At 74.4% G+C, this 57,193-nt stretch carries 49 protein-coding genes and 3 pseudogenes (2 of these 52 running past the window's edge); 26 read left to right on the forward strand and 26 right to left on the reverse strand.

Features of this window, described 5'->3' with window-relative positions; all coding sequences use genetic code 11:
* The 6 genes and pseudogenes from VSR01_RS37155 to VSR01_RS37180 form a co-directional block, all read right to left on the reverse strand.
* Positions 1-405 carry the 5' end (the start) of a carbohydrate kinase family protein gene (locus VSR01_RS37155; RefSeq protein WP_326453364.1) on the reverse strand. It extends 555 nt beyond the left edge of the window, so only the first 405 of its 960 coding nucleotides appear in the window; the start codon lies at positions 403-405; its stop codon lies beyond the left edge, outside the window.
* Positions 406-624: 219 nt separating this feature from the next.
* Positions 625-1,614 carry a zinc-dependent alcohol dehydrogenase family protein gene (locus VSR01_RS37160; protein ID WP_326453365.1) on the reverse strand — a complete coding sequence of 330 codons (990 nt, stop codon included), beginning with the start codon at positions 1,612-1,614 and terminating at the stop codon, positions 625-627.
* The gene (locus VSR01_RS37165) at positions 1,611-2,516 is read right to left on the reverse strand and encodes a carbohydrate ABC transporter permease (protein WP_326453366.1); all 906 of its coding nucleotides are present in this window, start codon (positions 2,514-2,516) and stop codon (positions 1,611-1,613) included. Before VSR01_RS37165 ends, VSR01_RS37160 begins: the two co-directional genes overlap by 4 nt.
* Positions 2,516-3,484: a carbohydrate ABC transporter permease gene (locus VSR01_RS37170; protein WP_442785623.1), complete on the reverse strand. Its 969-nt coding sequence runs from the start codon at positions 3,482-3,484 to the stop codon at positions 2,516-2,518. The genes VSR01_RS37165 and VSR01_RS37170 overlap by 1 nt, the downstream gene beginning before the upstream one ends.
* 1 nt (position 3,485) lies before the next feature.
* A pseudogene (locus tag VSR01_RS37175) lies at positions 3,486-4,855 on the reverse strand (ABC transporter substrate-binding protein).
* Positions 4,856-4,942: 87 nt separating this feature from the next.
* Positions 4,943-5,704, reverse strand: a complete 762-nt coding sequence (locus tag VSR01_RS37180) for a DeoR/GlpR family DNA-binding transcription regulator (protein ID WP_326453367.1) — start codon at positions 5,702-5,704, stop codon at positions 4,943-4,945.
* A 471-nt stretch (positions 5,705-6,175) separates the two neighbouring features.
* Here VSR01_RS37180 and VSR01_RS37185 point away from each other — a divergent pair, with 471 nt between their 5' ends.
* A complete protein-coding gene (locus tag VSR01_RS37185) occupies positions 6,176-7,042 on the forward strand; it encodes an NAD-dependent epimerase/dehydratase family protein (RefSeq protein ID WP_326453368.1) in 867 nt (288 codons plus the stop codon).
* A gap of 123 nt (positions 7,043-7,165) precedes the next feature.
* Here the strand turns inward: VSR01_RS37185 and VSR01_RS37190 are convergent, their stop codons facing one another.
* Complete coding sequence (locus VSR01_RS37190; protein ID WP_326453369.1) at positions 7,166-8,221, reverse strand: LysR family transcriptional regulator; 1,056 nt, start codon at positions 8,219-8,221, stop codon at positions 7,166-7,168.
* 159 nt (positions 8,222-8,380) lie between these two features.
* The gene (locus VSR01_RS37195) at positions 8,381-8,791 is read right to left on the reverse strand and encodes a DUF2795 domain-containing protein (protein WP_326453370.1); all 411 of its coding nucleotides are present in this window, start codon (positions 8,789-8,791) and stop codon (positions 8,381-8,383) included.
* A 184-nt stretch (positions 8,792-8,975) separates the two neighbouring features.
* On the opposite strand from VSR01_RS37195, the gene VSR01_RS37200 reads away from it, so the two are divergent.
* Positions 8,976-9,293 carry a hypothetical protein gene (locus VSR01_RS37200; RefSeq protein WP_326453371.1) on the forward strand — a complete coding sequence of 106 codons (318 nt, stop codon included), beginning with the start codon at positions 8,976-8,978 and terminating at the stop codon, positions 9,291-9,293.
* 188 nt (positions 9,294-9,481) lie between these two features.
* On the opposite strand, the gene VSR01_RS37205 is transcribed toward VSR01_RS37200, so the two are convergent.
* The 3 genes from VSR01_RS37205 to rfbB all read right to left on the reverse strand — a co-directional run bounded on the left by VSR01_RS37205 (position 9,482) and on the right by rfbB (position 12,367).
* Positions 9,482-10,240: a G1 family glutamic endopeptidase gene (locus VSR01_RS37205; protein ID WP_326453372.1), complete on the reverse strand. Its 759-nt coding sequence runs from the start codon at positions 10,238-10,240 to the stop codon at positions 9,482-9,484.
* Positions 10,241-10,502: 262 nt separating this feature from the next.
* Positions 10,503-11,381, reverse strand: a complete 879-nt coding sequence (rfbD, locus tag VSR01_RS37210; protein WP_326453373.1) for a dTDP-4-dehydrorhamnose reductase — start codon at positions 11,379-11,381, stop codon at positions 10,503-10,505.
* Positions 11,378-12,367, reverse strand: a complete 990-nt coding sequence (gene rfbB / locus VSR01_RS37215) for a dTDP-glucose 4,6-dehydratase (RefSeq protein ID WP_326453374.1) — start codon at positions 12,365-12,367, stop codon at positions 11,378-11,380. Before rfbB ends, rfbD begins: the two co-directional genes overlap by 4 nt.
* Positions 12,368-12,465: 98 nt before the next feature.
* Between rfbB and rfbA the strand changes: the two are divergent.
* Positions 12,466-13,373: pseudogene (gene rfbA, locus VSR01_RS37220) on the forward strand (glucose-1-phosphate thymidylyltransferase RfbA).
* A 78-nt stretch (positions 13,374-13,451) separates the two neighbouring features.
* Here rfbA and rfbC read toward each other — a convergent pair.
* Positions 13,452-14,045, reverse strand: coding sequence for a dTDP-4-dehydrorhamnose 3,5-epimerase (gene rfbC / locus VSR01_RS37225; RefSeq protein WP_326454001.1), 594 nt, complete (start codon positions 14,043-14,045; stop codon positions 13,452-13,454).
* Positions 14,046-14,290: 245 nt separating this feature from the next.
* Between rfbC and VSR01_RS37230 the strand changes: the two genes are divergently transcribed.
* From VSR01_RS37230 to VSR01_RS37285, 12 genes are all read left to right on the forward strand, one after another.
* Positions 14,291-14,890, forward strand: coding sequence for an acyltransferase (locus tag VSR01_RS37230; RefSeq protein ID WP_326453375.1), 600 nt, complete (start codon positions 14,291-14,293; stop codon positions 14,888-14,890).
* 633 nt (positions 14,891-15,523) lie between these two features.
* A complete protein-coding gene (locus tag VSR01_RS37235; protein ID WP_326453376.1) occupies positions 15,524-16,669 on the forward strand; it encodes a hypothetical protein in 1,146 nt (381 codons plus the stop codon).
* On the forward strand, positions 16,666-17,442 hold the full coding sequence (locus VSR01_RS37240; RefSeq protein WP_326453377.1) for a WecB/TagA/CpsF family glycosyltransferase: 777 nt from the start codon (positions 16,666-16,668) through the stop codon (positions 17,440-17,442). The genes VSR01_RS37235 and VSR01_RS37240 overlap by 4 nt, the downstream gene beginning before the upstream one ends.
* The gene (locus VSR01_RS37245) at positions 17,442-18,698 is read left to right on the forward strand and encodes a nucleotide sugar dehydrogenase (protein WP_326453378.1); all 1,257 of its coding nucleotides are present in this window, start codon (positions 17,442-17,444) and stop codon (positions 18,696-18,698) included. Before VSR01_RS37240 ends, VSR01_RS37245 begins: the two co-directional genes overlap by 1 nt.
* Entirely contained in the window at positions 18,698-19,954 is a 1,257-nt protein-coding gene (wecB, locus tag VSR01_RS37250; RefSeq protein ID WP_326453379.1) for a non-hydrolyzing UDP-N-acetylglucosamine 2-epimerase, read from the forward strand. The genes VSR01_RS37245 and wecB overlap by 1 nt, the downstream gene beginning before the upstream one ends.
* A 57-nt stretch (positions 19,955-20,011) precedes the next feature.
* Positions 20,012-21,166: a hypothetical protein gene (locus VSR01_RS37255; protein WP_326453380.1), complete on the forward strand. Its 1,155-nt coding sequence runs from the start codon at positions 20,012-20,014 to the stop codon at positions 21,164-21,166.
* A 456-nt stretch (positions 21,167-21,622) separates the two neighbouring features.
* Positions 21,623-23,011: an oligosaccharide flippase family protein gene (locus tag VSR01_RS37260; RefSeq protein WP_326454002.1), complete on the forward strand. Its 1,389-nt coding sequence runs from the start codon at positions 21,623-21,625 to the stop codon at positions 23,009-23,011.
* A 6-nt stretch (positions 23,012-23,017) separates the two neighbouring features.
* Entirely contained in the window at positions 23,018-24,178 is a 1,161-nt protein-coding gene (locus VSR01_RS37265) for a hypothetical protein (protein WP_326453381.1), read from the forward strand.
* A gap of 30 nt (positions 24,179-24,208) precedes the next feature.
* Entirely contained in the window at positions 24,209-25,030 is an 822-nt protein-coding gene (locus VSR01_RS37270; protein WP_326453382.1) for a glycosyltransferase family 2 protein, read from the forward strand.
* Positions 25,031-25,070: 40 nt separating this feature from the next.
* Positions 25,071-25,412 (forward strand): hypothetical protein, encoded by a 342-nt coding sequence (locus VSR01_RS37275; RefSeq protein WP_326453383.1) that lies wholly within the window; start codon positions 25,071-25,073, stop codon positions 25,410-25,412.
* Positions 25,343-26,053 carry a class I SAM-dependent methyltransferase gene (locus VSR01_RS37280; RefSeq protein WP_326454003.1) on the forward strand — a complete coding sequence of 237 codons (711 nt, stop codon included), beginning with the start codon at positions 25,343-25,345 and terminating at the stop codon, positions 26,051-26,053. Before VSR01_RS37275 ends, VSR01_RS37280 begins: the two co-directional genes overlap by 70 nt.
* A gap of 187 nt (positions 26,054-26,240) precedes the next feature.
* Positions 26,241-26,579 carry a hypothetical protein gene (locus VSR01_RS37285; RefSeq protein WP_326453384.1) on the forward strand — a complete coding sequence of 113 codons (339 nt, stop codon included), beginning with the start codon at positions 26,241-26,243 and terminating at the stop codon, positions 26,577-26,579.
* 233 nt (positions 26,580-26,812) lie between these two features.
* Here VSR01_RS37285 and VSR01_RS37290 read toward each other — a convergent pair.
* Positions 26,813-27,118: pseudogene (locus tag VSR01_RS37290) on the reverse strand (glycosyltransferase family 2 protein); the annotation flags it as partial.
* Complete coding sequence (locus VSR01_RS37295) at positions 27,115-29,157, reverse strand: O-antigen ligase family protein (protein ID WP_326453385.1); 2,043 nt, start codon at positions 29,155-29,157, stop codon at positions 27,115-27,117. The gene VSR01_RS37295 and the pseudogene VSR01_RS37290, both read right to left, overlap by 4 nt.
* 137 nt (positions 29,158-29,294) lie before the next feature.
* On the opposite strand from VSR01_RS37295, the gene VSR01_RS37300 reads away from it, so the two are divergent.
* On the forward strand, positions 29,295-29,939 hold the full coding sequence (locus VSR01_RS37300) for a hypothetical protein (RefSeq protein WP_326453386.1): 645 nt from the start codon (positions 29,295-29,297) through the stop codon (positions 29,937-29,939).
* A 17-nt stretch (positions 29,940-29,956) separates the two neighbouring features.
* On the opposite strand, the gene VSR01_RS37305 is transcribed toward VSR01_RS37300, so the two are convergent.
* The 7 genes from VSR01_RS37305 to VSR01_RS37335 all read right to left on the reverse strand — a co-directional run bounded on the left by VSR01_RS37305 (position 29,957) and on the right by VSR01_RS37335 (position 40,122).
* On the reverse strand, positions 29,957-31,003 hold the full coding sequence (locus VSR01_RS37305) for a glycosyltransferase (protein ID WP_326453387.1): 1,047 nt from the start codon (positions 31,001-31,003) through the stop codon (positions 29,957-29,959).
* Between the two features lie 55 nt (positions 31,004-31,058).
* Positions 31,059-34,370, reverse strand: coding sequence for a DUF4082 domain-containing protein (locus VSR01_RS37310; RefSeq protein ID WP_326453388.1), 3,312 nt, complete (start codon positions 34,368-34,370; stop codon positions 31,059-31,061).
* Between the two features lie 163 nt (positions 34,371-34,533).
* The gene (locus VSR01_RS37315; RefSeq protein ID WP_326453389.1) at positions 34,534-35,649 is read right to left on the reverse strand and encodes a DegT/DnrJ/EryC1/StrS family aminotransferase; all 1,116 of its coding nucleotides are present in this window, start codon (positions 35,647-35,649) and stop codon (positions 34,534-34,536) included.
* Positions 35,646-36,446 carry a NeuD/PglB/VioB family sugar acetyltransferase gene (locus VSR01_RS37320; protein WP_326453390.1) on the reverse strand — a complete coding sequence of 267 codons (801 nt, stop codon included), beginning with the start codon at positions 36,444-36,446 and terminating at the stop codon, positions 35,646-35,648. Before VSR01_RS37320 ends, VSR01_RS37315 begins: the two co-directional genes overlap by 4 nt.
* Positions 36,443-37,702, reverse strand: coding sequence for a DegT/DnrJ/EryC1/StrS family aminotransferase (locus tag VSR01_RS37325; protein WP_326453391.1), 1,260 nt, complete (start codon positions 37,700-37,702; stop codon positions 36,443-36,445). Before VSR01_RS37325 ends, VSR01_RS37320 begins: the two co-directional genes overlap by 4 nt.
* The gene (locus VSR01_RS37330; RefSeq protein WP_326453392.1) at positions 37,699-38,763 is read right to left on the reverse strand and encodes an NAD-dependent epimerase/dehydratase family protein; all 1,065 of its coding nucleotides are present in this window, start codon (positions 38,761-38,763) and stop codon (positions 37,699-37,701) included. Before VSR01_RS37330 ends, VSR01_RS37325 begins: the two co-directional genes overlap by 4 nt.
* Positions 38,764-38,898: 135 nt before the next feature.
* A complete protein-coding gene (locus tag VSR01_RS37335) occupies positions 38,899-40,122 on the reverse strand; it encodes a Gfo/Idh/MocA family protein (RefSeq protein WP_326453393.1) in 1,224 nt (407 codons plus the stop codon).
* A 244-nt stretch (positions 40,123-40,366) separates the two neighbouring features.
* Between VSR01_RS37335 and VSR01_RS37340 the strand changes: the two genes are divergently transcribed.
* From VSR01_RS37340 to VSR01_RS37365, 6 genes are all read left to right on the forward strand, one after another.
* Positions 40,367-41,347, forward strand: coding sequence for a glycosyltransferase (locus VSR01_RS37340; protein WP_326453394.1), 981 nt, complete (start codon positions 40,367-40,369; stop codon positions 41,345-41,347).
* Positions 41,348-41,513: 166 nt separating this feature from the next.
* A complete protein-coding gene (locus VSR01_RS37345) occupies positions 41,514-42,941 on the forward strand; it encodes an MFS transporter (protein ID WP_326453395.1) in 1,428 nt (475 codons plus the stop codon).
* A 7-nt stretch (positions 42,942-42,948) separates the two neighbouring features.
* Positions 42,949-43,971 (forward strand): TolB family protein, encoded by a 1,023-nt coding sequence (locus VSR01_RS37350; protein WP_326453396.1) that lies wholly within the window; start codon positions 42,949-42,951, stop codon positions 43,969-43,971.
* A gap of 244 nt (positions 43,972-44,215) precedes the next feature.
* Positions 44,216-45,895, forward strand: coding sequence for an IPT/TIG domain-containing protein (locus VSR01_RS37355; protein ID WP_326453397.1), 1,680 nt, complete (start codon positions 44,216-44,218; stop codon positions 45,893-45,895).
* Positions 45,896-45,992: 97 nt separating this feature from the next.
* The gene (locus tag VSR01_RS37360) at positions 45,993-46,487 is read left to right on the forward strand and encodes a peptidylprolyl isomerase (protein WP_326453398.1); all 495 of its coding nucleotides are present in this window, start codon (positions 45,993-45,995) and stop codon (positions 46,485-46,487) included.
* 159 nt (positions 46,488-46,646) lie between these two features.
* Positions 46,647-47,573 (forward strand): NADP-dependent oxidoreductase, encoded by a 927-nt coding sequence (locus VSR01_RS37365; protein ID WP_326453399.1) that lies wholly within the window; start codon positions 46,647-46,649, stop codon positions 47,571-47,573.
* A 153-nt stretch (positions 47,574-47,726) separates the two neighbouring features.
* Here VSR01_RS37365 and VSR01_RS37370 read toward each other — a convergent pair whose 3' ends face one another.
* The 3 genes from VSR01_RS37370 to VSR01_RS37380 all read right to left on the reverse strand — a co-directional run bounded on the left by VSR01_RS37370 (position 47,727) and on the right by VSR01_RS37380 (position 49,999).
* On the reverse strand, positions 47,727-48,551 hold the full coding sequence (locus tag VSR01_RS37370) for a transglycosylase SLT domain-containing protein (RefSeq protein WP_326453400.1): 825 nt from the start codon (positions 48,549-48,551) through the stop codon (positions 47,727-47,729).
* Between the two features lie 472 nt (positions 48,552-49,023).
* Positions 49,024-49,323: a hypothetical protein gene (locus tag VSR01_RS37375; protein WP_326453401.1), complete on the reverse strand. Its 300-nt coding sequence runs from the start codon at positions 49,321-49,323 to the stop codon at positions 49,024-49,026.
* Between the two features lie 241 nt (positions 49,324-49,564).
* Positions 49,565-49,999 carry an Asp23/Gls24 family envelope stress response protein gene (locus VSR01_RS37380; RefSeq protein ID WP_326453402.1) on the reverse strand — a complete coding sequence of 145 codons (435 nt, stop codon included), beginning with the start codon at positions 49,997-49,999 and terminating at the stop codon, positions 49,565-49,567.
* Positions 50,000-50,337: 338 nt separating this feature from the next.
* Between VSR01_RS37380 and VSR01_RS37385 the strand changes: the two genes are divergently transcribed.
* Positions 50,338-50,505, forward strand: coding sequence for a hypothetical protein (locus VSR01_RS37385; RefSeq protein ID WP_326453403.1), 168 nt, complete (start codon positions 50,338-50,340; stop codon positions 50,503-50,505).
* Between the two features lie 46 nt (positions 50,506-50,551).
* Here the strand turns inward: VSR01_RS37385 and VSR01_RS37390 are convergent, their stop codons facing one another.
* The gene (locus VSR01_RS37390; protein WP_326454004.1) at positions 50,552-51,841 is read right to left on the reverse strand and encodes a chloride channel protein; all 1,290 of its coding nucleotides are present in this window, start codon (positions 51,839-51,841) and stop codon (positions 50,552-50,554) included.
* Positions 51,842-52,161: 320 nt separating this feature from the next.
* Between VSR01_RS37390 and VSR01_RS37395 the strand changes: the two genes are divergently transcribed.
* On the forward strand, positions 52,162-52,329 hold the full coding sequence (locus tag VSR01_RS37395; RefSeq protein WP_326453404.1) for a hypothetical protein: 168 nt from the start codon (positions 52,162-52,164) through the stop codon (positions 52,327-52,329).
* An 836-nt stretch (positions 52,330-53,165) separates the two neighbouring features.
* Here the strand turns inward: VSR01_RS37395 and VSR01_RS37400 are convergent.
* Entirely contained in the window at positions 53,166-54,215 is a 1,050-nt protein-coding gene (locus VSR01_RS37400) for a peptidase inhibitor family I36 protein (protein WP_326453405.1), read from the reverse strand.
* A 675-nt stretch (positions 54,216-54,890) separates the two neighbouring features.
* Between VSR01_RS37400 and tap the strand changes: the two genes are divergently transcribed.
* Positions 54,891-57,164: a telomere-associated protein Tap gene (tap, locus tag VSR01_RS37405; RefSeq protein WP_326453406.1), complete on the forward strand. Its 2,274-nt coding sequence runs from the start codon at positions 54,891-54,893 to the stop codon at positions 57,162-57,164.
* Positions 57,165-57,168: 4 nt separating this feature from the next.
* Positions 57,169-57,193 carry the 5' portion of a telomere-protecting terminal protein Tpg gene (gene tpg, locus VSR01_RS37410; protein WP_326453407.1) on the forward strand. 533 nt of this gene lie beyond the right edge of the window, so 25 of the gene's 558 nt are visible here — the first part of the coding sequence; it begins with the start codon at positions 57,169-57,171; the stop codon falls past the right edge of the window.

A 57,193-nucleotide genomic window follows, 5' to 3' on the forward strand; every position in this document is an offset into this window, starting at 1 on the left:
GGTGTCGGCGCCCGGCGGCAGCCCGGCGGCGATCGAGCCGGTGTGCACGTGGGCCGCCGGCCCGCCGCGCACCGCCCGCACCGCCGCCGCCGACAGCTCCCAGTCGATGTCGAAGTCGTAGGTCGCCGACCCGGCGCCGTCCAGCCGCGCGGTCGCGGTGGAGGTGGGCGCGTCGTCCACCGATCCCGTGACGAACTCGACGCCGCCGGCCTCCAGCCGCTCGCGCAGCACCGTGCCGAAGAAGTCGCGGCCGACGCGGGTCGCGAAGCGCACCGGGTGGCCGAGCCGGCCCAGGCCCAGCGCCACGTTCGCCGGGCTGCCGCCGGGCATGCCGCGCCGCTCCCCGTCCGGCCCGACCAGCACGTCGGTGAGCGCCTCGCCGATCACCAGGGCGGCCTGCGCCATGTCGCCTCCTCGTTCCGTTCCCGGCCGTCACCGCCGGCCGTCGTCCTGCGGCCGTCCCCGGCCATGGTCCGCCATCGGGTCCCGCGCGCTCCACTGCCCGCGGCGCCGTCCGCCGCCGCGCCGGCCGCCCGTGGACACGGCGCGCCGGGCGGCGGGACACGTGCGGGGCGAGGGCGGGACCGCGGACGGCGCCGCGGGCGGAGCCGCGGGCGGGATCGTTTACGGGTTCACCTGGATCTTGCGGCCCTGGCCCGCCTTGAAGCGGTCGAGCGCCGCGGCGTAGTCCACCAGCGGCAGCCGGTCGCTGATGAACACCTCCGGGTCCAGCACCCCGCCGGCGAACAGCTCGGCGGCCCGCTCGTAGCTGTGCAGCACCGCCATCGACCCGGTGATGGTGATCTCCTGGTTGTAGATCCGGTACGGGTCGATGGTGGCGCGGGCCGCGTAGTCCGCGACGCCGAACTGCAGGAAGGTGCCGCCCTTGCCGACCCGGCCGAGGCCGTCCTGGATGGCCTTGGCGTTGCCGGTGGCGTCGATCACCACGTCCCAGCCGCGCGGCCGCTCGATCGCGTCCGCGGTGGTCGCGGTCTCGCTCACGCCCAGGGCGCGGGCGGTCGCCAGCCGCTCCTCGTTGAGGTCCACCACGTCCACGGTGGCCGCGCCGGTGCGCTTGGCCAGCTCCAGCATCATCAGGCCCATCGTGCCCGACCCGTAGATCAGCACATGCGAGGCGAGCGTGGAGCGCAGGATGTCGTAGCCGCGCACCGCGCAGGACAGCGGCTCGATCAGCGCCGCGTCCTCGGTGCGCACATGGTCGGGCAGCTTGACGCAGTTCGCCTCCGGCGCGACCGCGAACTCCGCGGCGCCGCCGGGGACGGTGACGCCGATGGCGTTCCACCGCTCGCACAGGTTGGAGCGGCCGATCCGGCAGTAGTGGCACTCGTGGCAGTACAGCGACGGGTCCACCGCGACCCGGTCGCCGACCGCCAGCCGCTCCACCGCGGCGCCCGCCGCGACCACCTCGCCGGCGAACTCGTGGCCCGGCACGATGGGCAGCGTCGGGGCGAACTCGCCCTGGAGGATGTGCAGGTCGGTCCCGCACAGACCACAGGCGGCGACCCGCACCACGACCTCGGACGGGCCCGGCGTCGGATCGTCGACCGTCTCGATGCCGACGACGCCGGGCGAGCTGATGACGGCAGCTTTCACTTGACCGCTCCTAGAGAGAGTCCTTGGACGAGCTTGTCCTGCGCGGCGAACCCGGCGGCCAGCACCGGCAGCGAGATGCACACCGCCGCGGCGCACACCTTCGCCAGGAACAGGCCCTGGCTGGTGACGAACGAGGTGAGGAAGACCGGCGCGGTGCCGGCCACCACCCCGGTCAGCACCCGGGCGAACAGCAGCTCGTTCCAGCTGAAGATGAACGAGATCAGCGCGGTGGCCGCGATGCCCGGCATCACCACGGGCGCCACGATCCGCACCAGGATCGTCGGCAGTCCCGCGCCGTCGATGGAGGCGGCCTCCATGATCGCCGAGGGCACGTCGGCGAGGAACGAGCGCATCATCCACACCGCGATCGGCAGGTTCATCGAGGTGTAGAGCAGGACCAGCAGCCAGATGTTGTCCAGCAGGTGGGCGTTCTTGGCGATCAGGTAGACCGGCAGCAGGCCGGCCACCGCGGGCAGCATCTTGGTGGACAGGAAGAAGAACATCGCGTCCGACCACTTGCGCACCGGCTTGATCGACAGCGCGTACGCCGCCGGGATCGCCAGCACGAGCACCAGCAGGGTGGAGCCGACGGCCGCGGTCAGCGAGTTCTCCAGCGGCGGCCAGGGACTGACCCCGGTGCCGGAGCCGAAGAACTCGCGGTAGCCGTGCAGCGTCAGCGAGGCGCCCAGGTGCGGCGGGTTCGCCGCCGCGTCCTGCTCGCTGTGCAGCGAGGTGAGCACCATCCAGGCGAAGGGGAGGAAGAACACGATCCCGCACACCCACGCCAGCAGGCCCAGCAGGGTGCGGTTGCGGCGCTCGCGCGCGGCGGCCGGAGCGGTGGCGGCGCGCCGCGCCGGCTCGCGGGCGGCGCAGGCCGTGGGGGCAGCGGCGGTCGGGGCCATCAGCGGATCTCCTCTCGCAGCAGCGACGAGACGGTGCGCAGCGCGAAGGTCGCCACGATGATCGACAGCACCACCACGATGACGCCCTCCGCGGACGCCTGCCCGTAGTCGTGCGCCTGGTAGAAGGTGCTGTAGACGGCGTACGGCAGGTTGGCGGTGCCGAGCCCGCCGGAGGTGAGGGTGAACACGGCGTCGAAGTTCTGCACCACGTACACCGTGCCCAGCAGCGCGGCCAGCTCCAGGTAGCGGCGCAGATGCGGGAAGGTGAGGTAGCGGAAGATCTGCCAGCTGTTCGCGCCGTCCACCCGGGCCGCCTCGATCACGTCGGAGGGGCGGGACTGCAGCCCGGCGAGCAGGATCAGCATCATGAACGGCGTCCACTGCCAGATCAGCGACGCCTCCACCGCCAGCTTCGGCGACTGCGACAGCCAGTCGGGCTGCGGCGCGTTGTCGCTGCCGAACAGCTTCCACAGCCAGTTCAGGCTGCCGTTGATCAGGCCGTACTCGGCGTTGTAGATGGCGTGCTTCCACAGCAGCGCGGACGCCACCGGCACCACCAGGAACGGCGTGATCAGCAGGGTGCGGACGATGCCGCGGCCGAGGAACTTGCGGTCCAGCAGCAGCGCCAGCCCGAGCCCGAGCACCAGGCTGACCAGCACCACGGCCACGGTGAGCACCACGGTCGTCGTCATGGACGAGCGCAGCTCGTGGTCGGTGAACTCGGCCTTGTAGTTCTGCAGCCCGGCGAAGCCCTTGTTGCCCGGGTCCAGGGCGTTCCAGCGCATGAACGAGATCACCAGGGTGCCGACGAAGGGCAGCTGGGTCACCACGATCATGAAGACCAGCGCCGGCAGCAGCGGGGCCCTGCGGGACCACGCCCCGCGCGGCCGGGCGCGCGGCGGGGAGGCGCCCGCGCGCCCGGCCGCCGTACCGGCGGCGGAGGACAGTGACACGGTCGGGGTGCTCATCTCACTGCCCCGCGTACTTGTCCGCGACCTTCTGGGCCAGCGACTGGCTGGTCTTCAGGGCGCTGTCCACGCTGGTGTGCCCGGCGATCGCGGAGCTGATCTCCTGGGACACCTTGGTGCCCAGGTCGGTGAACTCCGGTATGCCGACGAACTGGATGCCCGGGCCGGCCGCGGCTGCACGCCCGGGTTGGCCGGGTCGGCCGCCTCCAGCGCGTTCAGCGTGGGCTTGGCGAAGGCGGACGAGGCGTTGACGTAGGCGGCGTTGCTGTACGTCGAGGTGCGCTTGCCGGCCGGCACCCGGGACCAGCCGAGCTTGGTGCCGACCAGGTTCTCGTAACCCTTGCCGGACGCCCAGGAGATGAACTTCCACGCGTCCGACTGGTGCTTGCTGGCCTTCTGCACGCCCCAGGCCCAGGTGTACAGCCATCCGGAGCTCTTGGTCTTGTCGACCGGCGCCGGCACGTAGCCGATCTTCCCCGCCACCGGCGAGTCGGAGGCCTCCAGCGAGCCTGCCGCTGACGTGGCGTCGTACCACATCGCGACCTTGCCCTGCTCCAGGTCGTTCAGGCACTCGGTGAACCCGGACTGCGGGGCGCCGGCCTCGCCGTGCTTGCGGACCAGGTCGACGTAGAACTTGGTGGCCTGGGTGAAGGCGGGGCTGTCGACCTGCGCCTTCCAGTCGGTGTCGAACCAGGTGCCGCCCATGGTGTTGACCACCGTGGTCAGCGGGGCGATCAGCTCGCCCCAGCCCGGCTGGCCGCGCAGGCAGATGCCCTTCATACCGGGCTTCGCGCCGTCCGCCTTCGCCGCCAGGTCCGCGACCTGCGCCCAGGTCGGGTTCGCCGGCATGGTCAGGCCCTTGGCGGCGAACACGTCCTTGCGGTACATCAGGAAGGAAGACTCACCGTAGAACGGCTCGGCGTAGATCTGACCGTTGTACGTCAGCGACTTCTGCATCGCGGGCAGGATGTCGCTCTGCGCGAAGGCGGTGTCGGCGTTCGCCTCCGAGGTGAGCGGCGCCAGCCAGCCGTTCTTGGCGTAGATCGGCGTCTCGTAGTTGCTGATGGTCGCCACGTCGTACTGGCCGGCCTGGCTGGAGAAGTCCTGGGTGATCTTGTCGCGGACGTCGTCCTCGGGCAGCACGGTGAAGTTGACCTTGATGCCGGTGGACTTGGTGAAGTTGGCCGCGGTGAGCTTCTGCAGGTCCACCATCTGCGGGTTGTTGACCATCAGCACGTTCAGCGAGTGCGATCCGGACCCGCCGCCCGATCCGCCGGCTCCCGAGCAGCCCGCGGCGAGCAGGGTGCCGCACAGGGCGAGGGCGAGCGGGGGCAGTACGCGGCGGGTCGTTCTCGACGCGGGGAGTGTCATGACGCGTCCCTTTCATGACAGGGGTGGAGGGTGTGCAGGGGGGAGGAATGGGGATCGGAGGGGAAAAAGGGCGCGCCGACCCGCGGGTCAGACCCTGAAGACGCGCGGGCCCAGCAGTGTGTAGCGGTGCGCCTCGGCGCTGGACAGGCCGGTGTCGGTGACGATCGCCTCGAAGTCGCCGACCTCCGCGAAGCGGCAGAAGCTGCTCGCGCCGAACTTGCTGTGGTGGCCCATGAACACCCGGCGCCGCGAGACCCGCAGCGCCTTGGCCTTCACATCGGCGACCACCGGGTCGGGCGTGGTCAGCCCCAGTTCCCTGGAGATGCCGTTGGAGCCCATGAAGGCCAGGTCGATGACGAAGCCGGAGAGCATCTCGCAGGCCCAGGAACCGACGGTGGCCAGCGTCCGGGCCCGCACCCGACCGCCCAGCAGCAGCACGGTGGTGTTGGCGGAGTCCGCCACCGCCGCCGCGGTGGACAGCGAGGCGGTGACGACGGTCAGCGGACGGTCGCCCGGCAGCAGCGCGGCGAGGAGCTGGGGGGTGTAGCCCTCGTCCACGAACACGGTCTCGGCCTCGCCGAGCAGCTTGACCGCCTCGGCGGCGATCCGGCGCTTGTCGGCCACGTGCAGCGTGACCCGCTGCGCCAGGTCCGTCTCGAAGCCGGCGCCCTCGACCGGGTACGCGCCGCCGTAGGTGCGGCGGACCAGCCCGCGGCGCTCCAGCACCCCAAGGTCGCGGCGGATGGTCTCCGGCGCCACCCGCAGATCGGCGGCCATGGCGGTGACCTCGACCTGCCCCTGGTGCCGTGCGAGGGCGAGGATCCGGTGCTGGCGTTCTTCTGCCCGCATGAGGCCACCCGCCTTCCGTCGCGTTGGATTCGTCGTCGTATCCGGTCCGGGCAGCGTGTGCCCGGTGATGCCCGCAGAAGAGTTATACCGCTGGGGTTCTGCCCGGCCAGGGCCCATAACGGACGCGTTCCGGCCCGGTTTCGCCCGAAGCCGGAGAGAATCCGCGCAGGTCAGATGGCTATGGTGAAAATCACTGTGACGACGGCACTCCACTGGGGCGTCACGACTGCCCGTTTCGGGCCCTGCCCGATAGCGGGCATCTACACGTATCGGGCGGGGCGGCGGCAGCCGGTCGCCCCCGCGCTGGCCGCCGCCGCGGCCCGCTCCGCCGGGCCGCGCGCCCGCCCGCGGGCACGCTGATGCCCGCCGGGCATCACAGCCGCGCGATCCGGTCTTGGACGCGAGACCACCGGCGCACCGACGGTGGAGACGTACGCCCCTCGCGTACGCACGACCGAAAGGCTGTCTCCCATGCGTGTCTTCCTCACCGGCGGCTCCGGCTACCTCGGCGCCGCCACCGTTCGGGCGCTCGTCCGGCGGGGCCACGACGTCAGCGCCCTGGCCCGCAGCGAGCGGTCGGCCGCCGCGGTGGCCGGACTGGGCGCCGACCCCGTGCCCGGCGACCTGACCGACCTCACGGTGCTGCGCGACGCCGCGCGCGCCGCCGACGCCGTGATCCACCTGGGCGTGGACTACGCCGCCGACACCGCCGCCCGCGACCTCGACGCCGCCCTGGCGATGCTGGACGGCCTCGGCGGGCGCGGCGCCTACGTGCACACCGGCGGGCTGTGGGTCTACGGCGACACCGACGGGGTGGCCGACGAGGACGCGCCGCGGCGGCCACCGCGGATCACCGCCTGGCGCGAGGCCAACGAGCGGCGCGTGCTCGCCGCCGCCGCGGCCGGCGCCCGCCCGGTCCTGGTCATGCCCGGCGTGGTCTACGGCCGCGGCGGCGGCCTGATCGAGACGTACTTCGCCGAACCGGCCCGCGCCCACGGCGCCGTCCCCCGCATCGGCGACGGCGCGGGCCACTGGGCCGTCGTCCACGTGGACGACGCCGCCGAGCTGTACGCGCTCGCGCTCGACGCCGCGCCCGGTTCCGTCTACGGCGCCGCGGCCGACGAGCAGCCCACCCACGCCGAGATCGTCCTGGCGGTCAGCCGCGCGGTCGGCGCACCCGGCGCGGTCGAGGTCCTCACCCCGGCCGAGGCGGAGCGGCGGATGGGTCCGATCGCCGAGCCGTTCGGCTTCGACCAGCGGTTCAGCGCCGCCCGCGCCCGCAAGGAGCTGGGCTGGGCTCCGGCCCACCACGACGTGCTCGGCGAACTCGCGTCCTGATCCGGGCGGGGCGGGGCGCTGCCCGGCGGGGAGTCCGCGGCACCGGCGGAGCCGGAGCACGGACGGGGCCGCCGCGGGCGGCCCGCCCCGGCCCCGCTCCAGCGGACCGGGACCGCCCGCGGCTCACGCCTGCGGCCCGGCCGCCTCCGCCGCGGCCGGCGCACCGTCCCGCGCACCGTCCTGTGCCCGGTCCCGGGCCGCGCCCTGCGTCCTGTCCCGCGCTCCGTCCCGCACCGCGACCCGCTCTCCGTCCCGGGCCGCGCCCCGCTGCCCCTCCTGGGACTCCGGCCGCGCTCCGTCCTGGGCGCAGGACGCCGCCGCCAGCTCGGCGAAGTCCTCGATCAGCGGCGTGTCCTCCCGGTCGGCGGACCAGGCAAGACAGACCTGGGCGGGGGCGATGTCGTCGACCGGGACGTGGCAGACGTCGGGGCCGGCGTAGTGGGCGGCGGCCGACAGCGGCGCGACGACCACGCCGCGCAGCGCCGCCACGTACTGGAGCTTCTCCTCCATGGTGCGCACCGTCGGCGCGGCGGGCGGTCCGCCGTCCTCGGGACGCGGCCGGCCGGGCAGGTCGCGCCACTCGGGCACCGCGTCGGGGTCCTGCAGCAGCCGCTCCGCCGCCAGGTCGGCGATGCCGAGCGACGCCCGGCTGGCCAGCCGGTGGGAGCGGGGCAGGATCGCGACCCGCGGCTCGGTGAACAGCGGGCGCAGCCGCAGCCCGGCCCGCTCCACCGGCATCCGCACGAAGCTGACGTCGGCCCGCCCGTCGCGCACCACCAGCGCCTGGTCGTCCCAGTACGTGCGCACCAGCTCCACCCGCAGGTCCGGCCGGCGCGCGAGCAGCGCCCGCACCGGCGCGGTGACGCTGACGCCCGGCATGAACGCCACCGTGAACGTCCCGTCGCCGTCCGCGGCCTGCCGCACCCGCCGGTGCACGCCCTCCGCCGCGGCCAGCAGGCCGGGCGCGTCGGCCAGCAGCTGGCGCCCGGCCGCGGTGAGCGCGGTGGACCGCCGGTCGCGGTCGAACAGCCGCACCCGCAGCTCGTCCTCCAGCGCGCGGATCTGCCGGGACAGCGCCGGCTGCGCGAGGTGCAGCCGTTCCGCGGCCCGCCCGAAGTGCAGTTCCTGCGCCACCGCCACGAAGTGGCGCAGCTTGCGCAGGTCCACGTCGGCGGGCACGGCGTCCTCCTCGGGCATCAGGTCGCGACCGGCGCCGGGGCGGTCGCGGTCATGGTCCCTCCGGCGGCGGTTTCGGGCCGGCCCGGCTCCCCGCCGGTCCGGCGCGGTCTCCACGGTAGCGCCCGTGGGCGACCGGCCGCGCCCGCGGACCGGCGGCGGTCACACCCGCCGCGCCTCCACGCCCAGGCCGAGCGCGCGCACCACCGCCTGGACGTTCTCGTACGACTCGTGGTCGGGCAGCGCGGCCACCCGCTCCAGCAGGTCGTCGGGGGCCTGGTGGCGGTGGAGGGCGCCGAGGAGCGCCGAGCGGCGGGCCGGGAAGAGCCCGCGCTCCAGGTGCCGGGCCAGGGCGCTGCGCAGCGCCACGTCCTGCGGGGTCATCCCGGGCGGCGCGGAGCCCTCCGGGACGGCGGCGCTGAACTCGGCGACCGGCTGGTCCTCGCCCGAGGGCTGCGGCTCGAAGTCCTCCTCGACCCGCACGGCGCGCCCCGCCTTCAGCTCGCCCTGGATCTCCCTCTTCAGCTCGTCGTCGCGGACCGAGCCGGTCTTGTTGCTTCCCTGGTCTGCCATAGGGCTGTGACCTCCCTGGTCGTACCGGTGGTGCGTCGTGCTCTGCCGACCGGTGGGGCCGCCGCGGCGGGCGGGGCCCGCCGCCGCCCCTTCCGGTCCGGGACGCGTACCCGAGCAGAACGGCGTGAAACGGGCGCGGGCGGACCGCGTGTTTCGGCAGCGCCCGGTGGGCAGACGCAACCCCATGAGCACCTACGTCGTCACCGTGCCCGGCACCTTCCTCACCCCCAGGACCGACGCGGAGCGCGCGGCCCTGGTGCGGGCGCTGCGTCCGGTCGATCCGCAGGGCACCGACTTCGGCGAGGCGGAGGACCTGGACATCCTTTCCGTCTATCCGGGCACGCCCGCCTTCAGCCTGCGGCTGGAGGTCGCGGCCGAGAACGCGCCCGCCGCCGAGGCGCGGGCCAGCCAGATCGCGCAGCAGGCACTGGCCGCGGCCGGCATCGAGCCGGAGAGCGCGCCGCTCGGCCAGCCGGCGATCACCGGTCTCGCCGGGGACTGACCCGCCGGGCTCCGCCGGGCGCGCGGGGTCCCGGCCCGCGACCGCGCGCGGCGCCGCACGACCGCGCGCCGCGCGCCCGGGCCGGAGTCGGGGTCCGGCCGGGCGCGTCGGAGGGAGTGCGCCGTGTGCGCGTGGCGCGTGCCCGCTCGGCGGACACGCGCCACGCGCACGGCCCGGCGCGGCGGACCCTAGCTGTGATTCCAGGTCACGCTGAAGTTCCCGCCGCCGGACAGCGCCGACGTGGTGGCCTTCGTGGTGCTGCCGGACGCCATGTTGATCCGGTCCGGGCTGAAGTTGCCTATCGGCTGGCCGTTCGCCGTGGAGTTGGTGAACGACGCGGTGCCGAAGTTCGACAGCGGCAGCACGCCGGTGGAGCTCGACGGCGCCTCGGCGATGACCTCCGCCGAGTACTTCTTGGCCGTGCTGGACGACTTCGTCGTGGTCTTCGTCCAGCCCCTGGTGACATCGGTGAGGGTGAGCGTGAAGGTGCTGCCGCTGACCGACACCGTCGAGGTGAAGTGGTCGCCGGGGGAGACGGTGTTGCTGTAGTTCACCGGGTAGGCCGGGTACATCTCGTACCACGACGAGTAGTACGCCCGGCCGCCCGAGCAGTCGGCCTCGGTGCCGGTCTGCTCCACCGAGTTGCTGCCGTCGCCGTCGATGCCGATCCAGAACGACGAGTAGGTGGTGGCGCTGCCGCAGCTCACCGCCGGCTGCACCCAACTCGCCGAGACGCTGGTGAAGGTGGAGCCCGTGGCCGCGTAGCCGGCCCAGTTGCCGCTGGTGCTGTGCTGGATCAGGCCGCCGGGGCCGATCAGGTGGTGGGAGGCCACCGGCGTGTTGAGGACCGGCGCGGCCGTGGCGACCGCGACGGGCGCGGTGGCCAGGGTGGACAGGACCGCGGCCGCTACTGCGGACGCGGCGGTGAAGCGCTTGGTTGCCGACATGCTGCTCCTTCTCGCGGGACTCGCGGTGCAGGTGCCTCGCGCGTGCACGGGTGGGAGTCGTGTGACGCGCGTTGCATGGTTGTCAGTGTGCAGACAACACTGGGAGTGGTGGCACCAGAGCAGCACCAACGATCGGCAAAGGTCGCGCCAAGTCCAGCGGGAACGCGGGCCGTTGCCGCCCCTTCGCGCCGGCCCGCGGACTCCGTCCGCGCGTCGGCCCCCGGCCGGTCCCGCGGGCCGGCGGCCGGTCCGTCCCGGCGCGTCAGCCGCGGGAGGGTCGCACCAACTCCGGCATGGCATCGCCGAGTTGGTCGCGCCACGCGGCCATCGGCGGCAACTGCGCGCGTTCCCAGCCCCCGTGCCCCAGCACGCTGTACGCCGGCCGCGGCGCCGGCCGCGGGAAACGGTCGGAGGTCGTCGGCCGTACCCGCCGCGGATCGAGTCCGGCCAGCTCGAACACCGCCCGCGCCAGCCCGAACCAGCTCACCTGCCCCGAGGCCGTGCCGTGGTAGATCCCGCCCGGCGCCCGGCCCGCGACCGCCGCCGACCCCAGCTCCGCCAGCCGCACCGCCAGCGCCCCCGACCAGGTCGGCTGCCCCACCTGGTCGTCCACCACCTCGACGGTCTCCCGCCGCCCCGCCAGCTCCAGCATCGTGGTGACGAAGTTGCGGCCGTGCGCGCCGTACAGCCACGCGGTGCGGACCACGAAGCCGCGCTCCGGCAGCAGGCCGAGCACCGCCCGCTCCCCGGCCAGCTTGCCGCGCCCGTACGCGTTGACCGGCCGGGTCGGCGCGTCCTCGGCGTACGGGCGCGACGCGTCGCCGGGGAAGACGTAGTCGGTCGACACCTGCAGCAGGACCGCGCCGTGCGCCGCGCACGCCCGCGCCAGCGTCCGCGGCCCCTCGCCGTTGACCCGGGCCGCTTCCTCCTCGCGCTCCTGCGCGCCGTCCACGTCCGTCCACGCCGCGGCGTTGACCACCACGTCGTGCCCGGCGACGGCGGCGTCCACCGCGGCCGGGTCCGTGACGTCGAGGGCGGCGCGGTCGGCCGCGGTGACCCGCGCGCCGGCGGTCGCGCCGAGCACCCGCGCCAGGTCCCGGCCGAGCATCCCGCCCGCGCCGGTGACCAGCCAGCGGGTCACCGCGGCAGCTCCGCCTTGGCCTTCAGCGGCTCCCACCAGTCGCGGTGGTCGCGGTACCACGCCACGGTGTCGGCCAGCCCCTCGTCGATCCCGACCAGCGGCTCGTAGCCCAGCTCGTCGCGGATCTTCCCGATGTCCAGCGAGTAGCGCAGGTCGTGCCCCTTGCGGTCGGGCACCTGCTCGACGCGGTCCCAGTCCGCCCCGCAGGCCCGCAGCAGCCGCCCGGTCAGCTCGCGGTTGGTCAGCTCGGTGCCGCCGCCCACGTGGTACACCTCGCCCGCCCGGCCCCGGTGCAGCACCAGGTCGACGCCCCGGCAGTGGTCGGAGACGTGCAGCCAGTCGCGCACGTTGCGCCCGTCGCCGTACAGCGGCACCTTCCGGCCGTCCAGCAGGTTGGTGACGAACAGCGGGATCATCTTCTCCGGGAAGTGGTACCGCCCGTAGTTGTTGGAGCAGCGGGTGACCGTCACGTCCATGCCGTGGGTGCGGTGGTAGGCCAGCACCATCAGGTCGGAGGCGGCCTTCGACGCCGCGTAGGGGGAGTTCGGGGCCAGCGGCGAGCGCTCGGTCCACGACCCCCGGGCGATCGACCCGTACACCTCGTCGGTCGACACGTGCGCGAAGCGGCCCACCCGGTGCCGCCGCGCGGCGTCCAGCAGCACCTGGGTGCCCAGCACGTTGGTGGTCACGAACGGCGAGGCGTCCACGATCGAGCGGTCCACGTGCGACTCGGCCGCGAAGTGCACCACCGCGTCCTGCCCGGCCATCACCTCGTCCACCACCGAGCGGTCGCGGATGTCACCGTGCACGAACACGTAGTCCGCGCGGCCGGCCACCGGGGCGAGGTTCGCCTCGTTGCCGGAGTAGGTGAGGTTGTCCAGGACGGTGATCCGGGCGCCAGGGCCCGAGGGCAGCGCGCCGCCGAGGGCGGCCCGCACGAACTGCGATCCGATGAAGCCGGCCCCGCCGGTGACGAGTATGCGCATGGCACCGCCATGCTAGGCCAGGCGCCTGCCGCCGGCCGGGGAATGCGGATTTCCGCGGTCCAACACGGTGAAAGGCCCCGATGGCTACCATCACCGGCATGCGCGGAATAGTGCTCGCCGGCGGCACCGGCTCCCGTCTGTGGCCGATCACCATGGCCGTGTCCAAGCAGCTCATGCCGGTCTTCGACAAGCCGATGATCTACTACCCGCTGACCACCCTGGTCAGCGCCGGGGTCCGGGACATCCTGGTCATCACCACGCCGCAGGACCGGCCGCAGTTCGAGCGGCTGCTCGGCGACGGCTCCCGGCTCGGGCTCCGGCTGTCCTTCGCCGTGCAGGAGCGGCCCGCCGGGATCGCCGAGGCCTTCCTGATCGGCGAGGAGTTCATCGGCGGCGAACCGGTCGCGCTGATCCTCGGCGACAACATCTTCCACGGCGCCGACCTGGGCCGTCAGCTGCGCGCCTCCGGCGAGCCCAAGGGCGGCGTCGTCTTCGCGCACGCCGTCGCCAACCCCGGCGACTACGGCGTGGTGGAGTTCGACGAGCAGGGCCGCGCGCTGTCCATCGAGGAGAAGCCGGCCCGCCCCGCTCCCGCTACGCCGTGCCCGGCCTGTACTTCTACGACGCGGGCGTCGTCGAGGTGGCCCGGCGGCTCACCCCCAGCGCCCGCGGCGAGCTGGAGATCTCCCACGTCAACCAGCACTACCTGGAACGCGGCCTGCTCACCGTGCGGGTGCTGGACCGCGGCACGGTCTGGCTGGACACCGGCACCTTCCAGTCCCTCGTCCAGGCGTCGGAGTACGTCCGCGTGGTGGAGGAGCGGCAGGGCTTCAAGATCGGCTGCATCGAGGAGGCGGCCTGGCTGGCCGGCTTCATCGACGACGCCCGGCTGCGCGAACTCGCCGAGCCGCTGCGGAAGAGCGGCTACGGCGAGTACCTGCTCGACCTGCCGCGGCACCGCGGCTCCGACACCGGCTTCGGCCACCGCACCGGCCGCTGGATCTGAGGCGGGCCCCGCCGGGAGGTCCGGCGCCGGGCCCTGCCCCGGATCCGGCGGCCGGCCCCGGACGGCCCGGCGGCCGGCCTATCCGGCCGCCGCCGCGTACTGCGCCAGGCACGCTTCGTACGACGGCAGCATGCCCTTGGCCAGCGCCTCGGCGAGCGTCGGCGCCTGCGCGTCCTTCGCCGACAGCAGCGGCTCGATCCCCTCGGGCCAGGCGATGCCCAGCTCCGGGTCGAGCGGGTCGACGCCGTGCTCGCGGGCCGGCGCGTACTCCTGCGAGCACAGGTACATCACGGTCGCGTCGTCGGTCAGCGCCATGAACGCGTGGCCCAGCCCCTCGGAGACGAACAGCGCCGCGCGCCCGTCCGCGTCCAGCCGCAGCCCCTCCCACGCGCCGAAGGTCGGCGACCCCACACGCAGGTCCACCACGACGTCCAGCACCGCGCCGCGTACACAGGTGACGTACTTCGCCTGGCCCGGCGGTACGTCGGCGTAGTGGACGCCGCGCAGCGATCCGCGTACGGACGTGGAGGCGTTCGCCTGGACCGGTCGCAGCGTGCGGCCGGTCGCCGCGGCGAGCGCGCCCTCCTTGAACCACTCGTGGAAGTCCCCCCTGGGATCGCTGAACACCCGCGGCTCATGCAGCCACGCCCCCGGAATCCCCAGCTCACGCACCTCGACCACGCCCTCCGCTCGGTCCCCTGGCCACCGGCCCCTTCCGGCGGCGACCCATTGTGACCCGCGGGCCCGTCCCGGCGGGCGGGCAGGCGCGGGTCCGTCGCGCCGCGCCCCGGCGCGCACCTATGCTCCGTGCGACAGGCGGGACCTGCCGGGGGGAGTCCGGCGGCGTCCCGGGGGAGCCTGGCGGTGTCGGGGACGTGCGGGGACGTCCGAGTGCGTCCCCTGGGGAGGGTCGGCGCGTGACGGTCAGGATTCAGCCCACCGCGCAGGTGGACGCGGGCGCGGAGCTGGGCGAGGGGACGACGGTCTGGGAACTGGCCCAGATCCGGGAGCGGGCGCGGCTCGGCCGCGGCTGCAACGTGGGGCGCGGCGTCTACGTCGGCCCCGGCGTGCGCATCGGCGACCACGTCAAACTCCAGAACCACGCGCTGGTCTACGAGCCGGCCGAACTCGCCGACGGGGTGTTCGTCGGCCCGGCCGCGGTGCTCACCAACGACTACTTCCCGCGCGCCGTCGACCCCGACGGCCGCCCCAAGCGCGCCGGCGACTGGGAGCCGGTCGCGGTGCGCGTCGCCGAGGGCGCCTCGCTCGGCGCCCGCTCGGTGTGCGTGGCGCCGGTGCGCGTCGGCCGCTGGGCGATGGTCGCCGCTGGCGCGGTGGTCACCCGCGACGTGCCGGACTTCGCCCTGGTGGCGGGGGTGCCCGCGCGGCGGATCGGCTGGGTCGGCAGGTCCGGCGAACGCCTGGCGGAACGGCCCGACGAGCCGGGCGTCTGGAGCTGCCCCGCCTCCGGCGAGCTGTACGACGAGAAGGACGGCACGCTCTTCGAGCGCCGCTGACTCCCGCGCGGCCCCGGTCCCAGCCGGCCCGACCGCACCGCGGACCCCGGCCGGGCCCCGCCCGTCCCGTCCGGTCGCCTCGCGCCGACCGGAGCGCGCCCGCGGCCCCCTCCAGAGCCGCCGCGACGCCGGTACGGCGGCCCGAGGAGCGCCGCCGGAGCGTGCGGGAACGGCGGAAACGGAACCCGGTGTGAACAGACGGCGGCAGGTTTCCGCAAAACATGAAACGGCGTACATCCGCAGGCATATCGTGTTCTCCACGCTGCGTGCCGGAACGGGCGATCGGTCCGCTCCGGCGGGGGTGGGGAGACATCGGCGGCGCGCCGAGCGTCCGGGACTGGGCCCGGACCGGCCGCGCGGCCGCGAGCAGGTGACCAGGGGGGCTGGTGTGCACGATCCAGCAGGACCGGGCGCGCCGACGGCGCACCACGACACGGGTGTTCCGCGCCCGGGACCGGCACGGCCGGCGTGCCGTGCCTCCGGCGGCTGAAGCGCACCGCGGACATAGCTTGCCCATGATCATTGTGAGGGGACGATGACCACGACACGTCTCGCCGCGCTCGGCGGCGAGGACCCGTTGCTGCACGCTCTGGCCGAACGCCTGCTGGGGGTGGCGAAGCCGGCCTGCCCGCGATGCTCGGGCCGGGGGGCGACACGTTCGTCTTCACCCGCGCCGCCACGCCCGCCGGGGCGACGGCCGGGGCGACGGCCGGCACGGCGCCCGCCGCGGCCACCGCGCTCGCCGGCCGCGGCGAGAGCGTCCGCTACGCCGCGATCACCGTGCTCGGCGCCCGCCTGCTGCCCGAGCCGCGGCAGCGCGCGGTGCTCGGCGGGCGCACTGCGCGGGAGTTCGCCGCGCTGCTCGTCGAGCGGCTGCCCCGGGTGGACGACCTCGGCGACGCCGCGCTGATCGCCTGGGCCGCCGCCGACACCGGCGCCGACGGGCTGGCCGCGGCCCTGGACCGCGTGGCCGCGCTCGACGCCGACGCCGGCCCGCGCTTCACCGTCGAGGCCGCCTGGGTGCTCTCCGCGCTGGCCGCGGCCCGCGCGAGCGCCGACGTCGAGCGCCCGCTGGCCGCCGCCCGCGACCGGCTGCTGCGGGCCCGCGTCGGCGACAGCCCGCTGTTCCCGCACGCCACCGGCCCCGGCAAGGTCCCCGGCTACCGGGCGCACGTGAGCTGCTTCGCCGACCAGACCTACCCGCTGCAGGCGCTCGCCCGCGCGCACGCCACCGGCGACGACCCCGAGGCGCTCGCCGCCGCGGACGCCTGCGCCGCCCGCATCTGCGAACTGCAGGGCGACGGCGGCCAGTGGTGGTGGCACTACGACGCGCGCACCGGCCGCACCGTCGAGGGCTACCCCGTCTACAGCGTCCACCAGCACGCGATGGCGCCCACCGCGCTCTTCGACCTCGCCGACGCCGGCGGCGGCGACTACGGCCGCTGGATCCGCCGCGGCCTGGCCTGGATGGCCGCGCCGCCCGAACTGGCCGCGGCCGGCGTCGAGGAGCCGATGATCCAGGACGCGCTGGGCGTCACCTGGCGCAAGGTCCACCGCGGCGACCCGCGCAAGGCGGTCCGCGCCGCCCGGGGCCTGGCCACCCGGGTGCGGCCCGGCGACCGGCTGGCGCTGCTCGACCGCGTGTACCGGCCGGCCGCGATCGACCGCGAGTGCCGGCCGTACGAGTTCGGCTGGATGCTGCACGCCTGGCTCGCCCCCGCACAACCGCCCGCCGCCGCGTCCCGCACCTGCGCCGCACGCCCGGAGGCCCGGGCATGAGCGGCCGCGTCACCCTCTTCGGCGTCGCGATGGACCCGCTGACGATGGACCAGACCGTTCAGCGGTGCCTGGCCGCCGTGCGCGACGGCGAGCGTCTTGAGGTCGGCGTCGTCAACGCCGCCAAGCTGGTCGCGATGCGCCGCGACCCGCGGCTGCGCGCCGCCGTCACCGGCTGCGACCTGGTGGTGGCCGACGGCCAGGCGGTGGTCTGGGCCTGGCCGCTGCGCGCCCGGCTGCCCGAACGGGTCGCCGGCATCGACCTGTTCACCCGGCTGCTGGACGCCGCCGAGCGGGCCGGCCACAGCGTCTACCTGCTGGGCGCCAAGCCGCACGTGGTCCAGGAGCTGACCCGCCGGCTCGCCCTCAGCCACCCCGCGCTGAAGATCGCCGGCGCCCGCGACGGCTACTTCTCCGACGCCGAGCAGGAGCAGGTGGCCGACGCCGTCCGCGACAGCGGCGCCGACCTGCTCTTCCTCGGCATGACCTCGCCGAAGAAGGAGGTCTTCACCGCCGCCCACGGCGCGCGCACCGGCGTGCGCGTCGTGCACGGCGTCGGCGGCTCCTTCGACGTGCTGGCCGGCGTCACCCGCCGGGCCCCGCGGCTGTGGCAGCGGCTCGGCCTGGAGTGGCTGTACCGGCTGCTCCAGGAACCCCGCCGGCTCGGCCGGCGCTACCTCACCACCAACGCGGCCTTCGTGATGATGACGGCCCGCGAACTCGTCCGCCGAACCCCCGCCGTGCCCGTCACCGGGTCCGCGAACAGGAGCTGCTGATGCGCGTCGTCGTGGTTGGACAGGGCTACGTCGGCCTCCCGCTGGCGATCCGGGCCGCCGAGGTGGGCCACGAGGTCATCGGATACGACGTCGACGCCCGGCGGATCAAGTCGCTGGCCGCCGGCGTCTCCTTCGTCGAGGACGTCTCCTCCGAACGGGTCGTGGCCGCCATGGACCGCGGCGCCTACCGCCCCAGCGACGCGGCCCGCGACTGCGGCGGCTTCGACGTCGCCGTGGTCACCGTGCCCACCCCGCTGCACGAGGGCGTGCCGGACCTGCGCTTCATCGAGGAGTCCGCCCGCACCCTCGCCCGCTACCTGCGCCCGGGCGCCACCGTGGTGCTGGAGTCCACCACCTACCCGGGCACCACCCAGGAGCTGTTCGCGCCGCTGCTGGAGGACGGCTCGGGCCTGACCGCCGGCGCGGACTTCCACCTCGGCTACAGCCCCGAGCGGATCGACCCCGGCAACCCGGTGTGGGGCTTCCAGCAGACCCCCAAGGTCGTCTCCGGCGTGGACGCCGCCTCGCTCAAGGCCGTCCAGGACTTCTACGCCGGGCTGGTCGACACCACCGTGCCGGTCGGCTCCCCGAAGGAGGCGGAGCTGGCCAAGCTGCTGGAGAACACCTTCCGGCACGTCAACATCGCGCTGGTCAACGAGATCGCGATGTTCGCCCGCCACCTCGACATCGACGTGTGGCAGGCCATCGACGCCGCGTCCAGCAAGCCGTTCGGCTTCATGAAGTTCACCCCGGGCCCCGGCGTCGGCGGCCACTGCCTGCCCATCGATCCGTCGTACCTGTCCTGGCGGGTGCAGCGCGAACTCGGCCAGAGCTTCCGGTTCGTGGAGCTGGCCAACGACATCAACGGCCACATGCCCGAGTACGTCACCCGCCGCATCATCGACGCGTTCAACCGGCGCCGCCGCTCGGTCAACGGCTCCCGGGTGCTGCTGCTGGGCCTGGCGTACAAGAAGAACACCGGCGACGCCCGCGAGTCGCCGTCGCTGCGCATCTCCCGGCTGCTGCTGGACATGGGCGCCAAGGTCCGGGCGGCGGACCCGCACGTGGTGGAGACCGCGGCCGTCGACCCCCGCCTGGTGCGGGTCGAGCTGACCCGCAAGGAGATCGCGAACGCCGACGTGGTGGTGCTGCTCACCGACCACGACGCCTTCGACTACGATCTGGTCATGGAGCACGCCGGCTTCGTGCTGGACTGCCGCAGGCGGCTGTCGGGCCCCGCGGTGGAGGTGCTGTGATGCGCGTGGTCTGCGTCGCCGGCGCCCGCCCCAACTACATGAAGACCAAGCCGGTCATGGACGCCCTGGAGCGGCGCGGCGCCGAGGTGCTGCTGGTGCACACCGGGCAGCACTACGACCCGGCGATGAACGACGTCTTCTTCCGCGACCTCGGCATCCGGCCGCCCGACCGGTTCCTCGGCGTCGGTTCCGGCAGCCACGCCGAGCAGACCGGCCGGGTGATGACCGCCTTCGAGCCGCTGCTCGCCGAGACGGCGCCGGACGCCGTCGTGGTCGTCGGCGACATCAACTCCACGGTGGCCTGCGCCCTGGTCACCGCCAAGGCCGGACCGCTGCTCGCGCACGTCGAGGCGGGGCTGCGCAGCCGCGACTGGACCATGCCGGAGGAGGTCAACCGGGTCGTCACCGACCGGGTCAGCGACCTGCTGCTGGCGCCCTCGCCCGACGCGGTCGCCAACCTGCGCGCCGAGGGGTACCGGGAGGACCAGATCCACCTGGTCGGCAATGTGATGATCGACTCGCTGCTCGCCAACCTCGACCGCGCCACCTCGGGCGACACGCTGGCCCGGCACGGCGTCACCGCCGGACGCTACGGCCTGGTCACCCTGCACCGCCCGGCCAACGTGGACGACCCCGCGGTGCTCGCCGGCCTGCTGAAAGCCCTCGGCACGATCGCCGAACGCCTCCCGCTGCTGCTGCCGGTGCACCCCAGGGCCGCCGAACGCCTGGCCGCGATCGGCGTGCCCGCCGGCGTGCGGACCGTGCCCCCGGCCGGCTACCTCGACTTCATCGCCCTCCAGCACGGCGCCGCGGTGGTGCTCACCGACTCCGGGGGAGTGCAGGAGGAGACCACCGCGCTCGGCGTGCCCTGTGTGACCCTGCGGGACAACACCGAGCGTCCGGTCACCGTGGACGAGGGCACCAACGTGCTGGCCGGACGCGACCCGGAGCGCGTCGTCGCCACCGCGCTCCGCGTCCTGGACGCCCCGCCGCCGCCCCGCCGCCCGGCCCTGTGGGACGGCCGGGCCGGCGACCGCGTCGCCGCCGTGCTGCTGGAGGCCGGCGCGGCCCCCGGCACGCGCCCGCGGCCCACGGACCGGCCCACGGACCGGCCCACGGACCGGCCCACGGACCGGCCCACGGACCGGCCCACGGACCGGCCCACGGACCGGCCCACGGACCGGCCCGCGGACGACGGCCGCGGCACGAACGCGCGGGACGCGCCCTCCGGCTCGCGAACGCCTCCCGCGGGGTGACCGCGCACCATATGCTCACCATCACGCACCAAAGGGCCGCGAGGGGGAACACACACCATGGATCTCGCTGAGATCTTCCGGGTCATGCGCAGGCGCTGGTACGTACTGCTGCCGGGCCTGCTGCTGACCGCGGTCCTCGCGGGCGGCGCCTATGCGACGGTGGCCAAGACGTACTCCTCGCAGAGCACCGTGATGCTGCTCAACTCCGAGAAGGCGACGCAGGAGTTCGACGGCAACCCCTTCCTCAGCACCCAGACCTCGCTGACCGGCATGGCCGACAGCCTGGCCCGCAACCTCAACTCCGACACCTCGGTGTCCGACCTGCGCGAGCAGGGCGCGACCGGCACCACCAACGCCAAGATCGCCGACAACGCGCTCGGCCCGCTGATGTGGCTCACCGCCACCGGGACCGACCCGGACCAGGTGCTGCGCACCGACAAGCTCCTCGCATCGTACGCCGAGAAGCGCCTCGACCAGCTCCAGGACGACCAGTCGGTGAAGACCGAGGCGAAGATCCGGATGACGGTGATCGTGCCGCCGCAGACCCCGACCGCGGCCGTCAAGTCCCGCACGGAGTATCTGGTGATGGCCGTGCTCGTGGGCATCGTGATCAGCCTCACCGCGACGTTCTGGGCCGAGGCCCGCGCCCGGGGCGCCGGGTCGGGCCGCCGCCACGCGGCCGGCCGCGGCACGGACGGCGGCGCGGCGAGCCCGGCGGGTGCGGCGGCCGGGCCGGACGCTCCGGGCGCGTCCGTCGCCGGCGCGTCAGGGAGCGGCTCGGAACCGCACGTCGCCGCGCCGCGGCCCGCCGCCGCGCCGCCCGACGCCCTCCGTGCGACGACCGCGCCCGACCCGGAGCCCCTGCGCTCCCGGCCGTCGCGCGGCACCCCCCGGTGGTCGGTCCCGGCCGGCGGCGACGACGCGGCCGACGACCCCCGCCGGGGCGCCGCACCCGGCGCCGGCACGCACCCGAACGGCATACGCCCCGGCGGCGGGTACGACGGCCCCGCCGGCCGGGGCGGCGACGCCTCGGACCCCGCCGCCCCGGACGGCTCCGCCGACGACCCCGCGGACCCGGCGCGGGCCGCCTCGGACACGGCGGACCGCTCCGTCCACGGGGCCCGCCCGGCCGAGCGCCCCGGCGACCTTCCCGCGGCCGGACCGGCCGACGGCACCCCCCTGCCCGAACCGCGCACCTCGCGCTTCGTGTGATCCCGCGACCCCCGCACCACCCCGGCGAGGAGCCGTCCATGAACAGGGCTCAGGCATCGGAGCGGCACGAGGGGCCGAGCGCTGCCGCCACGACGGGCGGCGGCGCGCCCGCCCCTGCCCGCGGTCCTGCCGCCGCATCCGAGTCGCCCGCCACCGCCGCCACCGCCACCACCGCCTCAGCCGACGCCGGCGGCACACCGCCGCTGCCGCGTCCGCGCCGGGTGCCCTCGTGGGCCGTCCAGGACGACGACGAGCCCGACCTGCCGGCCCCGCGCCGCCCCGGCACGCCCACGCCCCGCCGCCGCCCGCTCCCGCCGAGCCTGGCGCCGACACGAGCGCCGGCCCGGCGCCCGCCCCGAGGCCGACGCCGCGCGGTCCGCCGCCCCCACCACCGCCCCCGCCGACGCCCCCGCCGCCTTCGGCCGCACCGTCCGCTCCGCCGCCCGCTGGAGCCTGCTGAACACCGTCGCGATCCGGCTCGGCAACTTCGCCACCGGCATCGTCCTCGCGCGCTTCGTCCTCGACCCGGCGGCCTGGGGCGTCTACGGCATCGCCCAGACCGTGCTGCTGGTGCTGCTGTCGGCCAACGAACTCGGCGTCGGCCTCGCCATCGTCCGCTGGAACGGCGACCCGCGCCGCTTCGCCCCCACCGTCCTCACCCTCGGCACCCTGTCCAGCGCCGTCCTGTACGTCGCGCTGTTCGCCTCCGCGCCCGCCGTCGCCGCGGCGCTCGGCTCGCCCGACGCGACCGGCGTGCTGCGGGTGATGTGCGTGTCCGTGCTCATCGACGGCGTCGCCCAGGTCCCGAACGGCGTGCTCACCCGGGAGTTCCGCCAGGTGCGCCGGCTGGTGCTGGACGCCCTCAACTTCGTGCTCAGCACCGGGATCACCCTCGTGCTCGCCTTCGCCGGGTGGGGCGCGATGAGCTTCGCGGTCGGCGCGGTCGTCGGCAACGCCGCGGGGCTCGTCGGCGCGGCCGTCGCGGCCCCCGGCACCCTGCGCTTCGGCTGGGACCCCCGCCAGGCCCGCGCCCTGCTGCGGTTCGGACTGCCGCTGGCCGGCGCGAGCCTGCTCGCCCTGGGCGTGGTCAACATCGACACCATGGTCGTCGGATCGACCCTGGGCAAGGTCCAACTCGGGTTCTACGTCCTCGCGTTCAACGTCTCGGGCTGGCCGGTGCGGATCATCTCCGAGGCCGCCCGCCGGGTCTCCTTCGCCGGCTTCTCCCGGCTCGCCGACACCCCCGCCGCCCTCGCCAGGGGATTCAGCCGGGCCCTGGGCGTCCTGGTCACCGGCGCCGTACCGCTGTGCGTCCTGATGGGCGTGCTGGCCGGACCCCTGGTCCGGCTCGTCTACGGCGGCCAGTGGTCGCCCGCCTCCCGCGCGCTGCCGTGGCTGATGGCGCTCGGCCTGGTGCGCATCGGCTGCGAACTCGCCTACGACTGCCTGGTGGTCATCGGCAGGCGCCGGCTGCTGGTGGTCGTCCAGGCGCTGTGGCTCGGCGCGCTCGCCGCCGTCCTGGTCGCCGGCGCCCGGCTGGGCGGCATCGTCGGCGTCGCCCAGGGCCACGTCCTGGTCGCCGCCGGCCTGGTCGTCCCGGTCTTCGCGGCGGCGCTGCGCAGCGGCGGCATAGGGCTGCGCTGGATCGCCCGCGCCTGCGCCTGGCCGGCGCTGGGCGGCGCCGCCATGGCCGCCACCACGTACCTGCTCCACCACCGGCTCGGCGACGGCGTGCCGGCCCTGCTCGTCACCGCTGCCGCCGCCTTCGCGGTGTACGCGCTGTGCGTGCTGCCGAGCCGCCGGTTCCTGCGCGGCGCCACGCCCTCAGAACCCTCACCGAGGTGATCCCGCATGCTCCGCGACACGTTCCGTGACAGATTCCGCGCCAGAAGGCACCTGATCGCGTCCGTCTGCGCGGCGGCCGTGGCGGCCGTCGTGCTCTCGGTGGTGCTGGCCGAACGCTCGGGGGAGACCCGTACCGCGGCCGACTGCCCGGTCCAGGCCCTGGTGTGCAAGCCCGGCCAGCTCGACACGGTGACCTCCTCGGGGCCGCCGGCCACCACCGCCTCCACCGCGCCGCCGCAGGCCGACGACGCCAGGGCTCCCGGCGCCTCCCTGCCGAAGCCGACGACGACCGCCCCGCCCGGCACCCGGTCCGCGCCCCGGACGACGGCCGCCGCGACGGCGTCGGGCCCCTGCGAGACGCCGGGCGCGTGCGGCTTCCCCGACGCCTCCACCACCGGGCCGCGGCTGCCGCTGAAGACCGTCCGGTCCGGCGACCTGACCATCAGGACCGACAAGGAGGTCATCCGCGGCTGGGACCTGACCGGCTCGCTCGACGTCTACGCCAACGACGTGACCGTCATCGACAGCCGCATCGACTCCGCCAACTGGTGGGGCGTCAACCTGCGCCCCGGCTACCACGGCCTGCGGGTGCTGCACAACGAGATCACCGCCCGCCCCGGCAAGGGCCCGGACAACGGCGGCGTCGACTACGCGGTGGCCAACATGAGCACCAGCTCCGTCGAGGTCGGCTGGAACGACGTGTCGGTGTTCGGCAACGCGCTGTCCATGGGCCAGGGCAGCATCCACGACAACTACGTCCACGGCATCGTCCCGTTCGTCAACCAGGGCGGCGAGTACCAGCACGCCGACGCGGTGATCAGCAACGGCGGCGGCACCGGCGAGCTGTCCATCCGTCACAACACGCTGCTCAACCCGGTGCCCCTGGACAAGGGCGCCTCCGCCAGCATCGGCCTGTTCGCCGACTCCGCCCCGGTCGCCCACACCACCGTGGACGGCAACTGGCTGGCCGGCGGCGCCTACGCCCTCTACGGCGGCGGCCCCGGCTCCCACCACATCGTCGTCACCGGCAACATCTTCTCCTCCCAGTACCACCCGCACTGCGGCGCGTACGGGCCGGTCACCGCCTGGAACTTCGACGGCGAGGGCAACAGGTGGAGCGACAACCGGATGTCCGACGGCACCCCCGTCGTCCCGGAGAAGCCGTGACACCCACCGCTGTCTGAAAGGAGGACACGCGTGCCGCGCTCCGCCGTCCGCGCCCCGTGGGAGCTGCTCAAACGGCTCTTCGGCTGGCTGGTGCTGTTCGAGGCCCGCAACAAGGTCGTGCTCGCGCCGACCGCCTGGCGGCTGCGCCGCGTGGAGGACGCCGAGGTGCGCCGGCTGGCCGCCGCCGGGGTCCGCCCGCCGCACGCCCTGGTCGCCACCGTCGTCGCCACCCACCGCAGGCCCGGGCAGCTGCTGCGCGCGGTGGACTCCGCGCTCGCCCAGACCGTCGCCGACCACGTGGTGATCGTCGTCGACGACGGCGCGGGGCTGCCCGAACTCCCCGCCGACCCCCGGCTGTTCGCGGCGTCGCTGAGCCGCAACACCGCGGTCGCCGGAGTGGTGCGCAACGTCGGCATCCGGCTCACCCGCTCGACCTACGTCGCCTTCCTCGACGACGACAACCTCTGGGAGCCCGCGCACCTGGAGACCGCGCTGGCCGTGCTGCGCGCCCCCGGCGGCCCCGACGCCGTCTACACCGCGCTGCGCCGGCTGCGGCCCGACGGCGGCGAGCACGACGTCCTGTCCGTCCCGTTCGACCGGCGGCGCGCCGCCCACGCCTCGTTCCTCGACACCAACGCCTTCGTCGCCCGCCGCACCCGGGCGCTGCACTTCTCCCGGCTGCGCCGCACCCCCGAGGTGCTGCCGCGCGAGGACTGGGAGCTGATCCGCCGCTACGCCCGCCGCCACCGGGTCCGCCACGTGCCGGAGCCGACCGTGCGCTACCTGATCAATCCAGAGAGTTTCTACACCAGTTGGGACAACCGACGCCCGGCTGGACACTACGATGCCTGACGCGGCCGGAGCACCGGCCCGGGGGCGAGGGGGGTCTCGCGTGTTCAACAACCTGGTCAACCGGCACGACGCCGACCGGCTGCTGCGCAAGGTGCGGCGGCTGGAGCTGAACCCGGTGGTGGCCAAGCTCCGGGTCCGCGGCGGCGCCCGGGTGGTCGAGCACTGGACGGAGGTCGAGCCCTCGCTGACCCAGTGGTGGGCGATCCCGTCGGTGATACGCCGCTGGAACCGCCTGATGACCGGCGACCCCGACCTGTCCTTCCCGCGGTACGTCGCCCGCGCGCACTTCCCCCGCAGGGCGGCCTGCGCGGCCTGTCGCTCGGCTGCGGCACCGGCGGGAACGAACTGCTGTGGGCGCGCACCGGGGCCTTCTCGCTGCTGAAGGGCGTGGACGTGGCGCCGGCCCGGATCGATTTCGCCACCCGCGCCGCCGCCGAGGAGGGCCTCGCGGACGTGCTGCGGTTCGAGGTCGCCGACGTCGAGCGGATGGCCTCGGGCGGCGAGCGCTTCGACGTGCTGCTCGGACTCCAGTCGCTGCACCACTTCGACCGCCTGGACGCCACCCTGCCGCGGCTGGCCGCGCTGCTGGAGCCCGACGGCCTGTTCGTGGTGGACGAGTTCGTCGGCCCCACCCGCTTCCAGTGGACCGACCGCCAGCTGGAGGCGGCGAACGCGGTGCTCGCGCTGCTGCCCGAGGAGCGGCGCCGGTTGCCCGACGGCCGGATCAAGCGCCGCGTGGTGCGGCCCAGCCGGATGGCGATGGTGCTGGACGACCCCTCCGAGGCGGTCGACGCGGCGGCCCTGCTGCCGGGCCTGCGCCGGCTCTTCGACGTCGTCGAGGAACGCCCCTACGGCGGCACCGCGCTGCACATCGCCTTCTCCGGCATCGCCCACAACCTGCGCGACCAGGACCCGAAGACGCTCGCCCTGCTGGAGCGGTGCTTCGCCGTCGAGGACGAGGCGCTGCCGGAGATCGGCCACGACTTCGTCGCCCTGGTCTGCCGCCCGCGACAGCCCGCCTGACCCCGCCCACCGGCCGACCCCGCCCACCGTCTGACCCGCCCACCGTCTGACCGGGCCCACCGGCCGACCCCGCCGACCGCCGGGCCGGCCCGCGGCGCCGCCCGTCAGCCCGTCAGCCCGCCGGCCCGGCCGCTCCCGCAGCCGCGCCGGGCTGAGCAGCGCGCGCGCCGCGGCCCGGCTCTGCGGCTTGCCCAGCGCCGCCCGCGACGACTCGCGCAGCAGCACCGCGGCCCAGAAGAAGACCGCGGGCAGCGGCCCGTTCCTGCGCCGGTGCAGCCGCACCCGGTTGAGCACCAGCAGCGTCCACAGGTACGGCGACACCCGAGAGTCGCCGCCCAGGTGCACGGCGGTCGCGGCCGGCGCCAGGCGGGTCGCCAGACCCGCGTCGCCGGCCCGCAGGCAGTACTCGGTCTCCTCGGAGTACAGGAAGTACGACTCGTCCCACCGGCCGCACGCCGCGAGCGTCCGCTCGGAGATCATCATCAGCGCGCCCGTCGCCCAGTCCGCGCGGGTCGCCGCGGCGTAGGCGGCCGGGTCGGTGACCGTCTCGCCCAGCGCCGCCCACCGCCCCGCCCGCACATTGCCGATCAGCGCCTCGGCGAACGCCCGCAGCACCGTCGGCCGGCGGCGCAGCGACCGCACGGGTGCGTCCGCGCCCTCCTCGTAGAGCAGGGGGACGCTGATGCCGACCCGCGAGCCGTCCGGCAGCGGCGCGTCCAGCGCGTCCAGCAGCGCCTTCGCGCAGCCCGGCCGCATCCGCACGTCCGGGTTGCACACCATCGCCGCGCGCACCCCGCCCTCCCAGCCCTCGGTGGCGGCCAGCGCCGCGTTCACCCCGGCCGCGTAGCCGGCGTTGCGGCCGGTCTGCACCACCGTGGCGTCCGGCGCGAGGGCGCGCACCACCGCCACCGTGTCGTCCGCGGAGTCGTTGTCGGCGACCACCAGCCGCCACGGCGTGCCGTCCATGCCCCGCGGCAGCGAGGCGAGGAAGTCCGGCAGCACCGCCGCGCTGTTCCAGGTGACGACGAGCACCGCCACGGGGCGCCCGCCGCTCGGGTCGGTCATCGGGACTCCACGAGGTCGGCGGGCGCGGCGGGCGCCGCGGCGGCGGGGGAGCGGGGAGGCGCACCGCCGGCCTCCGGCACGGACGGCCGCGGGCGGTGCAGGAAGCCCAGGCAGCTGCCGCCCGCCCCCAGCACCAGGAAGAACATGCCCGCGTACATCGGGAAGCTGAGCGCGTCGAAGGTCGCGCTGATCACCAGCGCCACCACCGACGACGCGAAGAACGCCTGCCCCAGCTCCCGGTCGGACTCGGTGCGGGCCAGCCGGCGGATCGCGCCGCCGTGGTGGATGCCGGTGAGGAACAGCACCGCCAGCGCCAGCAGCCCGAGCGCCCCCATCTCGGCGGCGGTCAGCATGTACTGGTTGTCGGTGAAGAAGTACAGGTCCGGGCTGAACGTGCCGAACCCCCGCCCGAACAGCGGCCGTTCCCGCAGGTACGGCACGATCGCGGAGTACTTCACGGTCCGCGCCTGGGTGCTGCTGTCGGAGTTCGACAGGAACGTCGAGAACAGCGTGGTGATGGTCCCGATCAGGCCGGGCACCAGCACCTTGAAGACCCCGACCGACGCCGCCATCAGCCCCAGCGCCGTCCACCGCCGCTGCGGCTTCCACCGCGGCACCATCACCAGCGCCACCAGCGCGATGCCGATGATCGAGGTCCGCGACACGGTCAGCGGCAGCGCGCCGCCCATCACCGCCACCGGCCCCCAGCGGCGGATCCAGGCGGCCTTGCGCCGCACCGGGTCGAAGGCCTGCTGGATCGCGAACGGCAGCAGGATGGCCAGCATGCCGCCGAACTCCAGCGGGTGCGCCGTCGTCGAGCGCGGCCGCACGAAGTCGCCGCGGTCCATCGCCTCGATGCCCGCCACACTGGTGTGCAGGCCCGGGATGCTGATGGAGTCCGCGATGTTGGTGCGGGCGAAGAAGTCGTAGTAGCCGATCGCGGCCACCACCGTCGCCATCACCACCACCCGGCGCAGCAGCGTGTCCAGCCGGTCCCGGTCGGAGATCCCGGCCGAGGCGAGCACCACCAGCGACACCCACACCAGCAGCAGGATCAGCCCGCGGTCGGCGCCGAGCACCTCCTCGTGCGAGCCGGCCCGGGTCGCGTCCGCCACGTACGACATCAGCACCGCGGCGGCCAGCACGCACATCGCCAGGCGCGGCCCCCGGGTCCCCGCGGCCGGTGTGATCCGCCCGGTCAGCCACGACGCCACGTACCAGAACAGGCCGAGCAGCGCGAAGACGTTGGCCGGGGTGCCGGCGCCGCCCAGCGCCGGCAGCGCCATGTTCGACGGCACGAAGAAGGCCAGCAGCAGATAGCCGGTGAGGATCGTCGCGGCGTCCAGCGGCCGGCGCAGCAGCGCCCGCTGCCGGGTCCAGCGCACCGCCGGCCGCGCCCGGTCCGCGCGCGCGGGCAGCCCGCGCCGCCGGCGCCTGGCCCGCGACCAGCTCTCCACCACGAAGCTCAGCAGGAAGCCGGCCGTGGTGCAGGCGATCACCACCGCCGCCACGTACTGGTAGCGGCTCTTCTGCTGCGACACCGGGGTCTGCGGCAGCACGATCGGCGCGGCCTTGACGTAGTACTGCGGCGCCACCCGCGAGGCCGCCTGCAGCGCCTGCAACTGCTCCTGGGCGAAGTCGGTCAGCCGGCGCGTCTCGGCGAGCACGTGCGCCCGGTCGGTGCCGGTCACCGCGAACGACACCAGCGGCCCCGAGGCGCCCGCCGCGAAGCCCACCGTGTACGGGTCGCCCACCCCCCGCTTGTGCAGGTCGCTCGCGGCGTCCGAGGACTGCAGCGTCTTGATCAGCACGTCCGCGGTGACCACCAGTGAACCGCCCGCGTTGGACAGCGGGTTGCCGTACGTCGGCGCGAGCCGGGCGACCGCGGTGGAGTCCAGCAGCGAGATGGAACTCTGCGAGGTGTACTGCACCGGCACCGTCGTGTAGAGCCAGCCGCCCGCCAGCAGCCCGGCCAGGGTCAGCGGCAGCATCAGGTACCAGCGGCGGGCCAGCACCGCGAGAAGTTCGCCCAGCGTCATGCCCGCACCCCCAGGCCGCGCGGGCGGCGAGCCGCCGACTTCGGGCGCCGCCGCACATTCCCGGGCGAGTGGCCCGAACCGGTGGCAGTCGCACCGGCCGCCTGACAGTATCGTGCCAGCCGACCGGAGGAGGCCCGGTGTCCCCTGGTGAGGTGGTCCTCGCCCTGCTGCGCCGCTGGTACGTCCTGGCCGTCGCGCTGGTGCTCACCGCGTGCGGCGCCTACGCGGTGCTGCGGCCCGCGCAGACCTGGCTCAGCTCCGCCGTCGTCGTGGTCAAGCCCCCGGTCACCGGCAACCAGCCCAACCAGCTCGCCAACCTCCAGCCGCCGCTCGCCGCGGTCTCCTACGCCGTGGTCCAGCAGCTGCGGGCGCCGTCGGGGGCCCGCGAACTGGCCGACGCCGGCGTGCACGGCGGCTACGCCCTGCTGCCGCGCAACAGCGGCACCAGCGTCACCCCCCAGTACCTGATCCCCTCGGTGCAGATCCAGGTCCGCGCGGGCGACGGCGCCGCCGCGGACTCCGCGGTGCGCGCCATCACCACCGTCTACCGCCGCCACCTGGAGGCCCTCCAGGACGCCCAGCGCGTCCCGGCCGGCTCCCGGATGAGTCTGGACCTGCTGGTGCCGCCGAGCGCCGTCCTGGAGACCGGCGCCCGCACCCGGGCCCTGGGCGGCGTCGCCCTCACCGGCCTGATCGGCGGCGTCCTGGCGGCCCTGTGGACCGACCGCCGCCTGCGCCGCGACCGCGGCGCACGCCCCGCGCCGGCGCCCGCGCCCGCCTGACGCGCAGCCGCCCCGCACTACAGCCCCCGCCGCTTCCACGACCGCCACCACAGCCACTCCCGGCCGCGCTCGGCCACCGCCGACAGCACCAGCGGCTGCAGGTACGGCATCGCCCGCGCGCCGATCCTGCGCCGCAGCCGCAGCGCCCGGAACTCCGGCAGCGCCTCGAAGCCCGGCAGGCACTCCCGGGCGAACTCCACCAGCTCCTCCACCGGCACCACGCCGGTGCGGCCCCGGTCGTACGCCCGGTACGCCCGGCGCAGCGCGAACCGGGCCAGCCGGGTGTGCACGGTCAGCGCCAGCCGCTGCGGGTCCGCCAGCCGGTCCCCGCACTTGTCCAGCACCGCGTCATAGGCCAGCTTGCGCTGCCGCAGGTCGTCCAGCTGCCCCCCGAAGTCGACCGTGGACATGTTGTTCCCGTGCACCCGGTAGTACGCCTGGTCCGCGCCGCTGACGTACCCCACGTCGGCGTGCGCGGCCAGCCGCATCCACATCTCGATGTCCCCGGCGTGCGGCAGCTTCGGGTCGTAGCCGCCCACCTGCCGCTGCAGCGAGGTGCGCACCACCACCTCCGGCGAGGTGATGCACCCGGTGCCCTCACGGAACCGCCGCTCCAGCCACCACTGCCCGGGGTACACCACCTGGCCGAAGTCCCGCGTGCGCGCCGCCGGCAGCGGGCCGCCGTGGGTGAAGCGCAGCGGCCTGCCGTAGACGAAACCCGCCTCGGGGTGGGCGTCCAGCAGGGCCGCGGCCCGCACCAGCGCTCCCGGCACCAGCCGGTCGTCGGCGGACAGCAGCGCCACGTAGTCGCCGTCCGCCCACTCCAGCAGGCCCTCGTTGTACGTGGCGATGTGGCCCGCGTTCCGCTCGTGGACGCGCACCTCGATCCTCGGGTCGGCGGCCGCCAGCTTGCGGGCGACCGCCGCCGAGTCGTCGGGTGACGCGTCGTCGATGATCAGCACCCGGACGTCCAGGCCCTGCTGCTCCTCCAGCACGCTGCTCACGCAGTCGGCCAGAAAGTGGCCGTACTTGTAGCAGGGGATCACGACGCTGACACTGCTCATCGACCGGACTGCCAACTTCCCTGGGGCGTGCGCACCGGGACCCTCCCGGCGGCGTTCATCGCGTGGTCTCCGTGGTCGTGCCGTCCAGCGGCTCCGGCGGGGGAGTAGTGCTGAAGATCGGCGCCACCCAGTAGTTCGCCGACCCGTAGGTCGCGTTCGGGACGTCCGAGCCGGTGCCGTAGCGGTACAGGCCGTTGGGCGTCGACGCGGTGTCGGCCGTCGCGCTCAGCGGGTACGACTGGTGCGCGGCGGCGAAGTAGCCGCCGTCCACCGCGTAGTGGCCGTTGGGCGCGTGGTAGGAGACCACGTACGCGGTGCCCGCGGTGACCGCCACCGGGTGGGCGAAGGTCAGCAGCTGCCACCCGGTCTGCGTCTCGCTCTGGAAGGTCCCGGTGGCCAGTTGCTCACCGCTCGCCGACCACAGGCTGCCGGTGTGCGTCCCGATGTTACCGGCCCCCTTGTAGAAGGTGACGCCGGTGATGTAGCCGTCCAGCGACGAGGTGAACCGGGTGCCCAGTTCCACCGGGTTGGTGTCGTTGGCCATGTCGGTGGTCGCCGGCACCGTGCTCGTCGGCCACAGCGTGCACGGGCAGCTCACCGACGGCGGGCTGGCGCTGGTGGTGAACGTCCAGCCGACCGGGTCCGCCATGTGGTTGCCCCACAGGTCGTCCGCCTGCACCGAGACGGTGTACGTCGTGTTCAGCGCCAGGTCGGTGGACGGGGTGAAGGTCGCGCTGTTCGAGGCAGCCATGGTCACCGTGCCCGGCACGCTCGCGCCGGCCGCGTCCTTCACCGTCATGGCCAGCGTGCCCTGGTCCACCGCCTCGTTGAACGTCGCGGTGACCGGAGTGGTGATCGGCACGTTGACCGCGGCCGACGTCGGCGACTTGGTGGTCACCGCGGGCGGCGCGGTACTGGCCGTCGCGGTGTCCAGCACCGCGTCCACCCAGTAGTTGGTGCCGCCCGTCGCCTGGTCGGGGAAGCCGCCGCCGGAGCCGTAGTGGTACAGGCCGTTGCCGCCGTCGGCGCCGGACTTCAGCGCGGTCAGCGGCGCGAGGCCCGCCGCCTTGGCGGTGAAGTAGCTCCCGTCGTAGGAGTAGCCGCCCTTCGGCGCGTAGTAGGAGGCGATGTACGTGGTGTTGGCCTTGACCGGCACCGGGGTGGCGAAGTTCATCTGCTGCCAGCCGGACGCGGTCTCGTCGGTGAACGTGCCGGTCGCCAGCCGCTGGCCGCCGGCCGACCACAGGCTGCCGGTGTGCGTGCCCAGGTTGTTGGGCGACTTGTAGAAGCGGATGCCGGTGATCGAACCCGGCGCCGTGGTGCGGATCTTGACGCCCAGCTCCACCGAACCGCCGTCGCCGCTGTCCACGTTGGCCGGGACCGCGGTGCTCGCCCACACCGTGCACGGGCACTGCTGCGGGCCCACCGTCAGCGGCAGGGACACCACCTGGCCCATGTTGACGCTGTCGTCCACCGCCCGCACCTTCACCTGCGCGGTGCCGGTCTGCGACGGCGTCCACGTGTACGTCCACGCGGTGGTGCCGGTCGCCGGGTTCCAGGTGGCGCCGCCGTCGGTGGAGACCTCCACCCGGGCCACCACGCCGGCCGCGTCGGTGGCGGTGCCCGTCACCGTGACCGGGCGCAGCGCCGGAACGGTGGTGCCGAGCGTCGGGCTGCTGATCGACACCACCGGTCCCGCGGTGTCCGTCGAAGCGGTCGCCGCGACCAGGTCGCTCTGCAGCGTCTTGGGCTGGATGCCCATGTCGGCGAAGAGGTTCACCGTCGCCTGCTGCATCCGCTTGTCGGCGGTGACGACCTGGTCGGCCGGGTCGCTGGTCGGCACGTTGGACAGGCCCCACGACCACTGCACCGTCCCGGCGCCGAACACCAGGGCGCCCGAGGTCTGGTCGCGGAACTCCACCAGGTTGTGCGTCGCGGTGCCGTTGCCGTACGTGTTGCCGTAGTCCAGGCGGTACTTGCCGTCGGTGATGTCGACCGTCGTCGAGGACAGATCGATCGCCCCGGCCGGCCGCTCGGGTGTGTTGAGGTCGCTGTCCCACTCGTAGCCCAGGGTGCCGACCGGGAACGTCGCCGTCTGGTTGGGCTGCAGGCTCGCCACCGTGGTGTTGCGCCACAGCCGCATGTGCGCGTAGGAACCGGGCACCGTGATCGCGTCGCTGCGGTAGCCGTTCACGGTGAACAGCGAGCCGGTGAGGATGTTCTGCGGCTGGAACGGCTCGCCCTTGGCGGCGCTGCCCGGGTCCAGGAAGGCGCCGGTCCACACATTGGGGTCCGGGTCCGGGATGCCGTCGGGCGTCGCGAACTCCAGCTTGGTCTCCTTGTAGGTCACCAGCGTCCGGTCGGGCGTGGACGTGCCGTCGATGCTGGGGGCGAACCGCGTCTTCCAGGAGACCTCGTTGCCGCTGAAGTAGGTCTGCGCGACGCCCTGGTGGCGGGCGTTGAGGGCGTTGGTGAACTGGTCCTGCGTCCAGTACTCGTCGTGCCCCGAGGACATGAACATCTTGTGCCGCGGCAGCAGCGTCGCCCCGTGCTCCGACATGTCGACGCCCGAGATGTAGCTGACGTCGTAGCCGTTGCGCTCCAGCCAGTACAGCATCTCGTACTCCGAGCCGTACACGCCGTTGTCGCCGCCGATGCTCAGCGGGCGGTTGTAGCTGACCTGGTACGCCCGGCCGTCGGGCGCCGGACCGTCGCCGTCGTACAGGTTGCGGCCGCCCCACTTGTTGTACGCCTGCCACGTCTCGTCGTCGGTCTGCACCACGATGTCGGAGGTGCTGGCGTCGTTGCGCACCACGAACGGGTAGGGCATCACGCCGTTGCCGTCGGTCTGGTCGAAGTTGGCGATGTACAGGCCCGACACCGCGTCGCTGGGGATCGTCCAGGTGCCGGTCACCGGCCAGTTGCCGCAGTCCATCAGACCGGTGCTGTCGGTTTTGCACTGCAGCGGCTTGCCCTCGGCGTCGCCGTCGACCACCGTGTTGTCCGGCGGGCTGCCCGGCGTGCCGTCACGGGTGAAGTTCGCCGGGTACGTCACCGCGGCCTGCGCCGCCGTCGAGATCTCCCGCGCGCCGTCGCCGCCGTAGTAGCCCAGCCGGTAGACCTCCACGTGGTACGGGATCGGCGACTGCACCTTGAACTTCAGGGTGTCGCCCGCCTGGTAACTCACCTGGTCGGTGAACCCCTGCACGTTGCCGTAGGCGTTGGGCGAGAACCAGTTCTCCATCGGCGTGCCCGGCTTGGAGTTCTCGCACACGATCGGGTTGGAGCCGCTCCCGCAGGGGTCGGCGGCCGAGGCGCCGGAGGAGACGGCCAGCGGCAGCACGGCCGCCAGCAGCGCCGCCACCACGGCACACAGAACTCCTCTCAGGAGCCTGGTCTTTGCGAACATCGGGTACCTCTCAGGCGGTGCGACCCGGCGCGTGCCGGGCAGTTCGAGGGGGCGGGGCGCGCATCGGCGCCGGCCCCGCCGGGGGCCGCCGCGCCATCGCGGCGGGCCCCCGGCGGACCGGTCAGCGCAGGGCGGCGGCGAGGGTCTGCACCACGCGCCGCTGCTGTTCTTCGGTGATCTGCGGGAAGAGCGGGAGCGACAGCATCCGCCCCGCCGCGAGTTCGGCGTGCGGGAAGGCGCCCCGGCCGTGGCCGAGGCCGGCGAAGGCCGGGGTCAGATGGACCGGCGCCGGGTAGTGCACGCCCGCCCCGATCCCCTCGGCGTTGAGTTTGCCGACCACGTCGTCGCGGTCGGCGCCGAGCACCTGCACCACGTACAGGTGCCACACATGGGCGTTGCCCGGCACGGTCACCGGACGCACCACCCGGCCCGCCGCGGCCAGTTCGGCCAGCAGCGCGTCGTAGCGGGCCGCCGCCGACCGCCTGGCCCGGTTGCCGTCGGCCAGCCGGGCCAGCTTGGCCCGCAGCACCACCGCCTGCAGCCCGTCCAGACGGCTGTTGAACCCCGGCACGTCGTGCCGGTACTTGGCGGTGCCGCCGTGGTTGGCGATCGCCCTGACCGCCCGCGCCCGCTCGGCGTCGTCGGTGAGCACCGCCCCCGCGTCGCCGTACGCGCCCAGGTTCTTGCCCGGGTAGAAGCTGGTCGCCGCGATCTGGCCGGAGCCCGGCGTGCGCCCGGCGCGGCTCGCGCCCTGGCTCTGCGCCGCGTCTTCCACGATCCGCACCCGCTCCGGCAGCCCGGCCGCCAGCGCCGCCACGTCCGCGCACTGGCCGTACAGGTGCACCGGGACGACCGCGCGGGTGCGCGGCCCCACCGCGTCGAGCGCCGCCGCCCCGTCCATCAGGTAGGAGTCCGGCGCGCAGTCCACCAGCACCGGCCGCGCGCCCATCCTCGCCACCGCGCCCGCGGTCGCGATGAACGTGTTCGCCGGCAGCACCACCTCGTCGCCGGCCGCGACCCCGCTCGCGCGCAGCGCCAGTTCGAGGGCGTCCGTGCCGTTGGCGACGCCCACGCAGTGCGCGACCCTGCCGAACGCGGCGTACTCCCGCTCGAAGGCGCCGACCTCCTCGCCGCCGACGAACGCGGTGGCGGCCATCACCCGCTCGAAGCCGGCCCTGACCTCGTCCGCGACCTCGGCGTGCGCCGCCTTCAGATCGACCAGTGGGATCTGGTTCATATGACTGGACTCCCCATCCCTGTCCCCGGCCCCCGGCCGGACTCCCCGCCCGTCCTGCCCGCAGCCGGCGCCGCGCCCGCGCCCGCCGACGGCGGGCCGCCCGGCTCGGCCGGCGCCGCCGCCTCCCGCAGCCTGCGGGCGGGCGAACCCGCCCACACCTCGCCGGGCGGCACGTCGCCGAGCACCACGGCGCCCATGCCGACCAGCGACCAGTCGCCGACCACCGCGTGCTCACGCACCAGCGCCCCGGCTCCCACGTACGCCCCCGTCCCCACCCGCACCCCGCCGCCCAGCCGCACCCCGGACGCCAGCGTGGCGAAGTCGCCCACCTCGTCGTCGTGCGTGAGCACGGTGTGCGGCATCACCGCGACATGCGCGCCCAGCCGCACCGCCGCGGTCAGCGCGCAGTGCGCCAGCAGCACCGACCCGGGGCCGACCGCGCAGGACTCGGCGACCGACGCGGCGGGGTGCACCACCGTCGCGTACCGCCCGGCCGGCAGCGCCAGACGGCGCACCAGCCGGGCCCGCGCCGCCCGGTCGCGCGGACTGCCCACGCACACCACGACCAGCGTCCCCGGCCGCTGGTGCACCAGTCCGCTGCCGCCGAGCACCGGGACCCCGTCCACGTCGACGCCGTGCAGCGCCGGATCGTCGTCCAGGTGCCCCAGCAGCCGCAGCCGCACCGGGCGGCCCGCCTCCCGGTCGGCGACGGCCAGCGCCCGCACCGCCTGCGCCGTCTCCCGGGCGAAGCCCCCGGCGCCGACGATCAGCAGCTCCCGCGGCCAGCCGGCGCTCACCGCTCGGCCTGTTCCCGCAGCACCGCGACCACCCGGTCCTGCTGCGCCGGCGTCATGGTGTGGAAGAGCGGCAGGATCAGCGAGTCCCGGCTGATCCGCTCGGTCACCGGCAGCGGCCCGTGCGGATGCCCGGCGTAGGCCGGCTCCAGGTGCGCGGCCATGATGCCGCGCCGCGCCGACACCCCCGCCGCGGCCAGCGCCGCCAGCAGGGCGTCGCGCCCGACGGGGAAGTCCTCGTCGGGCAGCACCCAGTACGACTGGAAGTTGGTCGTGCCGTGCGCCGGATCGCGCACCGGCGACAGTCCCGGCACGTCGGCGAGCAGCCGCTGGTAACGGGCCGCCAGCTCCCGCCGCCGCGCCACCATCACGTCCAGCTTGCCCAGCTGCACCAGGCCGACCGCCGCCTGGACGTCGGTCATCCGGTAGTTGAAGCCGTTCTCCAGATAGCTCTCCAGCACCGGGGTGCTGCTGGCGTGGCGCTGCGCCGCCGAGGCGTTCATGCCGTGCTCGCGCAGCCGCCGCAGCCGCCGCGCCCACCCGGCGTCGTCCGTGGTCAGCATGCCGCCCTCGCCGGTGGTCACCACCTTGCGCGGATGGAACGACCACGCCGCCAGCAGCGCCCCACGGCCCACCGGCGCTCCGCCCGCCGTCGAGCCGATCGCGCACGCCGCGTCCTCCACCAGCGCCACGCCCCACTCGGCGCAGCGCGCCCGCAGTGCCGCCACGTCGGCGGGCACGCCGCCCTGGTGCACCGCGATCACCGCCTTGGTGGCGGGGGTGCGCACCGCGTCCACGGTCCGCGGCGTCACGTTCCCGGTCGCCTGCTCGACGTCCGCGAAGACCGGCCGCGCGCCGACGTAGCGCACCGCGTTGGCCGTCGCGATGAACGACAGCGACGGCACCACCACCTCGTCGCCCGGCCCGACCTCCAGTGCCACCAGCGCCAGGTGCAGCGCCGCCGTGCAGGAGCTGACCGCGATGCCGTGGGCCGCGCCCACCCGCGCGGCGAAGGCCCGCTCGAACTCCGCCACCCGCGGGCCCTGCGCGACCCAGCCGGACAGCACGGCGTCGGCCGCGGCCCGCGCCTCCTCCTCGCCGAGCCACGGCTTCATCACCGGGATCCGCTCGGGGTCCGACGCCTGGCCGGGCGTCTGCTCCGACGTCTGCTGCGGCTTCTGCTCCGACGTCCGCTCCGAGACCTGCTCAGGCGCCTGCCCGGGCGCCGCCGCGCCGGCCGGGACCGCGACGCCGGTCACCGGGACGCCTCCACCGAAGCGCCCGCGCCCGCATCCGTGTCCGCGCCCGCACCCGCATCCGTGTCCGCATCCGTGTCCGCGCCGGACGCCGCGTCCGCCGCCCGCTCCGCGCGCCACCAGTCCACCAGGTCCCGCAGGCCCTCGCGCAGCCCGATCCGCGCGGTGAAGCCCAACTGCCCGGCCGCCGCCGAGGTGTCCGCGAGCCGCCGCGTCACGCCGTTCACCGCGCGCGCCGGGCCGTGCTCGGGCTCCAGGCCGCTCGCGCCCATCGTCTCCAGCAGCGCGTCCGCGAGGGCGCGCAAACTTGTCTCCGTACCGCTGGCGATGTTGAACACCACGTCCGTCAGGTCGGATTCGGCGGCCAGCACATTGGCGCGCGCGATGTCCCGCACGTCCACGAAGTCCATCGTCTGCGTGCCGTCGCCCAGGATCAGCGGCGGCTGCCCGGCCGCGATCCGCTCCATCCAGCGGATCAGCACCTCGGTGTACAGCCCGTGGATGTCCATCCGCGGCCCGTAGACGTTGAAGTACCGCAGCGCCACGTAGTCCAGGCCGTACATCGCGTGGAAGCTGCGCAGCATCCCCTCGTTGAACGCCTTCGCCGCGCCGTAGAACGTGTCGTTGTTGTACGGGTGGTGGCGCTCGGTGGTCGGGAACTGCTCGGCCAGCCCGTAGACGGACGCCGAGGAGGACGCGATCACCTTCCGCACACCCGCCGCGGCCGCCGCCTCCAGGACGTTGAACGTCCCGTCGACCAGCACCTCGTTGGCCAGCCGCGGCTCGGTGGCGCACTGCGTGATGCGGATCGCCGCCAGGTGGAAGACCAGCTCCGCGCCCTCGGTCAGCTTCGCCACCAGCCCGGCGTCGCGGATGTCGCCCTCCACGACGTCCACCACGCCGCTGGGCAGCGCCTGCGCCAGATTGGCCCGGCGGCCGCGGACGAAGTTGTCGAGCACCACGACCTGGCGCGCGCCGCGCCGGACCAGCTGGTCCACCAGATGCGAGCCGATCGTGCCGGCACCGCCGGTGACCAGGATCTTCTTGCCTTGTACCGAGCTCAACTTCCCCCCACGGAGAACGTGTCGTGGCTGTGCCGTTCGGTGTGCGCGCCGGCCTGCCGCTCCCGGCGCGCGGTCGTGGTGCGCGGTCGCCGCGGCGTACGGACCCCGCGGGGCCCCGCGCCGCGGGCAGCCGCCTCAGTGCCCGGCCCGCAGGCCCACCACCGCGCCGCGGAACTCCAGGCTCCGCGACGCCGCTTCGAGGATGTCCAGCACCCGCAGCCCGGCCCGCCCGTCGGTCAGCAGCAGCAGGCCCTCGGCGATCGACGCGGCGAACTCGTCGACCATCGCCCGCAGCGCCTCCTTCTCCTTCAGCGCCGGCGCGACCATGTCGCCCGAGCGGTACGACACGAGCATCTCCCGCCGCTCGTTCGGCCCGATCTCCTCCGGCGCCGCCAGGTCCACACCGCGGTCGAAGACCGCCAGGCGCTGCGCGGGGTTCATGTCGTCCCAGACCAGGGTGCGCTTGGCGCCGCCCACCATGGTGGTGCGGACCTTGGTCGGCGACAGCCAGTTCACGTGCACGTGCGCGATCGCGCCGGTGTTCAGCTGGAGCGTCAGATAGGCCACGCACGCCCGCCCCGCGCCGATCGGGTCCGCGCCGTGCGCGGCCACCGCGACCGGCTCCACGCTCTCGGGCAGGATGAAGTCCAGGATCGACAGGTCGTGCGGGGCCAGGTCCCACATCACGTCGATGTCCCGCTGCACCAGGCCGAGGTTGATCCGCACCGAGTCCACGAAGTGGATCTCGCCCAGCTCGCCCGAGCGCACCATGTCCCGGATGCTGGAGACCGCCGGCGTGTAGCAGTAGGTGTGGTCGCACATCAGCGTCAGCCCGCGGTCCGCGGCCTCCGCCACCAGCCGCGCGCCGTCCGCGTACGTCGCCGCGAGCGGCTTCTCCACCAGCACGTGCTTGCCCGCCCTGACCGCGGCCAGCGCCACCTCCAGGTGGGTGCCGGCCGGCGTCGCCACCGCCACCGCGTCCACCGCGGGGTCGGCGAGCACCGCGGCGTAGTCCGCCGTGGCCTGCACGGTGGAGTAGCCGCCGAGCACCCGGCGCGCCCGGTCCACGTCCAGATCGCACAGCCAGCGCAAGCGGAAGCGCGGGCTGGACTGGAAGTTGCGCACCAGGTTGGGCCCCCAGTAGCCCGCCCCGACGACCGCCACGCCCAGCGGCGGGCCCTCGCCGCCCGCGGCGGCCCCGCCTCCCGCGGTGGTCGCGGTCCCGGGCCCGGCGCCCGTGCCCGCTATGTCCGCGCCCTCGTCCGCGCCGTCGCCGGTCCCGGCCGTGCCCCGCGGGCCCCCGGCTCCGGCCGACGGCGCGGCGGCGCCCGCCCCCGCGCCCTGCGCTGCAGCAGCCATGACTCCCCCCACACCCCGGTCTCGTGGCGTGCGCACCGCCGCCTCGGCGTCCCCACGCCGGCGTCACGGGCAACACGTGCCTCTCGCTTCCCCTTGCGACATCACACGACCGGGCCAGGTCACGGATCGTGTGCCGCGGCCGGACCGGTTGCGCGTCGCCAATCTAGAGCACCTTTTCGCGCCCCCGGGGAGAAATGGGCGAAACAGACGGCAACAGGACCGTTTCCGGCCGCATACTCACCCCGTGACGAGCATCGTGATCCCCGCGCACAACGAGGAGCGGGTCATCGGCCGCCTGCTGGACGCCCTCACCGCCGCCGGGCCGCCCGCGGACGGGCCCGGAGCGCTCGACGTCGTCGTGGTGTGCAACGGCTGCACCGACGCGACCGCGCGGGCCGCGGCCCGGCCGGGCGTCACCGTCGTGGAGATCCCGGTCCCGTCCAAGCACGCGGCGCTGCGCGCGGGGGACCGGCACGCCAGGGGATTCCCCCGGGTGTACGTGGACGCGGACGTCGAGATCGACGCAAGCGGAATACGCCTCCTGGCGGAGGCGGTGGCTCCGGCCGGCGGCGTACTCGCCGCGGCCCCGGCCCGCCGGCTGCCGACGGCCGGCTGCGTCTGGCGGGTGCGCGCCTACTACCGGGTGTGGCAGCTGCTCCCGGCGGTGCGCGAGGGGCTGTTCGGGCGCGGGGTGATCGCCCTGTCCGAAGACGGCCACGCCAGGATCGCCGATCTGCCGCCGCTGATGGCCGACGACCTCGCCGTCTCCCTGGCCTTCGCGCCGCACGAACGGGCCGTCGTGCCCGGGGCGGTCGCGACCGTCCACCCGCCGCGCACCTGGGCCGACCTGATCCGCCGCCGGGTGCGGGCGACCACCTCCACGCACCAGCTGGAGCAGCACCAGCGGGCCGACGCCGAAGGCGCGGAACCCGCCGCCGGGCGCGCGTCGACCGACGCGGCGGGCGGCGGCACGTCAGGCGGGCCGGCAGGGGTTCCGGCAGGGGTCCCGGCAGGCGGTACGGCAAGCGGAACCGCGCGAAAGCCGCCGTCCGCCCGTACGTCCACAGCCGACCTGCGTACCCTGCTGCTCGGGCGGCCCTGGCTGCTGCCCCACATGACGGTCTTCCTGGCCGCCGCGGTCGTCGCCCGCCGCAAGGCGCGCGCGGCGGTGCGGGCGGGGGACTACGGGACCTGGCTGCGCGACGAGAGCAGCCGGACCGGCTGATCGCAGGACCCGGTCCGCGCCCGGGGAAGCGACCGCCGCGCGCGGCGTCGGGGCGCGGACCGGAGCAGGACGCCGGCAGGGGAAGCCGGCGGGGGAGTGCGGGACGGGGAGCAGGGCACGGCCGGGGCGCACGCCGCGGCGGTGGCGAGGCGAGGGGGGAACGACCATGTACCTGGCGGACCGCGGCACACCGGCGCGCGAGAACGAGAAGCCGACCGCGCGAACCACGCGAACCACGCGAACCACGCGAACCGCGCGGGCCGGCGAGGCCGCGCACGCGACCGAGGGGGCGCACGCGACCGAGGCCGCGCCGTCCGCGAAAGGCCGCGCCGCGCGCCGCGCGCCGGCGATCGCCCCGGTGGTGCTCGCCCTCGGCGCGGTCAGCCTGATCACGGACGTCTCCTCGGAGATGGTCACCGCCGTGCTGCCGCTCTACCTGGTGGCAGGGCTCGGCCTGAGCCCGCTCGGCTTCGGCACCCTCGACGGCGTCTACAACGGCGTCAGCGCCCTGGTGCAGCTGGCCGGCGGCCACATCGCCGACCGCGTCCGCAGCCACAAGCTGGTCGCCGGCATCGGCTACGGCCTGTCCGCGCTGTGCAAACCGCTGCTGCTGCTCGTGCACAGCCTCGGCCCGCTCGGCGTCGTGCTCGCCCTGGAACGCACCGGCAAGGGCCTGCGCACCTCGCCGCGCGACGCGCTGATCTCGCTGTCCACCCCCGCCGAGCACCGCGGCCGCGCCTTCGGCGTGCACCGGGCGATGGACACCACGGGGGCCGTGCTCGGCCCGTTCACCGCGTTCCTGATCCTGCGCGCCGCGACCGACGGCTACGACGCGGTGTTCGGCGTCAGCGCCTGCGTCGCCGCCCTCGGCGTCCTCGTCCTGATCCTCTTCGTCCCCGGCCGCACGGCGGCGCGGGGCCCCTCCGCGACACCGGCCGCCGCGGAGCCCGACGCCCCGCCGGCCACGCCCGTCGACCTGCGCGAGGCCCTGCGCCTGCTGCGGCTGCCGCGGCTGCGCGCCCTGACCGGCTGCGCCGTCCTGCTCGGCCTCACCACCGTCAGCGACGCATTCGTCTACCTGCTGCTCCAGCACCGCGCGGGCATCGGCGACGAGTGGTTCCCGCTGATGCCGCTCGGCACCGCCTCGGTGTTCCTGCTGCTGGCCGTCCCGCTCGGCGTGCTCGCCGACCGGATCGGCCGCCGTACCGTCTTCCTGGCCGGGCACGCCGGACTGCTGGCCGCATACGCGCTGCTGCTGTGCGCTCCCTCCGTCCCGGCGCTGCCCTACCTGGTCCTCGCCCTGCACGGCGTCTTCTACGCGGCCACCGACGGGGTGCTGCCGGCCGCGGTCGCCGACGTGGTGCCCGAGCAACTGCGCGGCAGCGGCCTCGCCCTGGTGGGCACCGGCCAGGCGCTCGCCCGCTTCTGCTGCTCGCTGGCCTTCGGCGCGGCCTGGACGGTGTGGGGCGACGGCCGCGCGCTGTTCGGCTCCGCCGTCGCCCTGCTGCTGTGCGCGGCGGTCGCCGGAGCCGTCCTGCGCCCGTCCCCCGCCGCGTCCCGACCGACGTCCGCACCGCGCCCGAACCACCCGTGAGGAACCGATGACCGCCAAGCGCCGCCTGCTCGTCCTGGTCCTCGCCGTGCTGCTGCTCGGCGGCGTCGGCACCGGCTTCGTGCTGCACGCCGCCCACCGGGCCGCCGACGAGAACACCGCGCGGGCCGGCGACCCGGTCGCCGCCGCGGGCCGCGTCGCCCTCACCGGCCGCGGCCGCGTCGTCTTCGTCAACTCCGCGGCCGGCCCGCACCGCTCCGCGGTCTCCGCCGTGCCGTCCGCCGACCCCGGCGCCACCCGCACCTCCTCCGACCTCACGTGCGCCCGCTTCTACGCCTCCGCGGGCACCGGGGTCTGCCTGCAGTCGGGCCTCGGCGTGGTCTCCCAGACCAACCGCGCCGTCGTCACCGACGCGGCCCTGCACACCGAGCGCACCTTCGCCCTGGCCGGCACCCCGAGCAGGGCCCGCGTCTCGCCCAGCGGCCGGTTCGCCGCCTGGACGGTCTTCGTCGGCGGGGAGTCCTACGGCGCCGCGTTCTTCTCCACCCGCACCTCCATCGTCGACACCCGCACCTGGCGACTCCTGCCGAACCTGGAGGACTTCGCCATCACGCTGAACGGCAAGCGCTACCACAACGTCGACGACAACTTCTGGGGCGTGACCTTCGCCGCGGACGACGACACCTTCTACGCCACCCTCGGCACCGCCGACCACACGTACCTGATGCGCGGGTCGGTCTCCCGCCGTACGGTCGCCTCGGTCGGCGTGCAGAACGTCGAATGCCCCTCGCTGTCCCCGGACGGTACGCGCATCGCCTTCAAGAAGCGCATCCTGGGCGGCGCCTCGCTGTGGCACGAGTACGTACTCGACCTGCGCACCCTGAAGGAGACCCCGCTGGCCGAGCGCCGCAGCGTCGACGACCAGGCGGCGTGGCTGGACGACCGCACCGTCGCCTACTCGCTGCCGCACGAGGGCGACGTGAAGAGCACCGACCTGTGGAGCGTGCCCGCGGACGGCACCGGCACCCCCCACCTGATGATCCGCGACGCCTCCTCCCCGGCCGCCCTGTAGAAGGCGTCCGCGACCGCACCGAGCACCCCTATCCCAACTCGCGCTGCCCGCCACCGTTTCCCGGGCAGGACCGCCATCTCGTCCAACGGCCGCGCCCGCAGCAGAAATTGACGGTTCGTCAGCAGCCGATCCGAGCCGTGTCCGCACCCCCCTCCGCTCGTTGTCGTCACGAACCGCGCCGCGGCGGTCCCCGGGCGCGACCGTCGCCCGCCGCCGCGGGCGAGCCGAGGGGGGACACCCACCCATGACCACACGCGTGCCCGCACGCCCGACCCGCCGCAGACGGCAGGCCGTCGCCACGGCCGCCGCAGCCGCGCTGACGCTGGCCGGACTCACCGCACTGACCGCGCCCACCGCCCACGCGACCGCCCCGGCCGCCCCGACCGCCTACGTCGCCGACGCCGGCGACAACACCGTCTCCGCCGTCGACACCGGCACCGGCACGGTCACCGCCACCATCCCGGTCGGCTACGGCCCGCAGGGCATCGCCGCCTCACCCGACGGCGCCCGCGTCTACGTCACCGACGCCGGCCCCAACACCGTCTCCGTGATCGACACCGCGACCCACACCGTCACCGCCACCATCCCGGTCGGCGCCACCCCCGTCGCCGCGGCCGTCAGCCCCGACAGCTCCCGCGTCTACGTCGCCGACCTCGGCTCCGCCGCGATCAGCGTCATCGACGCCGCCACCGCCACCGTCACCGCGACCATCCCCGTCGCCACCGGCCCCGACGCCGTCGCCGTCACCCCCGACGGCGCCAAGGTCTACGTCACCGCCAGCAGCGGCAGCGTCAGCGTCATCGACGCCGCCACCGGAGCCGTGACCGCCACCCTGCCCGCCGGCGTCCGCCCGATCGCCGTCGCCGTCGCCCCCGACGGCGCCCACGCCTACGCCGCCGACCTCGACGGCGGCACCCTGTCGGTGATCGACACCGCGACCGACACGGTCACCGCCACCCTCCCGACCGCCCACGGCGCCTACGCCCTGGCCGTCGGACCCGACAGCCGCACCGCGTACCTGGCCGGCGGACCGGCCGGCTCGGTCTCCGTCCTGGACACCGCCACCGGCGCCCAGGGACCGGACATCCCCGCCGGCACCAACCCCCAGGGCCTCGCACTCGCCCCGGACGGCCGGCTCTACGCCACCGACCTCGGCTCCGCCGCCGTCACCGTGATCGACACCGCCACCGGCGCCGCCACCGCCACGATCGCGGTCGGCAGCGCCCCGCTCGGCATCGCGATCTCCGTGCCGCCCGCGCCCCAGCCTCCGGTGCCCGCGGTCACCTCGGTCAGCCCCGCATCCGGCCCCGCCGCCGGCGGCACACCCGTCACCGTCTCCGGCACCGCACTGGCCGGCGCCACCGCCGTCACCTTCGGCGCCGGCCACCCCGCCACGGCCGTCTCCTGCACCGACACCGCGTGCACCGCCACCGCGCCGCCCGGCGCCGCCGGCACCGTCGACGTCCAGGTGACCACCCCCGGCGGCACCAGCGCCGCCACACCCGCCGACGCCTACACCTACATCCCCGCCGACCGCCACGCCGACGTCGCGGTCGCCCTGGCCGCCGACCCGGCCCCCGCGCTGCTCGGCGCCCGCATCGACTACACCGTCACCCTCACCGGACACGGCCCCGACACCGCCGACACCGCGACCGTCACCGTCCCGCTGCCGGCGTCCGTGCACGCCTCCTCCCACGACTGCGCCGTCTCCGCGACCGCGGTCACCTGCTCGGCGACAGCACTGCACAGCGGCCAGAGCACCACCCGCCACTTCACCGTCCCGGTCGGCCTGCTCACCCTCGGCCTGCCCTACAGCCTCACCGCCACCCGCACCGCCGGCAGCCCCGCCGACCCGGTCCCCGGCAACGACCGCGCCACCCGGACCTGCACCGTCGTGACGTCGCTGATCATCGACTGCCACTGACCGCGGCCCGCCGCACGCCGACCCCGGCCGTGGCCGGAAGATCGACCCGGGCACGGCCGGGGTCGGAACCACCGCGCGGAGATGTCAGGATGGGCTCATGGAAAACGTGTACTTCGACATCACCATCGACGGCGCGCCCGCCGGCCGGATCGTCTTCCGGCTGTTCGACGACGTGGTCCCCAAGACCGCGCAGAACTTCCGCGAGCTCGCCACCGGCCAGCACGGCTTCGGATACGCCGGCTCCGCGTTCCACCGCGTCATCCCCGCCTTTATGCTCCAGGGCGGCGACTTCACCCGGGGCGACGGCACCGGCGGCAAGAGCATCTACGGCGAGAAGTTCGCCGACGAGAACTTCCAGCTGCGCCACGACCGCCCCTACCTGCTCTCCATGGCCAACGCCGGTCCGAACACCAACGGATCCCAGTTCTTCGTGACCACCGTCGTCACCCCCTGGCTCGACGGCAAGCACGTCGTGTTCGGCGAGGTCGTCGAGGGCCAGGAACTGGTCAAGCAGATCGAGAGCAAGGGCAGCCAGAGCGGCCGCACCTCGTCGAAGGTCGTGATCTCCGAGTCCGGCACCGTCAAGGCGTAGTCCACGCGCCCAGCACCACCCCGCCGCCGGCGGCGCGCGGCACCGGGCCCCCGCGGCACATCCGCGGGGGCCCGGCGCGTTCCGCGCCCGAGCAGGGGCTGGCCCCCGGCCGGCCGCCGCGGGCACCGCAAGATCCGCCTCCACCCCCAGGGAGAGCCCATGAAGGCCGTCATCGCACCCCGCTACGGCGATCCGGACGTGCTGACCCTCACCGACGCCGACGATCCCAAGGTGGGCCCGGACTCCGTCCTGGTCCGGGTCCGCGCCGCAGGCGTCAACCCCGTCGACTGGAAGATCGTCGCCGGACACCTCGACCCGCTCATGCACGTCCACTTCCCGCTGATCCCCGGCTGGGACGTGGCCGGCGTGGTCGAGGCGGTCGGACTGGACGCCACCGAGTTCTCCGTCGGCGACGAGGTCTACGGCTACGTCCGCAAGGACGAGGTCCAGCACGGCACCTTCGCCGAACTCGTCGCCGCCCCCGTCCGCACCCTCGCCCACCGCCCCGCCGCGCTGTCCTGGGAGCAGGCCGCCGCCGTCCCGCTGGCCGGGCTCACCGCCTTCCAGGCACTGGCCAGGATCGGCGTCGGCCAGGGCGACACCGTCCTGGTCCACGCCGCCGCGGGAGGCGTCGGCTCCTTCGCCGTGCAGATCGCCGCCGCACAGGGCGCCCGCGTCATCGGCACCGCGAGCGAGCGCAACCACGACTTCGTCCGCTCCCTCGGCGGCGAGCCCGTCGACTACGGGGAGGGCCTGGCCGACCGGGTCCGGGCACTGGCCCCCGAAGGCGTCACCGCCGCCCTCGACCTCGTCGGCGGCGGCGCCGCCCAGCTCTCGCAGGACCTGCTCGCCGACCGCACCCGGGTCGCCTCCATCACCGACGCGACCATCACCCGCACGGGCGGCCGCCACGTCTGGGTGCGCCCCAGCAGCCAGGACCTGGCCGCTCTGGGCCGCCTGGCCGACGACGGCCGGCTCACCGCGCACATCGGGCACAGCCTGCCGCTGGAGCGGGCCGCCGAGGCGTTCGAGCTGAGCAAGGACGGCCACGTCCGCGGCAAGATCGTCCTCACCGTCGGGGACTGAGCCCCCGCCCGCCGAGGGGGAGGGGAAGCGCGAAGAACGCGCCGACCCCGGCGCCCGGAAGAGGGCGCCGGGGTCGGCGGACGTGCGGGGCCGGAGACGGTCTCGTCGCCGCCCGGCGGAAGCCGGGGCGGGACGCCCCGGACGGCCGCGGGATCAGTACGCCGAGTTCACGTTGTCCATCGAGCCGTACCGGTCGGCCGCGTAGTTGCACGCGGCGGTGATGTTGGCGACCGGGTCGTAGATGTTCCACGACGTGCCGGACACGTGGTAGCGCTGGAACGTCGGATCGATCACCTGCAGCAGGCCCTTGGACGGAATGCCGTTGCGGGCGTTGATGTCCCACAGGTTGATCGCCCGCGGGTTGCCGCTGGACTCACGGATGATGTTGCGGTGAATTCCGTTGTAGGACGCCGGAATACCCTTGGCGTGCAGGATGTCCAGCGACTGGCGAATCCAGCCGTCGAGGTTGTTCGCATAGGACTTCGCGGCCGGCTTGGACGCGATGTGCGTGCTGGTGGACTTCTTCGGCAGCGCGGCCCGCTTGGCGGAACGCGCGGCGGCCGCCTTCTGCGCGGCGCGCTTGGCCGCCTCGGCCTTCGCCTTCTTCGCCGAGTTCTCGGCCGCCGCCTTCTTCGCGGCGGCGTCGAGCACCTTCTTGTGCGCGGCGGCGTCGGCCGCCTTCTTCTTCGCCGCGGCCGCGTCCAGCTTCTGCTGGGCCGCGTCCTTGATCGCCTTCTGCGAGGCGACACCGGTCTTGGCGTCGAGCTGCTTCACGCTCTGGCCGCTGGACACCGGGAACCCGGTGGCGTCGCCCGCGGCAGCCGCCGATCCGGCGCTCGCGGTCGCTTCCAGGCCGGTGACCGTCAGCACGACCGCGGCTGCGGCGGCGGTGCCGGCGACAGTGATCTTGTGCTTCTTGGGCAGTCGACGGAACTGGGCGGCCGTGGGGAGCTTGCTCGGAAGTGCGGGGAACCGCATACGGGCTTACCTCTTTCGTGTGGGGACCCGAGAATTGTTAGAGGTTCCGAATTCAAGGGTCAAAGAGCCCGTCTACGGAGCAGTGCGTAGCAGGACGGCGAAGAGGTGAGCGCCGGCGCGCGCGATCCGCGTGATTCCGGGGAAAAGCAGCCGGACGCCTTTCACTAAGCGCCTTCGTATGTGACCTGCGTCCTATAGAGCGACTCACACGGGGCCCCCGCGGGAGCCACGGCGCGTGAATGCGCCGACGCATTGTGCGACCGGATCACGGCATGGCGGAGCACGGTGGATACAGCGGGTTCACCGGTGATTTCAGGGGCGGTTCGCAGGCGCCCCGCGAGGGTGCCGGGACGCGGCTGCGCGGGGGCGTGTCATGCGGGGCTGCGGCGCGGGCGGGAAGCGGCGGCGCCGGCGCGGGGCCGCGGCGCGGGCCGGGACCGCAGGCCCCGGGAGCCGTGCGCGACGGTGCCGGTCAGCTCGCCTCGGCCTCCGTCTCGGCCTCCGCCTTCGCCGCGCGCCCCCTGCCCTCCTCCGGCCCACAGGCGCGCGCGTCCCGCCGGTCGCTCCCGGCCCCGGAACGCGGCAGCGGCGCCGGCCGGCCGTGCAGCGCGTCCGCCAGCACGTCCCCGACCGCCACCGGGTCCGCGGCGGCGTGCCAGGCGGCCACCGCGGCGCCCAGGCAGTCCCCGCACAGCCGCAGCGGCCGGCGCAGCCCGAGATCGCGCACCCGGACCCCGCCGCGCCCGCACTCCTCGCACACCGTATGCGCCATATGTACGACGGTGCGCCCGGCAAGCGCCCGTGACCAGGGCGGAAACCGGCCACACCGGCCGACGAACACGCCTCCCCGCCCCCATCCGCCCCCGCGCCGCGCCTCACGGGCCCGCCCGTCCCCTCCCACGGGCCCGCCCGCCCCCTCCCACGGGCCCGCCCGGACAGCAGCGGACCCGCCCGGGCAGCAGCGGACCCGCCCGGGCAGTCCGAGCGGGTCCGCTTGCCGGGGTCGGCCCGGTTCACCTCACCCGGGCCTCCTCCTCGTCCTCGTCGCTGTCGTCACCCGGCACGTGCACGTCGCGGATGTTGATGTTGACCTCGACCACCTCGAGGCCGGTCATGCGCTCGACCGCGAACGCCACGTGCGAGCGGATCTCCTGGGCGGCCTCGGCGATCTCGGTCCCGTACAGGACCACGATGTCCAGGTCGATCGCCGCCTGCTTCTCGCCGACCTCGACCTTCACGCCGCGCGTCGGATCGCTGGACCGCGTCACGGTGTCGCGCACGGCGCCCACGGCCCGGCTCGCGCCGCCGCCCATGTTGTGCACGCCGTCGACCTCGCGCGCCGCGATGCCGGCGATGGTGGCGACCACCTGGTCGGCGATCACGGTCCTGCCGGAGACGTCCTTGCGCCGCGAGGCGCTGCTGGAGGAAACGGTGTCCGTCGCTGCCATGGGGCATTCCCCTTCACTGGGAGGTGGGACGCGGGAACGCGGTCCGGCCCGCCCGAGTCGCGCTGCCGCGGGGCCGCTGCCCGGCACAAAAGCCGTCAGCACCTCCCTTCAACTCTGCGACCGTCTCCCGCCGGTCGCATCTCCGCCCGCCCTCCCTCACGCAGGCACACAGCGCGACCACAAACCGTCACGTGAGGCGCCCCGTCGCCGCCCCGCTCATCGGAGACCGGGTGTCGGGCGCCCCGCCTCAAGTTCTGCTCAGAACGCGTTTGCCCGGTCGGCGCGGGGTGCATCGTGTGAGGACAGGAGCGCGATGGGCGCGGATCGGGGGCGGGAGCATGAAGAACTGGCTTTCCCGGAAGGGCGGCAGGCTGCTGGACATGGTGTCGCAGCGCCGCAGACTGGCGAAGTACGCGGATCCCGAGGCGCACCGCCGGATCGCGCCGGACCGCGACACGCGGTTGCCGTCCAACCACACCACGACATCGGTTCCGCCGATGTTCTAGTCCGCCCCGCACGCGGTCTGTGCTGCCCCTGTGACCGTGCGCCACGTCAGCCCGCGCCCGGCCGGGGCGCGGGCGGTGCGAACGCCGGGACGGACGGGCCGCGGGGCAGGAGCTGAGCGGTGACGAAAGAGGTCACCGTGCCGAGCACGACCACGGTGATCGACCCGGTGTGTCCCAGCAGCAGGGAGACCAGCACCACGCTGCTCACCGGCAGCCGGAGCGCGGCGGCGGCAGCGGCCGCCATCCCGGCCGCCATCCCCGGCACCAGTCCGAGACCTGGCAGCGGCGCGAGCAGTACGCCCGCCGCCCCGCCGAGGAAGAGCGCCGGGAAGATCGCGCCGCCGCGCAGGCTGCCGAGGCACAGCGCGTAGGCGAGGCCCTTGAAGGCGAGCACCGCCACGAGAGCGCCCACCGACCACGCGTGGGGATGCGCGGCGAGGTCGGACAACGCCGCCTGCCCTGACAGCGCCACCTCCGCGGGCGAGTGCCGCGTCAGGCCGGCGAACGCGGCGGCGCAGCCGCCCGCGCCGAGCGCGCACAGCAGCGTGGTGCGGTGCAGCGCCCGCGCGGTGAGACGTGCGGTGAACCGTCCGCCCACGAGCAGCAGGTGGACCGCCGCGCCCACCACGATGCCGATGAGCACCGTCCAGACCACGTCGCCGGTGTCGAGGGTGGGCGGCGCGGGCAGCGACATGCTCAGGCTGCCGGTGCGGAAGCCCGTCCAGTGGCCGAAGCCGCTGAAGACGATCGCGCCGACGCCGCTGGCGAGGAGCGCGGGCAGTATCACCGCGAACAGCCGCGGCCCGCCGACGCCGACGACTTCCATCAGCAGGACCGCGCCCACCAGCGGGTTGCCGAAGATCGCGGAGATCGCGGCGGCGGACCCGGCCGCGCTGAGCAGGGCCGACCCCTGCGGTGTGGCGGGGACGCGCGCCAGATCGCGCAGCAGCAGCGCGAGTCCGCCGCCGAGGGCGATGAGCGGAGCCTCCGGTCCCAGGACCGCGCCCAGCGGCAGGCTGCACGCGGCGGCCAGGATGACGCCGGGCAGTGCCGCCGGGGTCGTCCCCGCGGCGCTGAGTCCGCCCGCGGGGACGTGCCCGCCGTGTCCGGGCAGGCGTCCGACGATCGCGGCGACCGCCAGGCCGGCCGCGGCGAACGGCGCGAACGGCCACCACCACGGCGGCTCGTGATGTCCCAGGTGGCGGGGCCACTCCGTCCAGACCAGGTGCTGCAGCTCGTGCAGCGCGGCCAGGAACCAGAACGCGACGAGCGAGACGGGGATGCCGATCACCGCGCAGAACACGAGCGCGCGGCGGTACTCCGGCCGCCGCACCAGCTGCCGCAGCTCGTCCGCCTGTCCTTCCTGCCCGGCGGCCTGTTCCGCCCGCTGCGCCGTGCCGTCCGCGGTGCCGCCTTCTGCCGCCCCCGGCGACGCGGGTTCGTCCTGTTGCGGGCGCCTGCCGGGTGTGGGTCGGGTGATGGTGGTCCTCCGGCTGTTCCGTCCGCTGGTGCGCGCTGTTGGGGCCGTGCCGAGGGGACTGTAGGCGCGGCGGTGCCGGAGGAGGCGTGTGCCGCGCCTGTGCCCGCGTGTTTTCCCCTGGCCGGCGCAACGGCCGCCCGGCCGCGGCCCGGGACCGGTGTGGTGCGACGGCCACGGTGCTCAGTGATCTGCTGGGGCGCGAGCCGGCCCGGGTGGGTGATCGCTGTCCAGATGCGCTGGGCGAGGTCGTGGGCGGGGGCGTCGGTGGTGACGGTCAGGTCGCAGTGGTCGCGCAGGGGTTCCACGTGCCGGGCGAAGAGGCCGTCGACGATGACGACGGGTGAGCCGGTCAGCGCAGCCTCGGTGTCCTGGCAGAGGCGGGCCAGGTCCAGTGACCGCGGGTCGCCGACGTCCAGCCGTGGTACTCCGGCCTCGTCCGGTGTCCACACCCCGTGTTCCGGGGTCGGGAAGTAGTAGTCGTCGCCGTGGAGTGTCCGCACGGGCGTGTGCGGCGAGGCCGCGGCGAGCGCGGCGGCCAGGGTGGTCTTGCCTGCTCCGGCTCCTCCGGTCAGCGTCACCAGCATGTCCGCCAGTATGCGGTGTCGGTCCGGTGGGCTCGGGCCTGTTCCCGGTCGCTAACCGGCCCGGGCCGCCTGGGCGGTCTGGCGGCCCGGGCGGCCGGGCGACGGCCCTGCACGATCTCGACGCGGGCGCCCGCGGCAGATCCCGGACCGATGGGTTCGAGCGAGGGGGCCGTCGCGTGCGGCTAACCGCAGTGGGAGTTGTACTCAGTCGCCTGCGCCGTGCCGATCTGGCCGTACCAGTCGATGCAGTGACCAGGTGCGTGGAGGTACACCGGCCCCGCGTAGGTCGTGTAGTTCCCGTCCTGGATGACCCAGTTTCCAGGAGGACTGCTCTCGGTGTAGCTGAGACGGATGGCCGAGGCCGGCCGCCCACGCCGGCTTGTGCGCGGGGGATCTTCCAGCAGGCAGTCGCCGAGGCCGACCAAGAGCGCTGTCGCCGTCGTCGGCGATGGCGGCGCCGGGAGGGGCGAAGTACAGACGAGGCGGGGGTGACGTAGTCGCCGTCATCCGCTGCCTGGACGTCAGGCTGCCCGTCCTCATCGAGGTCGACGATGCCGAGGTGGGGAACGGCGCGCCCGGTGGACCAGCCCCTCCCGTCAGAGCAGGACGTCGCCGTTGTCGACTTCGTTGCAGTCGCCGTACTGGGCGATGCTGCCGCCCTTTTCGCCGAAGTAGACGCGGACGAGACCCTGGTAGCCCTTGCCGACGGCGAGGAGGTCGGGGGCACCCGGATTGTCGTCGTCGACATTGCCGATGCCGAGGACGGTGGGGAACATCGACCATCCGCCGGCGCCGATGAGCTTGCGTGTTCCGTAGCGGCCGTGTCCGTCGCCGGGGTAGATCCACAGGCGGCCGGTGGAGTCGCGGGCGAGCAGGTCGTCGTGGCCGTCGCTGTTCATGTCGCCGGCGGCCTGCAGCGCGGTCATCTGGTTCCAGCCGGTGCCGATGAGCTTGCGGGCGCCGAACCAGCCCTTGCCGTTGCCGGGATAGATCCACAGCGTGCCCGAGCCGTCGCGCGCCAGCAGGTCCTCGTGTCCGTCTCCGCTGAAGTCCCCGTGCCGGGTCAGCGCGGTCATCTGGTTCCAGCCCGACCCCACGTACACCTCGGTGCCGTCGCCCTTCAGGAACCACAAGTGCCCGTTCCACGTGCGGTTCAGCTGGTCGAGGCTGCCGTCGCCGTTCAGGTCGGCGAAGGCGTGTCCCGTGTGGTTGTAGACGGCGAACGGGTCGACCCAGTCGAGGTATTCAGGCTGTCCCGTGGCCTGCCGCATGGTGTGGCCCCAGCGGATGGAGCTGAGGTTGTGGTTCATGGACAGGCCGTTCCCGTAGCCGCCCCACAGATCGTCTTCTTTGTCGTCGCCGGTTCCCTCGCTGCACACCGTGAGGTTCTTGTGCGGGTCCCCGATCGAGAACTGCGACAGGCTGTACATACACAGGGCAGGGTTCCCGGTGCGGTTGTACACCGACGCGGCTCTGTTGTCCCAGGGTCCGAGCGTGGCCTGCGGGGTGGAGTAGGCGACCATCGCCCCGGTTCCGCCGTCGCCGGAGAACAAGCAGACCTTGCCCTTGGGGCATCGGTCCCAGTCGGTCGCGGCGTGCGCCGGGGCAGTTCCTGCGCCGATCACGCCCAGAACGGTCGCCGCCATGACGACGGCAGCACGCAAACGCTTCCCCACCCTGTACCCCCCCAAGATCCCTGACCGCGCGACAGCGGCTGGGCGGAGTGTAGAGCGGCGCCAGGAACACGATGGGACCCGGGTCCTTGACCAGCTGCCTGCGCACTGCGCTGCGACAGCGGGGGCAGAACCCGCCACCCCCGGCAAGGACTGCGCCGGCCAGGCACTGCGCCGCTGGATGCGTACCGGGCGCATCACGCCCCCTGCTTCCGTGCCCGACCTGGAGACGCTGCGGAGCCGGCTGCGGGCCGTACTGGAGTACCAGGGTCTGAGCCTGCGGGCCCTTGCCAGGCAAGTGCCCGGCTACTCCCACGACAGCTACCGGGCGATGCTGCGGGGCGCCCGGCCCCTGAACCCCGCGGAAACTCCATGCGCGAAGCCGCAGACGACCTACGCACCGCGATCGGCGGCATGCTGTCCGCCCTGCACCCCGCCATGCGCCGAATCATGCGCCGGCAACAGCGCGCCCGCGTATCCGCTCGACCAGCCGGGCACGACTCACCCCTTTCGCCCCGAGGGTGGTGCTGCCGGATCAAGCATTCCTGGACGGGTAAGACACCACTTCCGTTGATGTGTGTTTCGAGGGCGGTTCGTGTGTGGTTCGGTGTGTGGTCGGCGTTAGGGTGCGGTGCGGAGGTGGGGCGTGTGCCCGGCGAGAACGAGTTGTTCAGCGCGGTTGACGCGCTGCTGGAACAGGTCCCGTCCGATGCCCTTCCACCCCCGGTGGAGCGCCGGCGGTTGCGGGAGGCGGCGGGGTTGAGTCAGGCTCAGGTCGCCTCGGCGCTCGGTACTCGTCGTGAGGCGGTCGGGAGTTGGGAGGCGGGGCAGCGTGAGCCGCGGCCGCCGCAGCGGGCGGCTTACGCCCGACTGCTGGAAGGTCTCGCGCAGCGCTTCCCCGCCCCGCCGACCGACGCGCCGCAACCGCCGGAAGCGCGACCACTGCCCACAGGCCCGGCGTCCGACGCTTCGGCCATGACGAACCACGAGAACACCCAGCCGGCCACCGCGTCCGCGCCCGCTGTTCCGGTCGCCGCGCCGCGCCCGGCGACCGGCACCGGGAGCACGGGCGGGAGCAGGGCCGGGAGCAGGGCCGGGAGCGTGTCGGTGTCGCGTGGCCCGGCCGTGAAGAAGACGGCCGTCAGGAAGGCCGCGGTCGCACCCGAGCCGACGACGGCCGCGGCGGATCCGCGGTTCGCGCACGGCCCGCTGGGGGTGCTGGACGGCGACGGCTTCCTGTACTGCGCGGGCGGCCTGGTGCTGGAGTGCCCCGCGGGGACGGTCCCGGAATTGGTGGAGTGGACGCTGACCGAAGCGAAGCTCGGTGCGAGCCGGCTGCACCGCTCGGGCAAGGACTCCGATCCGCTGATCGTGCTGACGGCCGCGGCAACCGCCCGGCTGGGGCTGCCGGAGCGGTTGGAGGACCGCCGCTCGATGCGGCTGCCGGAGGACCACAAGGTCGTCAGACAGATCACGAAGGCGACGTGGCAGCTCACCAAGCGCGGGTTCGGCCCGTGGGCGCGGATCTACCGGCCCGCGCAGGGCCAGCAACGAAGTTGCGTGCAGCTCGCCGTCCTGCCGTGGGATGCGCTGGATACCCGGTCGTGGGGCGATGCCGGCCAGCTGCCGCCGGCGGAGCTGGCGCGGGTGCTGGCCGCCTACGCCGCCCGGGTGCTGACCCCGCGCGGCTCCACCGCGGTCGCCGGCCTGGAGCTGATGACGGCGCTGAGGCCGCCGACCCGCGCGATGAGGGACGAGGCGACCGGCACGTGGGTGTCCGGGCCGGTCCCGGGTTCGCTCACCGCCGCGGTGGACCCGGCGCCGCCGGAGGCCCCGGACGAGCACCCCGTGGTGGCCGCGCTGTTCCCGCGCACGCACGAGCGGACCCCGGCGGAAGTCCTCGACGAGGAGGCGTTCGACTGGATCCGCGAGCCGGAACTGCTCACCGACGGCGAGTGCGCGAGGCCGTTCGCGGTCGGCGTCGACGTGAACACCGCGTTCCTGGCGGCGGCGAACCGGCTGATGGTCGGCCTGTCCGGGCCCGAGTACGTCGAGGCGCCGCGGTTCGACAAGACCGTCCCGGGTTCGTGGCTGGTGGATCTGTCGGGGATCGAGCTGGACCCGCGGCTGCCCAGCCCGTTCACGCCGCACGGTGGCCGGCCGGAGGGTCCGGCCTGGTACGCCACGCCGACCGTCGCGTACGCGGCCGAGCTGATCGACACCTACCGGCTGCCGGTCCAGCTCCGACCGCTCGAGGCGTACGTGCGGCGCGAGAGCGGCCCGTACCTGGACCCGTGGTACAAGCACCTGGCGGAGGCGTACAAGGCGACGATGGCCGACCTCGGGGTGACCGCCGACCTGTCACCGGCCGAGTTCCTGGAGGCGATGGCGGGCCACAAGTCCGTCGATCCGGGGATGGCGGCGGTGCTGTCGGCGATCAAGTCGACGGTCAAGGGCGGTATCGGCAAGCTGCGTGAGCGCCCGCAGGGCACGCGGTACCGGCCGGGGGAGCGGTGGCCGGCGTTGGAGCGGCCGACGTGGCGCCCGGACATCCGGGCGGCGGTGATCTCGGCGGCCCGGGTCAACTTGCACCGGAAAATGCTCAAGACCGCGCTGGCGACGCAGGCCGGCCCCGCGCCGACGGGTTCGGTGGTGTTCGGCGAGGACGCGCTGCTGCCGATCGCGCTGCTTTCGGACTGTGTGGTCTACCCCTCGCCGGGTCCGTCGCCGCTGGACGTGCTGCCGTACGACGCGGCGGGCAAGCCGGCGCCGGGGACGTTCCGGCTGGGGGTGTCGCCGGGGATGGTCAAGCACGAGGGGACGCGGGAGCTGTTCTGGGCGGTGGAGCTGCTGGAGCAGCGGCACAACCCGGCCCGGCACATCAAGGGCGACGGGCACGACGCCGCGGACGAGGGGGAGTAGGGCTGTGGGCGAGTTCGAGGACGCCCTGG

It is taken from the genome of Actinacidiphila sp. DG2A-62 (genome assembly GCF_035825295.1).
GTDB lineage: Bacteria > Actinomycetota > Actinomycetes > Streptomycetales > Streptomycetaceae > Actinacidiphila.

Excerpts from the sequence above, each read along its gene's own strand:
- VSR01_RS37165 (WP_326453366.1), bottom strand. The coding sequence starts at position 2,516 with ATGGCCCCGACCGCCGCTGCCCCCACGGCCTGCGCCGCCCGCGAGCCG.
- VSR01_RS37170 (WP_442785623.1), bottom strand. The coding sequence starts at position 3,484 with ATGAGCACCCCGACCGTGTCACTGTCCTCCGCCGCCGGTACGGCGGCC.
- VSR01_RS37180 (WP_326453367.1), bottom strand. The coding sequence starts at position 5,704 with ATGCGGGCAGAAGAACGCCAGCACCGGATCCTCGCCCTCGCACGGCAC.
- VSR01_RS37185 (WP_326453368.1), top strand. The coding sequence starts at position 6,176 with ATGCGTGTCTTCCTCACCGGCGGCTCCGGCTACCTCGGCGCCGCCACC.
- VSR01_RS37195 (WP_326453370.1), bottom strand. The coding sequence starts at position 8,791 with ATGGCAGACCAGGGAAGCAACAAGACCGGCTCGGTCCGCGACGACGAG.
- VSR01_RS37200 (WP_326453371.1), top strand. The coding sequence starts at position 8,976 with ATGAGCACCTACGTCGTCACCGTGCCCGGCACCTTCCTCACCCCCAGG.
- VSR01_RS37205 (WP_326453372.1), bottom strand. The coding sequence starts at position 10,240 with ATGTCGGCAACCAAGCGCTTCACCGCCGCGTCCGCAGTAGCGGCCGCG.
- rfbB (WP_326453374.1), bottom strand. The coding sequence starts at position 12,367 with ATGCGCATACTCGTCACCGGCGGGGCCGGCTTCATCGGATCGCAGTTC.
- VSR01_RS37235 (WP_326453376.1), top strand. The coding sequence starts at position 15,524 with ATGCTCGGGCCGGGGGGCGACACGTTCGTCTTCACCCGCGCCGCCACG.
- VSR01_RS37240 (WP_326453377.1), top strand. The coding sequence starts at position 16,666 with ATGAGCGGCCGCGTCACCCTCTTCGGCGTCGCGATGGACCCGCTGACG.
- VSR01_RS37245 (WP_326453378.1), top strand. The coding sequence starts at position 17,442 with ATGCGCGTCGTCGTGGTTGGACAGGGCTACGTCGGCCTCCCGCTGGCG.
- wecB (WP_326453379.1), top strand. The coding sequence starts at position 18,698 with ATGCGCGTGGTCTGCGTCGCCGGCGCCCGCCCCAACTACATGAAGACC.
- VSR01_RS37255 (WP_326453380.1), top strand. The coding sequence starts at position 20,012 with ATGGATCTCGCTGAGATCTTCCGGGTCATGCGCAGGCGCTGGTACGTA.
- VSR01_RS37265 (WP_326453381.1), top strand. The coding sequence starts at position 23,018 with ATGCTCCGCGACACGTTCCGTGACAGATTCCGCGCCAGAAGGCACCTG.
- VSR01_RS37295 (WP_326453385.1), bottom strand. The coding sequence starts at position 29,157 with ATGACGCTGGGCGAACTTCTCGCGGTGCTGGCCCGCCGCTGGTACCTG.
- VSR01_RS37305 (WP_326453387.1), bottom strand. The coding sequence starts at position 31,003 with ATGAGCAGTGTCAGCGTCGTGATCCCCTGCTACAAGTACGGCCACTTT.
- VSR01_RS37315 (WP_326453389.1), bottom strand. The coding sequence starts at position 35,649 with ATGAACCAGATCCCACTGGTCGATCTGAAGGCGGCGCACGCCGAGGTC.
- VSR01_RS37335 (WP_326453393.1), bottom strand. The coding sequence starts at position 40,122 with ATGGCTGCTGCAGCGCAGGGCGCGGGGGCGGGCGCCGCCGCGCCGTCG.
- VSR01_RS37345 (WP_326453395.1), top strand. The coding sequence starts at position 41,514 with ATGTACCTGGCGGACCGCGGCACACCGGCGCGCGAGAACGAGAAGCCG.
- VSR01_RS37350 (WP_326453396.1), top strand. The coding sequence starts at position 42,949 with ATGACCGCCAAGCGCCGCCTGCTCGTCCTGGTCCTCGCCGTGCTGCTG.
- VSR01_RS37355 (WP_326453397.1), top strand. The coding sequence starts at position 44,216 with ATGACCACACGCGTGCCCGCACGCCCGACCCGCCGCAGACGGCAGGCC.
- VSR01_RS37360 (WP_326453398.1), top strand. The coding sequence starts at position 45,993 with ATGGAAAACGTGTACTTCGACATCACCATCGACGGCGCGCCCGCCGGC.
- VSR01_RS37365 (WP_326453399.1), top strand. The coding sequence starts at position 46,647 with ATGAAGGCCGTCATCGCACCCCGCTACGGCGATCCGGACGTGCTGACC.
- VSR01_RS37370 (WP_326453400.1), bottom strand. The coding sequence starts at position 48,551 with ATGCGGTTCCCCGCACTTCCGAGCAAGCTCCCCACGGCCGCCCAGTTC.
- VSR01_RS37375 (WP_326453401.1), bottom strand. The coding sequence starts at position 49,323 with ATGGCGCATACGGTGTGCGAGGAGTGCGGGCGCGGCGGGGTCCGGGTG.
- VSR01_RS37380 (WP_326453402.1), bottom strand. The coding sequence starts at position 49,999 with ATGGCAGCGACGGACACCGTTTCCTCCAGCAGCGCCTCGCGGCGCAAG.
- VSR01_RS37385 (WP_326453403.1), top strand. The coding sequence starts at position 50,338 with ATGAAGAACTGGCTTTCCCGGAAGGGCGGCAGGCTGCTGGACATGGTG.
- VSR01_RS37400 (WP_326453405.1), bottom strand. The coding sequence starts at position 54,215 with ATGGCGGCGACCGTTCTGGGCGTGATCGGCGCAGGAACTGCCCCGGCG.